This is a genomic window from Streptococcus suis, assembly GCF_002964575.1.
Taxonomy (GTDB): Bacteria; Bacillota; Bacilli; order Lactobacillales; family Streptococcaceae; genus Streptococcus; species Streptococcus suis_R.
The window spans coordinates 1-57,671 of the sequence record NZ_POQQ01000037.1 but is presented as its reverse complement, the minus strand read 5'-3'; the positions used below and the strand labels follow the sequence as shown (position 1 = coordinate 57,671).

54 protein-coding genes, 3 pseudogenes and 1 riboswitch (1 of these 58 running past the window's edge) are annotated in these 57,671 nt (G+C 42.6%); of the genes and pseudogenes, 43 read left to right on the top strand and 14 right to left on the bottom strand.

The window, feature by feature from the left end; translation table 11 throughout:
• The 14 genes and pseudogenes from C1E58_RS03145 to C1E58_RS03080 form a co-directional block, all read left to right on the top strand.
• A pseudogene (locus tag C1E58_RS03145) lies at positions 1–181 on the top strand (triacylglycerol lipase); its annotated part reaches 110 nt to the left of the window's first position; the annotation flags it as partial.
• A gap of 102 nt (positions 182–283) precedes the next feature.
• Positions 284–673, top strand: coding sequence for a DUF1310 family protein (locus C1E58_RS03140; protein WP_105209287.1), 390 nt, complete (start codon positions 284–286; stop codon positions 671–673).
• The gene (locus C1E58_RS03135) at positions 666–965 is read left to right on the top strand and encodes a hypothetical protein (RefSeq protein ID WP_238142224.1); all 300 of its coding nucleotides are present in this window, start codon (positions 666–668) and stop codon (positions 963–965) included. Before C1E58_RS03140 ends, C1E58_RS03135 begins: the two co-directional genes overlap by 8 nt.
• Before the next feature lie 94 nt (positions 966–1,059).
• Positions 1,060–1,452 (top strand): DUF1310 family protein, encoded by a 393-nt coding sequence (locus tag C1E58_RS03130; protein ID WP_105209286.1) that lies wholly within the window; start codon positions 1,060–1,062, stop codon positions 1,450–1,452.
• Between the two features lie 143 nt (positions 1,453–1,595).
• Positions 1,596–1,910: a thioredoxin gene (gene trxA, locus C1E58_RS03125; RefSeq protein ID WP_002941035.1), complete on the top strand. Its 315-nt coding sequence runs from the start codon at positions 1,596–1,598 to the stop codon at positions 1,908–1,910.
• 204 nt (positions 1,911–2,114) lie between these two features.
• Complete coding sequence (gene msrB / locus C1E58_RS03120) at positions 2,115–3,053, top strand: peptide-methionine (R)-S-oxide reductase MsrB (RefSeq protein ID WP_105113819.1); 939 nt, start codon at positions 2,115–2,117, stop codon at positions 3,051–3,053.
• Between the two features lie 132 nt (positions 3,054–3,185).
• Positions 3,186–4,043 (top strand): helix-turn-helix domain-containing protein, encoded by an 858-nt coding sequence (locus C1E58_RS03115; RefSeq protein ID WP_105209301.1) that lies wholly within the window; start codon positions 3,186–3,188, stop codon positions 4,041–4,043.
• A 299-nt stretch (positions 4,044–4,342) separates the two neighbouring features.
• Positions 4,343–4,699 carry a lactococcin 972 family bacteriocin gene (locus C1E58_RS03110; protein WP_419579759.1) on the top strand — a complete coding sequence of 119 codons (357 nt, stop codon included), beginning with the start codon at positions 4,343–4,345 and terminating at the stop codon, positions 4,697–4,699.
• Positions 4,700–4,766: 67 nt separating this feature from the next.
• Positions 4,767–6,752, top strand: coding sequence for a DUF1430 domain-containing protein (locus C1E58_RS03105; RefSeq protein ID WP_105209300.1), 1,986 nt, complete (start codon positions 4,767–4,769; stop codon positions 6,750–6,752).
• Position 6,753: 1 nt separating this feature from the next.
• On the top strand, positions 6,754–7,386 hold the full coding sequence (locus C1E58_RS03100) for an ABC transporter ATP-binding protein (protein ID WP_105113820.1): 633 nt from the start codon (positions 6,754–6,756) through the stop codon (positions 7,384–7,386).
• A 280-nt stretch (positions 7,387–7,666) separates the two neighbouring features.
• On the top strand, positions 7,667–9,040 hold the full coding sequence (locus C1E58_RS03095; protein ID WP_105209285.1) for a trypsin-like peptidase domain-containing protein: 1,374 nt from the start codon (positions 7,667–7,669) through the stop codon (positions 9,038–9,040).
• 10 nt (positions 9,041–9,050) lie between these two features.
• Positions 9,051–9,899, top strand: a complete 849-nt coding sequence (locus C1E58_RS03090) for a hypothetical protein (RefSeq protein ID WP_105209284.1) — start codon at positions 9,051–9,053, stop codon at positions 9,897–9,899.
• Positions 9,900–10,046, top strand: a pseudogene (locus tag C1E58_RS12335) (ABC transporter ATP-binding protein); the annotation flags it as partial. It abuts the gene before it with no gap.
• Positions 10,047–10,122: 76 nt separating this feature from the next.
• A riboswitch (glycine riboswitch) is annotated at positions 10,123–10,227 on the top strand.
• A 110-nt stretch (positions 10,228–10,337) separates the two neighbouring features.
• Entirely contained in the window at positions 10,338–11,672 is a 1,335-nt protein-coding gene (locus tag C1E58_RS03080; RefSeq protein WP_105209283.1) for an alanine/glycine:cation symporter family protein, read from the top strand.
• A 22-nt stretch (positions 11,673–11,694) separates the two neighbouring features.
• On the opposite strand, the gene C1E58_RS03075 is transcribed toward C1E58_RS03080, so the two are convergent.
• Positions 11,695–12,894, bottom strand: a complete 1,200-nt coding sequence (locus C1E58_RS03075; protein ID WP_105209282.1) for a hypothetical protein — start codon at positions 12,892–12,894, stop codon at positions 11,695–11,697.
• A gap of 298 nt (positions 12,895–13,192) precedes the next feature.
• On the opposite strand from C1E58_RS03075, the gene C1E58_RS03070 reads away from it, so the two are divergent.
• The 6 genes from C1E58_RS03070 (at position 13,193) to C1E58_RS03045 (ending at position 20,363) form a co-directional block, all read left to right on the top strand.
• Complete coding sequence (locus C1E58_RS03070; protein ID WP_105209281.1) at positions 13,193–13,363, top strand: YSIRK-type signal peptide-containing protein; 171 nt, start codon at positions 13,193–13,195, stop codon at positions 13,361–13,363.
• Between the two features lie 55 nt (positions 13,364–13,418).
• Positions 13,419–15,176: an NADase-type glycan-binding domain-containing protein gene (locus C1E58_RS03065; protein WP_105209280.1), complete on the top strand. Its 1,758-nt coding sequence runs from the start codon at positions 13,419–13,421 to the stop codon at positions 15,174–15,176.
• A gap of 6 nt (positions 15,177–15,182) precedes the next feature.
• Entirely contained in the window at positions 15,183–15,482 is a 300-nt protein-coding gene (locus tag C1E58_RS03060; RefSeq protein ID WP_153055816.1) for a hypothetical protein, read from the top strand.
• 51 nt (positions 15,483–15,533) lie between these two features.
• Positions 15,534–18,818 carry a DUF1002 domain-containing protein gene (locus C1E58_RS03055; RefSeq protein WP_153055815.1) on the top strand — a complete coding sequence of 1,095 codons (3,285 nt, stop codon included), beginning with the start codon at positions 15,534–15,536 and terminating at the stop codon, positions 18,816–18,818.
• Between the two features lie 110 nt (positions 18,819–18,928).
• Entirely contained in the window at positions 18,929–19,771 is an 843-nt protein-coding gene (locus tag C1E58_RS03050) for a mechanosensitive ion channel family protein (protein WP_105209277.1), read from the top strand.
• A gap of 10 nt (positions 19,772–19,781) precedes the next feature.
• Positions 19,782–20,363: a DUF4352 domain-containing protein gene (locus C1E58_RS03045; protein ID WP_105209276.1), complete on the top strand. Its 582-nt coding sequence runs from the start codon at positions 19,782–19,784 to the stop codon at positions 20,361–20,363.
• A gap of 104 nt (positions 20,364–20,467) precedes the next feature.
• Here the strand turns inward: C1E58_RS03045 and dhaM are convergent, their stop codons facing one another.
• The 3 genes from dhaM to dhaK are packed head-to-tail and all read right to left on the bottom strand — an operon-like array spanning position 20,468 to position 22,414.
• Complete coding sequence (gene dhaM, locus C1E58_RS03040; protein WP_105209275.1) at positions 20,468–20,842, bottom strand: dihydroxyacetone kinase phosphoryl donor subunit DhaM; 375 nt, start codon at positions 20,840–20,842, stop codon at positions 20,468–20,470.
• Entirely contained in the window at positions 20,839–21,414 is a 576-nt protein-coding gene (dhaL, locus tag C1E58_RS03035) for a dihydroxyacetone kinase subunit DhaL (RefSeq protein WP_105209274.1), read from the bottom strand. Before dhaL ends, dhaM begins: the two co-directional genes overlap by 4 nt.
• Before the next feature lie 10 nt (positions 21,415–21,424).
• Positions 21,425–22,414, bottom strand: a complete 990-nt coding sequence (dhaK, locus tag C1E58_RS03030; protein WP_105117297.1) for a dihydroxyacetone kinase subunit DhaK — start codon at positions 22,412–22,414, stop codon at positions 21,425–21,427.
• 143 nt (positions 22,415–22,557) lie between these two features.
• Between dhaK and dhaS the strand changes: the two genes are divergently transcribed.
• The 4 genes from dhaS (at position 22,558) to C1E58_RS03010 (ending at position 29,364) form a co-directional block, all read left to right on the top strand.
• Entirely contained in the window at positions 22,558–23,139 is a 582-nt protein-coding gene (gene dhaS, locus C1E58_RS03025; protein ID WP_105113830.1) for a dihydroxyacetone kinase transcriptional activator DhaS, read from the top strand.
• The gene (dhaQ, locus tag C1E58_RS03020) at positions 23,120–24,109 is read left to right on the top strand and encodes a DhaKLM operon coactivator DhaQ (RefSeq protein WP_105113831.1); all 990 of its coding nucleotides are present in this window, start codon (positions 23,120–23,122) and stop codon (positions 24,107–24,109) included. Before dhaS ends, dhaQ begins: the two co-directional genes overlap by 20 nt.
• Positions 24,110–24,225: 116 nt before the next feature.
• A complete protein-coding gene (locus C1E58_RS03015) occupies positions 24,226–28,617 on the top strand; it encodes a PolC-type DNA polymerase III (protein WP_105209273.1) in 4,392 nt (1,463 codons plus the stop codon).
• A gap of 144 nt (positions 28,618–28,761) precedes the next feature.
• On the top strand, positions 28,762–29,364 hold the full coding sequence (locus tag C1E58_RS03010) for a nitroreductase family protein (RefSeq protein ID WP_105209272.1): 603 nt from the start codon (positions 28,762–28,764) through the stop codon (positions 29,362–29,364).
• 263 nt (positions 29,365–29,627) lie between these two features.
• Here C1E58_RS03010 and C1E58_RS03005 read toward each other — a convergent pair whose 3' ends face one another.
• The 5 genes from C1E58_RS03005 to C1E58_RS02985 are packed head-to-tail and all read right to left on the bottom strand — an operon-like array spanning position 29,628 to position 34,155.
• Positions 29,628–31,085, bottom strand: coding sequence for a DUF2142 domain-containing protein (locus C1E58_RS03005; protein ID WP_105209271.1), 1,458 nt, complete (start codon positions 31,083–31,085; stop codon positions 29,628–29,630).
• A gap of 9 nt (positions 31,086–31,094) precedes the next feature.
• Complete coding sequence (locus C1E58_RS03000) at positions 31,095–31,880, bottom strand: glycosyltransferase family A protein (protein ID WP_105209270.1); 786 nt, start codon at positions 31,878–31,880, stop codon at positions 31,095–31,097.
• Complete coding sequence (locus C1E58_RS02995) at positions 31,873–33,126, bottom strand: lipopolysaccharide biosynthesis protein (RefSeq protein ID WP_193441732.1); 1,254 nt, start codon at positions 33,124–33,126, stop codon at positions 31,873–31,875. The genes C1E58_RS03000 and C1E58_RS02995 overlap by 8 nt, the downstream gene beginning before the upstream one ends.
• Positions 33,119–33,457: a DUF2304 domain-containing protein gene (locus tag C1E58_RS02990; protein WP_105113836.1), complete on the bottom strand. Its 339-nt coding sequence runs from the start codon at positions 33,455–33,457 to the stop codon at positions 33,119–33,121. Before C1E58_RS02990 ends, C1E58_RS02995 begins: the two co-directional genes overlap by 8 nt.
• Complete coding sequence (locus C1E58_RS02985; protein ID WP_105209269.1) at positions 33,454–34,155, bottom strand: glycosyltransferase family 2 protein; 702 nt, start codon at positions 34,153–34,155, stop codon at positions 33,454–33,456. Before C1E58_RS02985 ends, C1E58_RS02990 begins: the two co-directional genes overlap by 4 nt.
• 148 nt (positions 34,156–34,303) lie before the next feature.
• On the opposite strand from C1E58_RS02985, the gene C1E58_RS02980 reads away from it, so the two are divergent.
• Both C1E58_RS02980 and C1E58_RS02975 read left to right on the top strand, forming a co-directional pair.
• A complete protein-coding gene (locus C1E58_RS02980; protein WP_105116788.1) occupies positions 34,304–35,545 on the top strand; it encodes an aminopeptidase in 1,242 nt (413 codons plus the stop codon).
• Positions 35,546–35,600: 55 nt separating this feature from the next.
• Positions 35,601–35,834 carry a GlsB/YeaQ/YmgE family stress response membrane protein gene (locus C1E58_RS02975; RefSeq protein WP_105209268.1) on the top strand — a complete coding sequence of 78 codons (234 nt, stop codon included), beginning with the start codon at positions 35,601–35,603 and terminating at the stop codon, positions 35,832–35,834.
• 269 nt (positions 35,835–36,103) lie between these two features.
• Here the strand turns inward: C1E58_RS02975 and C1E58_RS02970 are convergent, their stop codons facing one another.
• The gene (locus tag C1E58_RS02970; protein ID WP_238142222.1) at positions 36,104–36,247 is read right to left on the bottom strand and encodes a putative holin-like toxin; all 144 of its coding nucleotides are present in this window, start codon (positions 36,245–36,247) and stop codon (positions 36,104–36,106) included.
• A gap of 297 nt (positions 36,248–36,544) precedes the next feature.
• Here C1E58_RS02970 and C1E58_RS02965 point away from each other — a divergent pair, with 297 nt between their 5' ends.
• The 8 genes from C1E58_RS02965 (at position 36,545) to C1E58_RS02930 (ending at position 43,493) form a co-directional block, all read left to right on the top strand.
• Positions 36,545–36,754, top strand: coding sequence for a GlsB/YeaQ/YmgE family stress response membrane protein (locus tag C1E58_RS02965; protein ID WP_105209267.1), 210 nt, complete (start codon positions 36,545–36,547; stop codon positions 36,752–36,754).
• Between the two features lie 409 nt (positions 36,755–37,163).
• Positions 37,164–38,726, top strand: a complete 1,563-nt coding sequence (locus tag C1E58_RS02960; protein ID WP_105209266.1) for a 2-isopropylmalate synthase — start codon at positions 37,164–37,166, stop codon at positions 38,724–38,726.
• Between the two features lie 8 nt (positions 38,727–38,734).
• Complete coding sequence (gene leuB / locus C1E58_RS02955) at positions 38,735–39,787, top strand: 3-isopropylmalate dehydrogenase (protein ID WP_105209265.1); 1,053 nt, start codon at positions 38,735–38,737, stop codon at positions 39,785–39,787.
• Entirely contained in the window at positions 39,784–41,175 is a 1,392-nt protein-coding gene (leuC, locus tag C1E58_RS02950; protein ID WP_105209264.1) for a 3-isopropylmalate dehydratase large subunit, read from the top strand. Before leuB ends, leuC begins: the two co-directional genes overlap by 4 nt.
• Positions 41,175–41,768: a 3-isopropylmalate dehydratase small subunit gene (gene leuD, locus C1E58_RS02945; RefSeq protein WP_105209263.1), complete on the top strand. Its 594-nt coding sequence runs from the start codon at positions 41,175–41,177 to the stop codon at positions 41,766–41,768. The genes leuC and leuD overlap by 1 nt, the downstream gene beginning before the upstream one ends.
• Positions 41,769–42,108: 340 nt before the next feature.
• On the top strand, positions 42,109–42,894 hold the full coding sequence (locus C1E58_RS02940) for an L-threonylcarbamoyladenylate synthase (protein WP_024404395.1): 786 nt from the start codon (positions 42,109–42,111) through the stop codon (positions 42,892–42,894).
• 115 nt (positions 42,895–43,009) lie between these two features.
• Positions 43,010–43,231 carry a type II toxin-antitoxin system RelB family antitoxin gene (relB, locus tag C1E58_RS02935; RefSeq protein WP_044687545.1) on the top strand — a complete coding sequence of 74 codons (222 nt, stop codon included), beginning with the start codon at positions 43,010–43,012 and terminating at the stop codon, positions 43,229–43,231.
• A 1-nt stretch (position 43,232) separates the two neighbouring features.
• On the top strand, positions 43,233–43,493 hold the full coding sequence (locus C1E58_RS02930; RefSeq protein ID WP_029179226.1) for a type II toxin-antitoxin system RelE family toxin: 261 nt from the start codon (positions 43,233–43,235) through the stop codon (positions 43,491–43,493).
• A gap of 73 nt (positions 43,494–43,566) precedes the next feature.
• Here C1E58_RS02930 and C1E58_RS02925 read toward each other — a convergent pair whose 3' ends face one another.
• Entirely contained in the window at positions 43,567–44,415 is an 849-nt protein-coding gene (locus C1E58_RS02925) for a helix-turn-helix domain-containing protein (RefSeq protein WP_105124516.1), read from the bottom strand.
• A 356-nt stretch (positions 44,416–44,771) separates the two neighbouring features.
• Between C1E58_RS02925 and C1E58_RS02920 the strand changes: the two genes are divergently transcribed.
• The 4 genes from C1E58_RS02920 (at position 44,772) to C1E58_RS02905 (ending at position 48,927) form a co-directional block, all read left to right on the top strand.
• On the top strand, positions 44,772–44,990 hold the full coding sequence (locus tag C1E58_RS02920) for a hypothetical protein (RefSeq protein ID WP_153048215.1): 219 nt from the start codon (positions 44,772–44,774) through the stop codon (positions 44,988–44,990).
• Between the two features lie 26 nt (positions 44,991–45,016).
• Positions 45,017–45,583 carry a hypothetical protein gene (locus tag C1E58_RS02915; protein WP_105124518.1) on the top strand — a complete coding sequence of 189 codons (567 nt, stop codon included), beginning with the start codon at positions 45,017–45,019 and terminating at the stop codon, positions 45,581–45,583.
• Positions 45,584–45,703: 120 nt separating this feature from the next.
• The gene (locus C1E58_RS02910; RefSeq protein ID WP_105209262.1) at positions 45,704–46,588 is read left to right on the top strand and encodes an ABC transporter ATP-binding protein; all 885 of its coding nucleotides are present in this window, start codon (positions 45,704–45,706) and stop codon (positions 46,586–46,588) included.
• Positions 46,585–48,927: a hypothetical protein gene (locus C1E58_RS02905; RefSeq protein WP_105209261.1), complete on the top strand. Its 2,343-nt coding sequence runs from the start codon at positions 46,585–46,587 to the stop codon at positions 48,925–48,927. The genes C1E58_RS02910 and C1E58_RS02905 overlap by 4 nt, the downstream gene beginning before the upstream one ends.
• A gap of 540 nt (positions 48,928–49,467) precedes the next feature.
• Here C1E58_RS02905 and C1E58_RS02895 read toward each other — a convergent pair.
• Positions 49,468–50,577, bottom strand: a complete 1,110-nt coding sequence (locus tag C1E58_RS02895; protein ID WP_105209259.1) for a hypothetical protein — start codon at positions 50,575–50,577, stop codon at positions 49,468–49,470.
• A 29-nt stretch (positions 50,578–50,606) separates the two neighbouring features.
• On the bottom strand, positions 50,607–51,221 hold the full coding sequence (gene def, locus C1E58_RS02890; protein WP_105124522.1) for a peptide deformylase: 615 nt from the start codon (positions 51,219–51,221) through the stop codon (positions 50,607–50,609).
• A 133-nt stretch (positions 51,222–51,354) separates the two neighbouring features.
• Here def and C1E58_RS02885 point away from each other — a divergent pair, with 133 nt between their 5' ends.
• The 3 genes from C1E58_RS02885 (at position 51,355) to C1E58_RS02870 (ending at position 54,105) form a co-directional block, all read left to right on the top strand.
• Positions 51,355–52,524 carry an MFS transporter gene (locus C1E58_RS02885; RefSeq protein WP_105209258.1) on the top strand — a complete coding sequence of 390 codons (1,170 nt, stop codon included), beginning with the start codon at positions 51,355–51,357 and terminating at the stop codon, positions 52,522–52,524.
• A gap of 235 nt (positions 52,525–52,759) precedes the next feature.
• Positions 52,760–53,386, top strand: a complete 627-nt coding sequence (locus tag C1E58_RS02875) for a GNAT family N-acetyltransferase (RefSeq protein ID WP_238142221.1) — start codon at positions 52,760–52,762, stop codon at positions 53,384–53,386.
• Entirely contained in the window at positions 53,377–54,105 is a 729-nt protein-coding gene (locus C1E58_RS02870; protein WP_105209257.1) for a pseudouridine synthase, read from the top strand. The genes C1E58_RS02875 and C1E58_RS02870 overlap by 10 nt, the downstream gene beginning before the upstream one ends.
• 41 nt (positions 54,106–54,146) lie before the next feature.
• Here the strand turns inward: C1E58_RS02870 and C1E58_RS02865 are convergent, their stop codons facing one another.
• Entirely contained in the window at positions 54,147–54,728 is a 582-nt protein-coding gene (locus tag C1E58_RS02865) for a xanthine phosphoribosyltransferase (RefSeq protein ID WP_105209256.1), read from the bottom strand.
• Between the two features lie 209 nt (positions 54,729–54,937).
• Between C1E58_RS02865 and C1E58_RS02860 the strand changes: the two genes are divergently transcribed.
• Both C1E58_RS02860 and C1E58_RS02855 read left to right on the top strand, forming a co-directional pair.
• The gene (locus tag C1E58_RS02860) at positions 54,938–56,245 is read left to right on the top strand and encodes a nucleobase:cation symporter-2 family protein (protein ID WP_105209255.1); all 1,308 of its coding nucleotides are present in this window, start codon (positions 54,938–54,940) and stop codon (positions 56,243–56,245) included.
• 131 nt (positions 56,246–56,376) lie between these two features.
• Positions 56,377–57,671, top strand: a pseudogene (locus tag C1E58_RS02855) (IS1182 family transposase); the annotation flags it as partial.

The following is a 57,671-nucleotide window of genomic DNA, read 5'->3' as shown; positions in this document are numbered from 1 at the left end:
TGTCACCCTCGACTTCGACAATGAGAATGGCAATGGTGAACAGGTTTATGCTGTTGTGAAGGATCCAAACCTGCCCGAAGACCAGCTTACGGAAGTAACGGTTCTCTTTCGAGGCTCGACTGGACCAAATGAAGTGTTGTCAAAACCTGCAGATGTGTGGAATGACTGGGTTGAAAACGATTTTTTTAGGTTTGCGCGTCTTTATATATAAGCATCGCATTTATGCTATACTATGAGGTAAGAGGTGCTCTTATTTGATAGGATTTCATAAAGGAGGTCTGAAATGAAAACAGTTGTCAAAATACTAGTTGGCGTTATTGCTGCTATAGCACTTGGAATAGGAGGAATTGGATATATGCAATACAAGGAACATGAGGAGATGGTCGCTATTGCTACTAGTGAGGAAGCGAAGGCAGTGTACAAAGAAATGATTCTTTTTGAGGACCCCGAAGCATTTACTGATAAAGGAATTGTTACTTCTTATACAATTGATACAGACAGTCTATACTACAATCCCATGGGAGGAATGGAAGTAACTCTATTTATTAATGGTGAAAAAGAACTTGAATTTCAATGTGGAATCGTAGAGAACGATAAAGGTCAATTAGAGTCAACGGGTTATGTCTATACGGCTGAATTATCTGAGTTGTTTAAGGAGGGACAACATGAGTAGTAATTTTGTCAATGATCCCCAACTTCAAATTGGAATGACTCAGTATAAAAAATTAATAGAGGGAAGGGTAGCAAAAACGCCAAATGGTCAATCTATAGGCACAGTCACCCTCGACTTCGACAATGAGAATGGCAATGGTGAACAGGTTTATGCTGTCGTGAAAAATCCAAACCTGCCCGAAGACCAAGTTACGGAAGTAACGGTTCTCTTTCGAGGCTCAACTGGACCAAATGAAGTGTTGTCAAAACCTGCAGATGTGTGGAATGACTGGCTTGAAAGCGCTCTTTTTTAGGTTTGCGCGTCTTTATATATAAGCATCGCATTTATACTATACTATGAGGTAAGAAAGCGTCTTACTTGATAGGATTTCATAAAGGAGGTCTGAAATGAAAACAGTTGTCAAAATACTAGTTGGCGTTATTGCTGCTATAGCACTTGGAATAGGAGGGATTAAGCTGATGCAAAAAATTGAGCACGATCAGATGGTAGAGGTTGTGAAGAGTGAGGAAGTGAGGGAGATCGTAGAAGAACAACTTAAATATCTAGATAATGAAGCCTTTTTAGAGGAAGGGCTGATAAAAACATATGAAATCGATGGTTCTTCTATCATTCATAGTCCGATGGGAGGGATAAGTTTTAATGTTTTCTTGAATTCAGATAGAAAGTTAAGAGTGGTGTTCGAATTAGAAAAGGATTCAAATACAGGAAAAATTGAATACTCCGGGGGAGGGTATTCTTCTGAAGTGAAAAAACTAGTTGGAGAAATAAACAATGACTGAAAAGTATACTGATCGTGATTGACAGAAAATTGCCAACAAAGAGTTTAAGCATGACTATCTCATTTCTCTTCCGTAGCAAAAATTCGCTTTCTTTTTTTTTTTGGTGTAGAATGATAGTACCAAAATCAGAAATGGAGAAAATCATGGTTCAAGTTATTACAGATGCAAACTTTGAAGTTGAAACACAAGAAGGCGTAGTCCTTGTTGACTTTTGGGCACCTTGGTGTGGTCCATGCCGCATGCAAGCGCCAATCTTAGAGCAATTAGCAGGTGAAGTGGATGAAGATGAATTGCGCATCTACAAGATGGATGTTGATGAGAATCCAAACACAGCCCGTCAATTCGGTATCATGTCGATCCCAACCCTTTTGTTCAAAAAAGATGGACAAGTTGTGAAACAAGTTGCTGGTGTTCACACCAAAGACCAAATCAAAGCAATCTTGGCAGAGATTGGTTAATCAAAAGGAGTGGGACAAAAATCCTGGCCTCCTTAGTTTTTTTCAATCGTTAAACTTGACGCAGTGGTTGAGTGGGCTCTAATTAGCTGATTTTATCAGCTTTTACAGCCCTACTCAACTGTGCGGGGGTGGGACGACAAAATCGAACCCTGCGGGTTACCGATTTTTGTCCCACTCCCTTTTCTGCATCGAAAGGAATCTCACATGAAAGAAATCTACCTAGCAGGCGGTTGTTTCTGGGGAATGGAAGGCTACTTTTCCCAGATCGATGGTATTCTTGACACTAGCGTTGGCTATGCCAATGGACAGGTGGAGACGACCAATTATCAACTCCTCAAACAAACAGATCACGCAGAAACACTATATCTAGCCTATGATGAGACTCGTATCCATTTGCGGGAAATTCTCCTCTACTATTTCCGCGTCATTGATCCCTTCTCTGTCAATCAGCAGGGGCCTGACAAGGGGCGCCAGTATCGGACGGGTATCTATTACACAGATGAGGCTGATTTGCCGACCATCGAGCAGGTCATGACGGAGCAGTCTCAGCTCTTTGGCGGACGCCCCCTAGCCGTTGAAGTGGAGCCACTCGCGCATTACATCCCCGCCGAAGACTACCATCAGGATTATCTCAAGAAAAATCCCCAAGGCTACTGCCATATCGATCTTGCACAGGCAAAAATCCCTCTGATTGATGTTGCAGACTACCAAAAGCCAGACCAGCAAGTCTTAAAAGACAGCTTGACCGACCTCCAGTATCAAGTCACTCAAGAAGCTGCGACGGAAAGACCCTTCGAAAATGAGTTTTGGAATAGTGACCAAGCTGGCATCTACGTCGATATTACGACTGGTGAGCCCCTCTTTCTCTCGACAGACAAATTCGACTCAGGCTGCGGCTGGCCCTCCTTTACCAAACCAATCAGCAAGGAAGTTGCGACTTATTTCCAAGATCTTTCCCACGGCATGAATCGTATCGAAGTCCGCAGTCGGGCTGGTCATGCTCATCTAGGCCATGTCTTTGATGACGGACCGCGTGACAAGGGTGGATTACGTTACTGTATCAACTCCGCAGCCCTTCGTTTCATACCGAGAGAGGAGATGGAAGAAGCAGGATATGGTTTGTTTTTGGAACTACTTAAATAAATTTAGGAATGTAGGAAGTCTATTCGTCAAGAATAGGCTTTTTGTGTCGAAATAGTATGTTAGAAAAGATAATTTTGATATAATAATCTATATAGAGATTTTTCTTAAGGGATATATGGAAAGGTTATGAAAATGATTCTTAGTAAACGTTTTAAAAATAGAAGAAAGGAACTTGGCTTTACTCAAAAGGAACTTGCAGAGGGAATTTGTGAACAGAGTTTGATTAGTCGAGTTGAAAAATTAGGAGTTGCTCCTACATCGGATATATTATTTGCCTTATCACAACGCTTACAGGTGTGCATGGATTATTTTTTTGATGAAAGTGTATCAGATAAAGCACCTGATATTACGGTATTTAGACGATTGGTGGACAAAGCTCTGTTCACTCGTTCCTATGATCAACTGGCTTATCTTGTAGAGGCAGAGAAGCAGAAAGAAGCTGTTCATTCGCAGGAAAGCAGTGAATATTTAACTTATCTGGCTTGTATAGTGGACTTTCATCATTATCATAAGGAGGATATTGCAATTGTACGTATGGAAGAACTTAGTCATCGAATCAGTAAGAAATCTAGTTTTTATCTGGATGTATACAGTAGTTTGGCTAATTTTTATGCCTTGACTTCCCGAGATGAGGATCTAGAAAGTTTGTATGAGGAGATTTCAGAAAAGCTTAGTCATTTGGATATAACAGATACAGATCGTTTTCATAAGTATATCAAGATTCGCTACAATCACGCTCACTATCTTTTTAAAAGAAAGAGACAGTCACAGGCAATTGATGAATTGACAGACCTAATCGAAATCTTGCGAGACAAGAAGAGTTGTTATCTTTTGGCTGATACGCTTTGTTTAATCGCAAATGTAGGAGAGGGATTTTTATCAAAGGATGAAATTCTCTCCTACTATAGAGAAGCGGAATGTCTATTCAAATTTTTTGGTCCGCAAAATAGTTATCTCAGTTTAAAAGAATATCTATCGAAAGATATTTAACAATTGTATAAAGATTATTTTTAAAAATAATCAAAAAACAGTTGTAAACTCATTGTTAATATGTTAAAATAAAAACAAAAAGGGTGATTTTATGAAGAAATATATATCAATTCTTTTGATGGTAACTATATTATTGACCCTATTCCCATTAGCTAAAGTAAAAACACAGGGATGGGAACCTGATATTATTCACCGAAGGGAGTAGTTATATTTACTATTTAAATTGTTTTATAAATCCTTAATAGTGACTGAGAAAGGAGGAAAATCTAGGAAACGATATTGGTCATGAATAAGGGTTATTGTTGGTCGCCGTACTTAGTTTCATATTTTTATGGATTACAAGGAGTGTTACTACATTAAAACCTAAAACAGTCATTTTTTCAACTCTCTTACTAGGAACCCTGATAGCGCCGCTTACTGTTCTTGCTGCACCTTATTTAGGTGGAAATTGGAGTTATGGTGGGCATCATGATCCGAATAATTGGGGAGCCTTTTCAAATTTTTACCATCCTAGTAGCAGTCACTGGTCAAGAGTAGTTCGGGACAGTGATTCGTCGTCACGTAAAGGTACTGCAGGACCAGGTGGAACTTCTAGAGCATTCATCAATACGAATTTCGGAGAGGTGGCCTATTTTTCTGCCGATTTGAGTGATTAGTAGATTATTGGCGATGGGAACATCGCCTTTTCTTACATTTTAGAGAATAGGAAGACAGGTGATTGTGATGAAAGGAAAATTTGTACTTGTATCGACGATCATTCTAGCCGTCTTTATGATTTGGTTGGGGGTTAGCCAAAAGGAGACTATGCTTGTTCATTATTTTCCTTCTGTGACCACTTTGTCGGTATCTGAGGACGTGACTTACTCAGATGTACGACAGAGATTAGAAGACTATTCTCAACAGACGGATAGTGTGATTGCCAGACGGGTGATTGAGCCAAGTACATCAGGTGGACGTACCTTTTCCTATGACAATTTTAGTCAGTCTTCCCTACCAAGAGGACTAGAGGAATTTCAGGCATCAGAAAAAGTGGAGTCTGCACTTTTAACCAAATATTTTATTTTCCAAGGGAAAGCGACGGTAGAGGAACTTCGGTCTCTTCTTGTTTCGCTTGGATTTGATGAAGTTCAGATTCGGAAGCCTTCGACTATTGCTACTTTACTAGCATTTCTGATACAAGGTGGTCAATTCTTAGCCATACTGGTCTTTCTCATTACCTATATGGCTTTGGTCGTGATTGCCAATGTAAGGCAGTTGCGTACAGCAGGTATCCGTTTGATTGCAGGAGATTCACGTTGGCATTTATTTCTACTATCTCTACAGGAAAATGCGAAAGAGATAGCTCTAACTATCCCATTTGCGGTTCTTCCAGCAGTTGGACTGGCCTACCTCGTTGGATTAGATGGCTATTCTGTCTACTATCTGGTCGCAGCTCTAGTGGGCTATCATTTCTTGCTTGGTTTGATTGTCCTTTTTTTCGCTGCTACATTTACCTTGGCCATTCGGACCTATCACTTTTTACCCTTGTTAAAAGGGAAGATGCCCCTGCAAGGAATCCTGACCATTATGGTTATGGGGCAAATGCTGGCTCTACTGGTGGTGTCATTGGGGGTGGCTCAAACCGTCTATTATTCAGGGATTTGGCAGGAATACCAAGTAGGTGCCCAGCAGTGGGAGAATGAAGGGGATTACTATAGTTTAGCTTGGAATATTTCTGCGGATGGTCGCTCAGGACTAAATTCGCCTGAAAATTGGTATCCTTTACTAAAGCAAGCTTTGGAGGAAGATGGCACGCTCTTTGTCAAAAGTAATTTGAATGCCTATTTAATGGGCTCCCAACCGGAAGATGGGACACGCCTTGACAGCTACCATCCAGCAGGCAACACCCTCTACGTTAGTCCAAATTATTTGCAGATACAGGATGTAAACTTAGCAGAAGGAGAAGTAGCACTCCCTCTACAAGAAGGAGAATTTCAACTTCTATTACCTGAAAAATTGCGCCCTGAAAGCGATACTTATCTCCATCTTTACCAAGATTATATCAATCGCATGGTTATACCTGCTAATCAAGCACGCTCAGCTACCATTAAGGGAAAAGTTGCCTATTTAAAAAATGGGCAGAAGCAGTTTATCTACAATCATCGTTCTGGTCAACATGTGCAATACCTGACAGACCCTATTTTAGTTGTGCTGGCACCGTCAAGTCTGGGAAAAGAATCTGCTGACTTTTGGTTGAATGAAGTAGATAGCAGTATCTTATTTAAAAATAGAGATAAACTGTTGCGCGAATTGAAGGCAAGAAATTTGTTTCAGTTTGTCAATGAAGTGAAAAGTAGTTCCTCCCTCTTTACGGAACTTTTAGATCGTATTCGGATAGAGACCATTTCAACATCTATGGGTGCCATTTTAGGGATTGTGACATCAATTGTCCTGTTTAATACCATGAATCTTCTATACTTTGAAGAATTTAAACGTGAGATTTTCATCAAGGAAATTGCAGGGATGGATTTTTGGGGCATTCATCAGAAATACCTAACGGTTCAGCTACTGGCCCTTTTATTAGCCTTGGGAGTGAGCGTAGTAGTAACAGGTCACATATTCATAAGTAGTATCAGTTTTATCTTGTTTCTGCTCAACGCGCTCTACTTATTGAGGTGGCAGACAAGAAAAGAAGGAGCTTGGAATATCCGTATTTTGAAAGGAGCCTAGTATGTTTTCTATCCAATCAATTCAAAAGAAATTTGGGAAGCGCAGCTTGTTTTCTGATGTAACGCTAGACTTGCAGGCTGGAAAGGTCTATGCCTTGATAGGTGCCAGTGGTAGCGGCAAAACGACCTTGCTGAATATTTTAGCCAAGTTGGAGTCCTATGATGCAGGTGACATTCTCTACAAGGGTAAGGAATTGAAAAAGTTGAAGCCCCATCTCTTTTTTAGGGAGGAATTAGGCTATCTCTTTCAGAATTTTGGTTTGTTAGAAAGTCAGACAATCAAAGAAAATCTGGATTTGGGACTGATTGGTCAGAAATTGTCCAAAGACGAAAGGAAATCGAGGCAGGAAGCAGCACTTGATGCAGTTGGTCTGTCTTATCTGGACCTATCCCAGCCTATCTATGAACTCTCAGGAGGGGAAGCCCAGCGGGTAGCTCTTGCTAAAGTCATTCTGAAAAATCCTCCATTGATTTTGGCAGATGAGCCGACGGCTGCCTTAGACCCTAAAAGCTCCCAAGAAATTATGGATATTTTGTTATCCTTGAAGAGCCCAGATCGGTTAATTGTGATTGCGACCCATAATCCTTTGATTTGGGAGCGAGCAGACCTTATCATAAGAATAGAAGACTTGTAAAAATTCTAAAAATATTATTGATTGATAAGGAATTTAATGTAGATTGATAAATAAACATATTTGAAACGCACAATATAATATGTTAAAATAATATAAAATCTTATATGTTTGTTTAGTGGAGAGAGTAGGTCTGTACCTACACATTAACCATCTTATTGAGAGGTGCTAGTAATTGAGAAGGGAGGAAAAGAATCTAAAGAGTTAGCTGAAGAATTGTGTTTGCGTGAATTTGGAATGATTTATACTGCTAGTAGGTTATTCTAGACAAGGAGTCAGAAATATGAAAAAGACAAGAGTATTTTTGGTTTTATTGATGTTGATGTCGCTAATTTTATTGTTGCCAATACGGGCTGAAGATAATTTGAGTGTATCATTAGAAAATTCAGAAAACATTTCTGTAAATAAAGACGAGAATGGTTATTATGAACAACCTGTAGAACAGAACTTATCAGAAACTTATGGTGAAGAAGAGGACGCTACAGAGACCTCGGTGCTTACGGAGGATATTTCTTCTGGGGTGAATAGTAGTTCTGTAGAAGATGAGAAAACGGAATCAATATTTTATCCTGACGAACGTCGAAGAGTTGTTGATTCTAGATTGTTGCCATATCAGAGTGTTGTTGATATTTTAGCACATACCAAGAATCAATACTATGCAGTCGGTACAGGAGTGCTTATTTCTCATGATAAAGTTTTAACTGCTGCTCACGTTTTAAAAAATATCCATACAGGAAAGTGGGAGGATTTTGTTAGCGTAGTTCCAGCGAAGAATGGAGAAGTACCACTTTTGAATGGTCCATATGGTTCATATAGTGGCGGGGTATATCATTTTTTATCTGCTTATAATGTATCTGAAGTACCAAGTAACGATCTTGCTATTATCACTCTAGACTCGAGTGTTGTAGGTGTTAATCCTTTACAAACAACAACGGTCTTAAATGTAGGTCAAAAGATTAAAGTTATTGGTTATCCTTCGGATAAAGGAGAAGAGATGTATGAAAGTCATGGTACGGTACTAGAAATAAATTCATCAATTATGAAGCATCGTGCTGATACACTTAGTGGAAATAGTGGTGGTCCAATTTTAGATGAAAATAATAACATTATAGCGATTCATACAAGTGGAGTGGCGGAAAATCCTAGTAATACATCTTATATTCAGCTCTATGGAAAAAATACTGCTAGGATTATTGACAATACGGCAATGAATTTGATAAATATGGCATTAACTGATAGTAAATCTAGTACAGCGGTAACGAAAACAATTGCAACATATAGGCTGTATCATGAGGGATTAAAATATCATCTATACACAACTAGTGGAAATGAAAAAAATGTTTTATCTAGGACAGCAGGGTGGAGATTTGAAGGGGTGTCATGGAGAACAAATTCAATTGGTAATCCTGTCTACCGTCTTTATAGTCCAGTATTAAGGAAACACTTATTAACAGCAAGTGAAAATGAAAAAAATGTCTTAATAAAAAGTGGGTGGAAAGATGAGGGGATAATATTTCATGCAGGTGGCTCACAGAATGTTTATCGCCTGTACCATGCTGGATTAAAGGTGCATTTATATACAACAGATATAAATGAGTATAATACACTTCCAAAAAATGGATGGAATAAAGAAGGGATTGCTTGGTCAGTAGAATAGGAGTCAGCATATGAAAAGAAAAAATTTCTACCGATTAGTACTATTATTGGTTGCATTTACAGCTATGTTTCTTTGCTCCTTTTTAGCGAAAGCAGAAACATATAGTCGTACTAAGAATTTGAACTATTTAGATGAGGCGACGGTGCCTCAAAGTATTATTTATGTGGGAGATTCGGGAAGAATTCGACCGCTATCAGATAGTTTGATAAAAGATTTTCAATACGGATTTGACTTTTTTGTAGATGGAAAGATTATTACTGATGACTTTAAAGGGAACGATTTACTAGAGTTAGATCGAAGAGGAAATTGGCAAGCCTTAAAACCAGGTCTTGTTTATTTGGCGGTTAGTCCAGGAGAGTCAGAAGAGTTTCGGGAAGAACTTGTAAAGTATGCTGTTCCGATAGATGAAGGACCGCAGATAGAACCAATTATTAAAAAAGTGTATACGGTTAAGATACTTCCTATTAATACATCTGTTTATAGGCTTTATCATCCCATACTGATGGTCCACCTCTATACAATAGACATGAATGAAAAAGAAGTCTTATCTCATAATGGCTGGCGTTATGAAGGGGAGGCTTGGAGTACTAGTACAGGTGCTGGAAATCCGGTTTACCGACTCTATCATCCTGAGCTTAGATTTCATTTTTATACAAAAGATAGTCACGAGTATGAAGTGTTAGGAACTCGTGGTTGGGTTCAAGAGGGGGAGGCTTATCGTACCAGTGGAACAGTCCCAGTTTATCGTTTGTATCATGAAGGAATAAAAAAACATCTGTTCACAACGGATACAAATGAAAAAAATACACTGATGGGTTATGGTTGGCGTTATGAAGGAGTAGCATGGACTGTAGAATAAAAAATCATGGGTATTCTCTTATCTTTGAAAAGTCCAGATCGGTTAATTGTGATTGCGACCCATAATCCTTTGATTTGGGAGCGAGCAGACCTTATCATAAAATGGAAGACTTATAATTTTTCAAAAAATATTCTTGATTTTTCCTGAAAAATAGTCTACAATAGAGCAAGATAAAACTGAATAACCGGTTGATAGTGGGCAGAAAGGCGACTGACTGTCCAAAGGACGGAACTCTGGAGAGACCATTTTGGCACCGAAGGGGCAAGGTAGCTCTACTTGGAAAAGTAGAGTTGCTGAAACTCTCAGGTAAAAGGACAGAGCGTTGAAAAATAGGATTTTTCTGTATTTTTCACGTTGATTCTGGAGGTTGATGAATTCAGCCTCTTTTGTTTTTTCCGGCAGCTTTATCGGATTAAGAATGATGCTTAGGAGGAAGCTATGTTAGAATTGATGCAGCACATCAATGATTTTGTTTGGGGTCCGCCCCTCTTGTTACTCTTGGTCGGAACGGGTGTTTATTTTACCCTTCGTTTGGGAGTGTTTCAGGTAAGCAAGTTGCCGACGGCCTTTCGTTTGATTTTTTCCAGCGACCAGTCTGGTCAGGGAGATGTGTCCAGTTTTGCAGCTCTGTGTACGGCCCTTGCGGCGACGGTTGGTACGGGAAATATCGTTGGGGTGGCAACAGCCATTACGACTGGTGGACCTGGTGCCCTCTTCTGGATGTGGGTGGCGGCCTTTTTCGGGATGGCAACCAAGTATGCAGAAGGATTTTTAGCCATTAAATACCGTACCAAGGATGCCAATGGGCAAGCAGCAGGGGGTCCGATGCACTACATCACCTTGGGTATGGGACAAAAGTGGAAACCTCTGGCAATTTTCTTTGCCATTTCAGGTGTTTTAGTGGCTCTCTTGGGGATGGGGACCTTTTCTCAGGTTAATTCCATTGCCTCATCTATGTCTGCTAGCTTTGGCTTGGCTCCCCAGCTGGTCAGCATTGTGACAGCAATCTCTATTGCCTTCTTTATCTTTGGGGGAATTGAGAAAATTTCAGAAGTTTCAACTAAAATTGTTCCTTTTATGGCCATCCTTTATATTTTGGCCAGTTTGACTGTTTTGGCTCTGCATTGGGATCAGCTCATACCAACCCTTGCTTTGGTTCTCAAATCAGCCTTTACTCCGGCTGCGGCTGCGGGTGGCTTTGCAGGTGCGACGGTGCAACAAGCAATCCAGCGTGGGATTGCGCGTGGGGTCTTTTCAAATGAATCAGGTTTGGGATCGGCTCCGATTGCTGCTGCAGCTGCCAAGTCAGACAACCCTGTTGAGCAAGGGTTGATTTCGATGACTGGTACCTTTATTGATACCCTTATCATCTGTACCTTGACAGGTTTGACGATTTTGGTGACCGGCCAGTGGTCAGTTGCTGGCTTGGAAGGTGCTCCGCTGACCCAGGCAGCATTTGCGACAGTTTTTGGTCAGCCAGGTGCCTTGGCCTTGACCATTAGTCTAGTTCTCTTTGCCTATACGACCATTCTGGGCTGGTCTTACTACGGTGAGCGTTGTATTGAGTCCCTCTTTGGCACCAAGTCTATCTTGCCTTACCGTCTAGTCTTTGTAGCCATGGTTGCTCTGGGTGGTTTCCTCAAGCTAGACTTGATTTGGACTATCGCAGATATTGTGAACGGGCTTATGGCTCTACCAAACTTGATTGCCTTACTAGCTCTCTCACCAGTGATCATCAAGGAAACACGCCAGTATTTTGCCAAGAAGAAATAAGGAAATAAAATAAGTGCAAAGGTTAATCCTCTGCACTTTTTTGCTGGCTTTGTGGTAGGAAATCCTGCCAAAATTCGTTCCAAGGTTTGACAATGTAGGCATAGCCTGAAGACGGGAAGGTCCAGTCGATATTTTCAAAGTAGGCCATGGTGGCATTGGGTTCGATGCGGTCGATGTTGGAAATCTGTTTGTTGAAACTACCGAAGTTTTTCAAAGTCAAGCAGAGTTTGCGCTTTTCATTGGTACGGATACGGACGGTGACCTTGAAACGTTTGGCCGGAGAATGCAGGCGAAAACTGCCGAAACGGATAGGAAAGCTGGCAAAGTACTTGGTCTGCAAGTCGATCTGGTAGAGGTCAGAAGTTGGAAGATTCTCCACTAACAAGCTACGTTTATAGGGGAAGCGATGTTTTTCAGTATCCAAGTCTTCATCCAAAACCTGCACCCTGTCGGAATAGTCAATCTGGTTAATCTTTAGGCTGATAAAGTGATTGTTGCTGCGTAGGGTGGGAGTGGAGTAGAAGCTATTCAACAGAAAGCGGTCTTTATGAGGGTGGACAGGATTGGGGTAGTGGGAGGTAAATAGCCTCTTGACCAGAACCTTAAATTCTTTCTTCTTCATATCGGGATGGATAACAATGTCCCGTTCGTAAGATAGGTAGTAGCGTCCTTGCTGGATAGCTTCTTCCAAATCTTGGTTGAAGTGGAGACTGTCTAGGAGAGAGCTTTCTTCTTGTTGGCAGCTGGGAATATTGGGGATATGGATAAGAGAAAAGAGAATGGTTGTTGCGATATAGTGTGTGTATTTTTCTTGGGAATAAAAAGAGTTCAATCTTTTTTCCTGTTCCAAAAATGTTTGTTTTTCAGAGTTTAAAACATCTGTTTGCTCACTAGCCATTTCGTGTAACTTTTTAGCAACACCAACAGTCGATGTTTCTGGATATTGCAACAATCGTTGCGCAAACTTTTCTACGACTTGAGAAAAATCTTGCTGTGCTAGATAGTTCTTTAATTTATGCGGGATATTTTTTCTTCCGTTAAAATATTTGGAACAATCCGAAATGCTGACATAAAATTCCTCATCTTCCTTACCAGGTATTTCTAGAAATTGAAAGATACTGTTGACAATAGCTTCTTGCTTAACCCAGCCGACATTTTTCTTCTTTCTCTTATTGACGGCTAGGATAACCTGTAAAATTTCGCTAAAGGATAAAAAAATCATGGTTCATTCTTCCTCTTTGAAAGCGTATTATATTTTCATTTTATCAAAAAAATATAAGGAAATCAGCTAATTATGTGCTTGGAAACTTTCTTTTTTGATAAGGAAAGTTTCCGAAATAGAGCATAACTATTTTCTACAAAATGGAAAGGAAAAAAACGGGTCATTTTGATATGATGGGGGTAATTAATATATGAAGAAGAGGGGAGAGAAAATAGGATGAAATATGCTTATTAGTGTTCTAGTAGTTATCGGTCAATAGGCAGTTTACATGTTCTAATGGTTCTAGAAAGGTTTGTATATGATTAAAAAGAAAAGTAATCGGTATTCAAAGAGTTTGTTTCGACAACAGGAAATTTTTTCTATTCGTAAGCTGAGTTTGGGTGTTGCCTCTGTTTTATTGGGTTCCTTCCTTGTAAGATTGCCAGATAGTTTCTTTTTAGAAAGTAAAGTGATGGCGGTGAACAAATAGAAGTTCCAGTTAGGAATTTAGGATAGGTTTGAAGTATAAAAACAAAGGAGGTTATATGCAAAAGAAATACAAAATTGACCAACGTGGTCAGGATGTTAGTTTTGGACAGGCGTTTAAAGATAGTTGGTATGGGATATTCACTTTTGAAGGGTATACCACTCGGAAAGGCTTTTGGTTTGGAATTATTGGGTTAGCTATTCCAATTGCTTTGTTGGATATATTTGTGATGCCAATGCTTTTTTTGGAATCAGATATAATGGTAGCTTCGCTTTATTTATCGATGGGGAGCTTGGTGTACCTTGTCATTCAAGTTTCCCTCTCGCTAGCACTTCAAGCGAGGCGACTACGAGATGTAGGTTTTAATAATCAAGGAATCACAATATACCTAATTGGTCGTTGTTTGTTTTATTTAAGTCCTACTGTAAGTATAGTACTGACTTTAGTTGATTTTTATGTAGCTTGCCAGCCATCCGGTCGCTTTTTGACAGATGAAAAAAATCATCTTTTTTTCTCTAATCGTGAAGAGGAGCAACAAAACCATTGGACACCCGAGCAACCTTCCAACCAAGTCGTAGGAACTATTACCGATGAAAATGCAGGAGATTCTGCTCGACAAATTCAAGAGGCAGATGTTACTAAAAGTTCACAGGAAGAGTACAAAACGTCGAATCCTATTACACAAGAAATCCAAAATGACTTGGATGAAATGGTTATGGGAGTATCAAGTTATGTTTCACCTTCTGATACAGCTACAAGAGTTAGTGCCCCCTCATCACCTAATGGTATTGTAGAGGAGATGAGAAATCCAGATGGTACTCCTTATTCTAGTGTATACAGTCAAAAAAGCACGAATAAATTCATGGTCATTGGTGTCATTGCAGCAGTCATTTTATGTATAGCTGGTCTTTCTATTTTAGTGACGAATAAGCAAAATACTGCACAACATTCATCTATCCTTCCAGTCCATAAGACCATCGATGTCTCCACCTATGACATGGTTTTGTATTCGGATGGGGAATCGGGTAATGGTACTGCCGAAGTAGAAATTACTTCTATTCCTTACTATGAAGGTTACGATGAAGAGATTGAACAATTATTGTGGAATCCGACCGTGACGCTATCAAAAGAGAATCATTTGAGTAATGGAGATGTGGTGACAGTAAGGATTGAGTTGGACCAGGATGAACTAGAACGATTGGGACTGGATGCGACAGGAATCTATGAGCAGGATGTGACAATTAACAAATTGGACGAACCCTATGTGGTCCAAGAAAGTTCTACTTCACAACCTAGTGTCCTGTCAAATGCAATCATTACAAATATTTCAGCAACTTCCTACCTTTCTGAGCCACAACATCATTTAGAACATTTGCCCAAAAATGTCATAGACGGAGATAGGACGACCGCTTGGGTAGAGGATGTTAGTGGACAGGGAATTCAGGAATCCATCACATTAACACTAGACGGGGTTTATAACATTTCCCAAATGTCAATCTATTCGGGTTACCAATTGAGTGATGATATCTACTATAAAAATTCTAGACCAGCAAGAATTCGATTGACATTTTCAGACAATAGTTATCAAGAGCTTGATATCAATGACCAGATGGGTGAACAGTTAATTGAACTTCCCCAGTCAGTAAACACTTCATCAGTAACGGTGACAATTTTAAAAACTTATTTTGGGAATAAGTACGAAGACACAGCCATATCGGACATCCGCTTTATTGGCCAAAAATCCCAAGGAAGTGCAGCGCCGAGTTCACCAACTTCCTCACTCGTTTCTCAAGAAGAATGGCCCCTTTCAAAGTAACATGAGTTGGCTCAATATATGGTGCAATTTGGTAATGAGATGAAGCAGCCCAACTACCAACGCATTGCTGTTACCAAGCCTGTCATTTGGTCAGGTAGAGAGTTGGATGAGAATTTTAAAATCTTGGACGGCTACGAATACTGGTACGATAACTACAGCAAGGTGCATAGATATATTTTTGTTGTGAACGTAACGGGTGAGCCAGTTGTACTTTATTCTAAGGACACGGGTGACCCAGAATTCTATCGGGTCGGCTTGACTCAAAATGAGATGTTGCCTGGAGCTTTTCGAGAAATCTATTATTGAACAACTTGACTTTTCATAGCTGTTTCTTTGTTATTGTCAGGAGGTGTAAAAGTGAAAAAGAGAATGGCCTTACTACTCATCAGTGTCATACTGATTGGTATAGCTCCACAATTTTTGGTCTTGTCAAATCAGACGAACATAGTTCATGCAGAAACAAAAACGCAAAAAGTTTTAACGCAACCGCTGATGTCCCTCGGTGTTTCGCTGACAGAAAAACAAAAGACTGAAACCAAACGTCTGTTGGGTGACAGTCATATCAGTGACAACCAAGTTCTTTCTGTAACTGGAAAGATGGTATCAAAATACACAGGTTCTGCTGACTCGGATGCCAAAATTTACTCCAGCGCCTTCATTAAACCCTTAGAAAAAGGTTCAGGGGTACAAGTTGAAATTGTGACCCCTGATAAGATTACGATGATTTCAGCAGCAACCTATCAAAATGCCGCTATTACATCCGGTGTGTCGGATATTCTGATTCGGATTGCTTCTGTAGAAACGGTTACGGGTGAAGGTGCCTTGGCAGGTGTTTATGCCTTGTTAGAACAAGCTGGAATTGCAGTTGACCAGACTACTGTTCAAATGAGTCAGGACGAGATCTCTTTAATAGAGAAAATCAAGGCTGAAACGTCCCTATCAGATGAAGAAGCCAACAAACTGATTGCAGAATTAAAGAAGACAATCACGTCTAATCTAGTAAAAAAGAAAGCCATCACGGATGAGTGGTTGCAGAAGCGTCTAGATGAGATTTGTGCCAGTTATCATGTTACATGTAGCGACGGACTAAAAGCAGAAATCATCGCTTGGTTAAGATCCTATTCGAAAACGGATATTGCAAAATCTACTAAGACTGTCAAGCAACTCGAACAAAGCATCCTAACGACTGAGTGGGCGGAAGTGTTATCAACATTGGATAGGGTATTAAATCCTGACGAGATTCTTGCACTTGAGAAGATGGACTATAGTGATAAAAAAGCATATCATGCCATCATTGATGCTGTTTATCGAGAGTTGCTAACTGAAATCAAGGAGGGGCGGTTAGATAAAGTTAAACTAATTTACTCCCAGTCCTTTGTCATTGAACAGCTGTTGTCAAATCCGTCCATTAAAGAAAAAGAAGCACTAAACTATATTCGCACCCTATGCTATTATTTCATCGCCTTTAAAGAAGACGGGAAACTCTCTGGTGCTTTAACAAGAGATAAGAAACCAGCTTGGTTAATCGCGGATACCACAAAGGCTAATTTCCTTTATGCTTTAAATCGCTATAAAAATATTTCTCAAAATCCAAACTTGCAGGAAATAGTCAACCGTATTGCCCTGGCAACAGGCTATGCTTATGAAGCCTTTCTTTATGAGGATATTCAACAAGAAGGAGAGTTTATTCACCTAACCATTGTTTGTCCTTGCTTAGATCAGAAGGTAAAAATGAGTGTTGTTTATAACTTAAAAACGGGAGAATGCATCCTAAAAGATGGTAAGAAAACTAGTAAAACCAAGGTTTATGATTTCAAGAAACAATACAAGGTAAATCTTGAAGACAAGTATCAGAAGTTGGTGGATGATTTGAAGACTTACCAGTTGTCCGATACAGATGTAGCCATTTTCAATGCAAGTAATATCAAGCAAACAGTCTACAATGCCTATAAAGAAGTTGTGGAGCAATTCTATCATTTCTCTCAATCATCGGATGCTCTTCCTAACAATTATTCCTATCTCCCGATACTTGACGATATCACTTACCCACCTGGAGATAGATACTTCAAATATGCCCTATTTGATCTGAATAAGGACGGCATTGATGAGTTGATAATAAGTGACGGAAATGATCATCAGCTGGCTGTATACACCTATAACAAGGGGGTCATTCTCTTAAAAGGGGTTAGTGGTTATCGTGATCATCTGCAGGTTTTCCAAGATGGAAAGATTGTGACATACGGTTCAGGTGGAGCAGATGTTTCAGGGGCGACTATTTATATGCTAGCAAGTGCAGACAAAGGTTTAGTTGAATTGCACACCTTAACCCGAGAATTTAACCAGTCTGCTTCTCAATCGCGCTATATTGTGGGGCAATATGATAGCAGTACTGAAATCTACCAGGGTCAAGCAGAATATCTGAAGCAGTATGGTCAATATGCACAGTATTTATCAGTTGGCTCCTATACTCTTATTGATTCTTCACTTTCCGCAATCATTATCGATCCAAGTATCTTCTATGATATCAGTAATAGGAAGGTTTTTGAAATCACTTCCGAAGAGAAAGTTTCTGTCAAAGATGAGAAGAAAATATCTAGTTCTGAGAAAAAGGCATCTCAGTCCCTTGGTAATCTAACTGCAGAAGATAAAAAAGAAATAGAAGAGCTGGTATTAAACGGACATAGCTATAATAGCGAAGTTTTCATCCGGAGCACGAAATATATTGGTTTAGTTCCGAGTGCTCTGACAGAGCCAGCCATTCATTATGATACGACTGATAAACATGTCACCTTGACCGAATTAACGGATGCCTATAATTCCTATAAGGCGGGTACCTATAATAGTGATGATGTATTGCGAATTTGGAAAAATAGATACGATATGGAAGAGATTGATGCCTCTTACAAGGATCAAGTTGGTCCGATTTTTGGAGCAAGTGAATATGGACTCAAGTACTATAAAGGGGACCAAACCTTTGTACTCAACCATGGCGGATTTGGGTTTGGAACAAGTGCAAAAGTATTGCAAGATGGTTGGACAATAGGAAAAGACTATGTAGATGTTCCTGTGGCTACTGTTGCCATTCCTTCTATGGAACCCCCTAAGTTGACCCAAATTGTGCGTGTTAAATTGAACAACAAACAATACAAGGGTGGCAGTGGTCAGTCTAGTAAATTTTATATCGAAAATGTAGGAACGATTATTGATACTAAATCAGACGGTTCTTACATCACTTGGTCTACTAGACAATCTAAAAAATTATATGAAGCGATACAAGCTTATGGAAAAAAAGAAGGTCTTGCCTTCCAAGTTGATAGTGAGCCCATATCCTCAACTGGTGACTATCAAGTAGCTATTTTTACAGATAGTTCAGATCGTGAGCCAGACATTAAAACCCTATACTATTTTGGAATGGGGAATACATACGATTATTATTTCCTATCGCGATACGATGTTAGTGGTAACTCAACGATTCCAACACGATATGTATTTACCATTCATGAAGGAAAGCCTGTCTTGCTATTAAATCGTCAGAGTGATGCAGGTTATCAAATCCCAGGAACAAGCACCTATATCCCTACTTTTACCTTAGTAACCGATGAGCTACAACAAGAGTTTAGTCAGATATTTTCTGAGGAATAAATGCGGTAAAGCAACTTGGTCTACATGGTGTGTTGTAAGGATAGGAATTGAAAAGACAGTCGTTCGGCTGTCTTTTAGTTTTTTATAGGTTTTTCTGCTATAATGATGGTATGAATGATTTTATCCAGAAATATGTTTCTCAGTTTAATGTGGACGCTCTCTTGACAGCCTTTGTTAATAAAATCCTGTCTCTAGTGCTCCTCTTTCTTGCCTTTTATATCGTGAAAAAGCTTGCCAAGGCTTCGGTTAAAAAGGTTTTGGTTCCGTCTCTTAAAGTATCTACTCAGGATATTGGTCGTCAAAAGACCATCAGCCGTCTGGTTGAAAGTATGCTCAACTACCTGCTCTACTTCATCTTGATTTACAGTATTTTGACCATCTTAGGACTGCCTGTGTCTAGTCTTTTTGCAGGTGCTGGGATTGCTGGGGTAGCGATTGGTTTAGGTGCGCAAGGGTTCTTATCAGACCTAATCAATGGTTTCTTTATTCTCTTGGAGCGTCAATTTGATGTGGGGGATGTGGTCAAGTTGACCAATGGTCCTATTACCATTTCGGGTACCATCGTTAGTATGGGTATTCGGACCACCCAGGTAAGAGATGCAGATGGAACTCTGCATTTTATTCCCAATCGCAACATCCTTGTCGTGTCCAACCAATCCCGTGGCGATATGCGGGCTCAGGTGGATATTCCACTTAAGTTTAATACTGACTTGGAGCAGGTTGGTCGAGTGATTGAGGAAGTCAATCGGAGAGAAGTGAGCAAGTTTGACCAGATTACAGGTGTGACGGTGCTGGGACCGCAAAATACTGCCAACGGTCAATTTGTCTACCGGGTCAATCTCTTTGTTGCCAATGGTCAACAGAGTAGCATTTACCACCAATTCTTTGGATTTTATCAGGAAGCACTACGGCAAGCAGGTATTGACCTTCCGTCCACCAGCCTAACAAAATAGGGAGAGTTATATGGAAGCTAAGGATTTTGTTGTTGAAAATGGGCAGATGTACTATAAGAAAAAGCCTTTCTTTAAGCAACCATTATTTTGGACCAGTCTGGTCGGATGCCTTTTGTCTTTTGTTTTAGGTGTGACCTGTCTGATTTTAATGGCTGGTCTAAGCTTGTCAGATACAAGTGATTCTTGGAGTTCGGAAAGTTACTTTGATGATACGGTGACCTACACAGAGCACCAAGTAGGAGAAAGAGTGGTTTTCCCTGATGGTCTACAGATTACCGTGACCTCCATGGGTAAGGACGATAGTCTTGCACCTATTGGAGACAATGGCTTCGCCTATCTTGTGGAACTGGATGTGAAAAATACATCAGAAGAACCCCTCTATTTTGATGAATACATGTTTCAACTAATCGATGTCGAAACCTACATTCCCTATGACTTAGATATGCGAACCTATGATGTCAATTTGCCAGAAAAGGTCAATCCAGGAGAAGCCATTACAGTTAAATTGATTTATGAAGTAGATCAGGCCAACAATCTGGGCTTGGTGTATGAGGGAGCCGTCTGGACAGAGTTTCTCACAGAGGGAATTTAGGGGACGGGGGTAATAGAGCCAAAATAGCTTAGAAGTCTTGCTTCTAAGCTATTTTTACTTGTTCATACTCTTTGAAAATTAAATGTTAGTGGGGCGGAGAGCATTCATTTTTTAATGGCTAGTTCCTGCAACTGTTCAAGGATGGTATCCAGATCTGCACCAGCCTGCAAGAGAGCGGCAGCAGTATAGCAACCTTCGGTAACGGGAACGGTTTGGATAAGAACCTGTTTATCAGAAAAATCAGCAGCAAGTTCAATGTTCATCCGTGCGCTTCCCAGATCAAAGAAGGCTAGAAGTGTGTCTGCTGGATTTCTGTCCATTCTGTCTTGTACCATTTCAAAGCTAGTACCGATGCTACCATCTTCTAGTCCACCACAGTAGGTGATTGGAATATCTTTGGCGACCTCGGAGACTAGGTCGATAATGCCCTGAGCTAGATTTTTGGAATGGGATACAAGTAGGATTCCAACTGCTGTCATAGTCCCACCTCCAGCATTGCTTCAAAGAGAAGTCCAGATGAGAAGGAGCCCGGGTCGATATGACCGATAGAGCGTTCGCCAACATAGGAGGCACGGCCCTTGGTCGCAACGATATCTTTTGTTACCTGAACAGCCTCACGGATAACTTCTACTGTTAGCTGGTTTTCTCTTAGAGCAGCAATGACAGGAACCCACACGTCTACCATGGTTTTTTCACCTAATTCGGCCTTGCCACGTTTTTGGATCATGTCCAAACCTGCTTGTAGCGTATCAGCTAAATCCGCACCAGCTTGACTGGCTTTAGTTATCCCCATAAAAGCAGAACCGTAGAGAGGACCAGAAGCGCCGCCCACCTTGCTGAGGAGTTGCATGGCAACCACTTTGAAAACCTGGTCAGCGCTCTCGTAGTCTTTTTCAGTCAGTTCTTGCATGACGGCAGCCATACCACGCGCCATGTTGCCCCCGTGATCTCCATCTCCGATAGGAGAGTCTAGTTCACTCAAATAATCCTTGTTCTCTTGAATTTTTTTGTTGAATGTCTCCATCCAGAGCAATGCTTGTTTTGCATCCATAGTTCTTCTCCTACCAAGCGACAACTTCAACAGGTGCCTGTAAAGCGTCAATCCAGCTTGGGTCTTCTAGTTTAATCAAAGTCAGTGATAGTCCAGCCATATCGATGGATGTCATATAGTTACCGATTTTCTTGTAGTCGACAAGGACACCTTTTTTAGCCAGTAATTGCGCAACGTCGTTGGCAAAGACATATTGCTCCATGAGAGGAGTTGCTCCAAGACCATTGATAAGGACACCGTAGTGTTCACCATCTTGAATGTCAAAGCCTTCAGCCAATTTCTCAACCAATTCTTCAGCCAATTTTGCAGATGGTTGTAGCTTTTCTTTCTTATAGCCAGGTTCGCCATGGATACCAACGCCATACTCAAATTCATCTTCTTCAAGGACGAAGCCTGGTTTGCCCACTTCAGGAACAGTAGCGCCTGAAAGCGCAAGACCGATAGTCTTGATTTGTGGAACGAGGCGGTCAGCTAATTCTTTAATCTCAGCAAGCGATTTACCAGTTTCAGCAGCATGACCGAGAATCTTGTGGACAAGGATGGTACCTGCTACGCCACGACGTCCTTGGGTATAGAGGCTATTTTCCACAGCGATGTCATCGTCCACAACGACACTAGCCACTTCGATTCCTTCCATTTCAGCCAACTCTTGTGCCATTTCAAAGTTCATAATATCGCCAGAGTAGTTTTTGATAACCATGAAGACTCCAGCCCCTTCATCAGCTGCCTTAATAGCTTCTAAGATTTGGTCTGGGGTTGGTGAGGTAAATACTGCGCCACACACAGCGGCAGACAACATACCCTTACCGACAAAGCCTGCATGAGAAGGTTCGTGACCAGAACCACCTCCTGAGATGATGCCGACTTTGCCAGTCTTTTCCGCCTTGCGAACAATGACTTCAAAACCGTCAATGCGCTCAATCACATCTTGGTGCATAAAGACAAGGCCTTTCAACATTTCGTCAACGACATGTTCAGGTTGGTTAATGATTTTTTTCATGAGATAGACTCCTTTGTTTTTTATACTGTTATTATATTTTTAAATAATTGAAAAAGGAAGGGACAAATTCTAAAATGTGTCCCTTTTGTTTCTATCAAAAGCATGATAGGGTATAATGGAGAGGAAGCGAAAGGAAGTGACATATGCCAACCTCGTTGATTACCAAGAAAAGAATCGCCAAGGCCTTTAAAAGGCAATTATCTATTAAATCATTTGATAAGCTTTCTGTTGTAGATATCATGCAGGAAGCAGGTATCCGTCGTCAAACCTTTTATAATCATTTTTTGGACAAGTATGAGCTACTGGATTGGATTTTTGAAACAGAGTTGCAGGAGCAGGTGACAGACAATCTGACCTATATCAGTGGGGTGAAGCTCTTAGATGAACTGCTCTATTACATCGATTGTAACCAGGTATTTTACAAACACTTGTTTGAAATTGAGGGACAAAATGACTTTGTGACCTATCTGGAAGGCTATTTTAGGGTTCTGATGGAAAAATTATTGGCGGAATATCAGTCCAAAGAAGGTCGCTATTTTACAAGGCAGGAACAGGAGTTTTTAGTGACCTACCATTCGAGCGCTTGGATTGGTCTGATTAAGAAGGGGCTAGCTCAATCCCCTTGTGCTATTCATAGCCTGTATGGCCAAATTATCACTTTACTAGAGCAGTCATTTTCTAATCACAATTCGAGGGAGAAGAGGGATGGTATTTATAAAAAATAGACAGGATAATGTGATTGCGGATTACATTGAAGGATTCTATCGGACAAATCAGTATGTAAAGAAACTTGAACATCAACCTATTCTAGTTCAAAAAGAACAGGACATTCAGCTGGTTCCCATCATCTCAGGTGGTGGTTCTGGGCATGAACCGGCCCATGTCGGTTTCGTGGGCAAAGGAATGCTGACTGCAGCAGTCTATGGAGAGATTTTTACCCCACCAACTACCGAAGAAGTCTTGGCAGCCATTCGTGCTGTTCATAAGGGTAAGGGAGTTTTTCTGATTGTAAAAAACTTTGAGGCAGATTTAGAAACCTTTGGTCAAGCCATTGCGCAAGCAAGACAAGAAGGTATAGCTGTGAAATATATTGTATCCCATGACGATATCTCAGTCGATACCAAGGATAATTTCCGCATGCGCCACCGTGGGCTGGCGGGGACTATTCTTCTGCATAAGGTTCTTGGGGCTGCAGCTCTCTCTGGCTACAATTTAGATCAATTGGAACAACTGGGGCTTTCTCTAGCAACAGAGATAGCGACCATTGGTTTTGCGACCAAGTCAGCCTGCTTGCCAGATGTCAGCCAGCCTTTATTTGATTTGGCGGATGGAGAAATTTCCTATGGAATCGGCATTCATGGAGAGGAAGGTTATCGCACCGTAACCTACGAATCTTCGGAGCAGTTAGCTAATGAAATTGTCAATAAGCTAAAACTGAAATTCCGTTGGAAGGAGGGGGAGGAGTATGTCCTCTTGGTCAACAATCTAGGGAACCTGTCTGAGTTGGAGCAAGGTATCTTTCTCAATGATTTGTACCAGTTCTTGGAATTAGAAGGCTTGAAACTACCCTATATTAAAACAGGTAAGTTTATGACCAGTTTGGATATGGAAGGTATATCTGTCACCCTTTGTCGTGTCAAGGATCCAGTCTGGCTAGACTTCTTGCAGGCTCCGACAGAAGCTGCGGCTTGGTAAGTTAAGAATCAAATTATGAACCTCTTTTGGAATGCCAAAGAGGTTTTTTCTCTCCCCCAAGAAAATTTCTTCCATTTATGGTAAAATGTTTCTAACGAACTACAAAGGAAATGGTCATGTCAGATAAGTTTCAGCTCTTGCTTCAACAAATCGGGATGCCTCTTGATGCCCAGCAATCAGGGGCTTTTTCGACTGCAACGATTGAGAAAGTGGTCTTGCATAAGGTCAGCAAGCTCTGGGAATTTACCTTCCGTTTTGAAAAGCCCTTGCCGCTGGTGGACTATAGACTGTTCAAGGCTCGTTTGACGACGGAATTTGAAAAGGTGGGCAATAAAATCCAGTTTTCTATTGTCAGCGATGCGGAAGCATTTGAAGCTGGTTTGGTAGAAGCCTATTATCCAGAAGCCTTTACGGAAGATTTGTGCCAGAGTGCTGGCTTCAAGGCCCTGTTTCAGTCTTTGGAGGTTGCTTATCGGGAGGATACCCTGTGGATAAAAGGGCCTGAAACCATTGACACCGTTCATTTTCGGAAGAATCATCTGCCAAATCTTGTGGAGCAATACAAGCGATTTGGTTTTGGCACTCTTGCGGTGGATATCGAAGTTTGTCAGGATATGACGCAGCAGCAGGCTGCGGCCTTCCATGCGCAGAATGAGGAAATCTACCAGCAGGCTAATGAAGAAAACCTGGCGGCCCTGGAACAACTGGCTCAAATGGCCCCACCACCAGAGGCAGCTCAGCCATTTGTCCCAGAATATAAGAAAAATCGTCCTGCCAAGGTCAATATTGAAAAGGCTGAGATTACGCCTATGATTGAGGTGGATAGCGAGGAGAACCGGATTGTCTTTGAGGGTCTGGTCTTTGAGGTCGAGCAGAAGACGACCAAGACGGGGCGGGTCATTATCAACTTTAAGATGACTGACTATACTTCGTCCTTTACCTTGCAGAAGTGGGCTAAGAATGAGGAAGAGGCCCAGAAGTTTGATATGGTCAAAAAGGGCAACTGGTTACGGGTGCGAGGCAATGTGGAAACCAATAATTTCACCCGTGATTTGACTATGAATGTCCAGGAAGTCCAAGAGGTCAAGAAGGAAATCCGTAAGGATCTCATGCCTGAGGGGGAGAAGCGGGTCGAGTTTCATGCCCATACCAACATGTCCACTATGGATGCCTTGCCTGCTGTTGAGGACTTGGTGGCGCGTGCTGCGGCTTGGGGACACAAGGCGGTGGCCATTACAGACCACGGCAATGTTCAATCCTTCCCCCATGGCTACCATGCTGCTCGTAAGGCTGGTATTAAGCCCCTCTTTGGGATGGAGGCCAATATTGTTGAGGACTCAGTTCCCATTGTCTACAATGAAGCGGATATGGTTCTATCTGATGCGACCTATGTGGTCTTTGACGTGGAAACGACCGGTCTTTCTGCGGTCAACAATGCCCTAATTCAGATTGCGGCCTCTAAGATGCACAAGGGTAATATCATTGCGGAATTTGATGAATTTATTGACCCAGGTCACCCGCTCAGTAAATTTACGACTGAACTGACAGGGATTACAGATGAGCATGTGCGTGGTTCCAAGCCCTTGGAGCAAGTTCTGCGGGAGTTTCAGGACTTCTGCCAGGATTCCATCATGGTTGCCCACAATGCCACCTTTGACGTTGGTTTCATGAATGTCAACTACGAGCGAGCTGGCATGCCTATCATCAGCCAACCGGTTATCGATACGCTAGAATTTGCACGAAATCTTTATCCAGACTACAAGCGGCATGGTCTGGCGGCCTTGACCAAGCGGTTTGGTGTTGCCCTTGAGCATCACCACATGGCCAACTATGATGCGGAGGCCACTGGTCGCCTGCTCTTTATCTTCCTAAAAGAAGCCTTGGAGAAACACAATCTGACCAATCTCAACCAGCTCAATACAGAATTGGTGGCCGAGGATTCTTATAAGAAGGCCCGTGTCAAACACGCTACGCTCTATGTGGTCAATCAGGTTGGTTTGAAAAATATCTTCAAGCTGGTTTCCCTGTCCAATACCAAGTATTTTGAGGGAGTTCCTCGCATTCCCAGAACGGTTCTGGATGCCCACCGAGAAGGCTTGATACTAGGAACAGCCTGTCAAGAGGGCGAGGTTTTTGATGACTTGCTTTCTAAGGGAATGGATGATGCGGTTAAGACAGCGGGCTATTATGATTTTATCGAGGTCATGCCTCCAGCTCTCTACGCTCCTATGATTGCCAAGGAGCAATTCAAGGACATGGCAGAGATTGAAGAAACCATCAAGCAGTTGATTGAGGTAGGACGTAGGGCAGGTCTGCCTGTTCTGGCGACTGGAAATGTCCACTACATTGACCCCGAAGAGGAAATCTATCGGGAAATTATTGTTCGGGCCCTCGGTCAAGGGGCACCGATTAACTGGACTATCGGAAATGGTGAGAATGCCCAGCCAGCACCCCTGCCAAAAGCCCACTTTAGAACAACTAGCGAGATGTTGGACGAGTTTGCATTCTTGGGTGAAAGTCTAGCCCGTGAGATTGTCATTACCAATCCAAATGCTATGCTGGACCGGTTTGAAGATGTCCAGGTGGTTAAGACCGACCTCTATACACCATATATCGAAAAGGCCGAGGAAACGGTTGCGGAATTGACCTATCAAAAAGCCTTTGAAATTTATGGCAATCCTCTTCCAGATATTATTGACCTGCGGATTGAAAAGGAACTGACATCCATTCTGGGTAATGGTTTCGCCGTGATTTACCTGGCATCGCAGATGTTGGTGCAACGGTCAAATGAACGAGGGTATCTGGTTGGTTCACGGGGGTCTGTCGGCTCCAGTTTCGTTGCGACCATGATTGGGATTACCGAAGTAAACCCTATGCCTCCTCACTATGTCTGTCCAAATTGTCAACACAGTGAATTTATCACAGATGGTTCCTATGGTTCAGGTTTTGACCTGCCAGATAAGGACTGTGAAGAATGCGGCACCAAGTATAAAAAAGATGGACAGGACATTCCTTTCGAGACTTTCCTTGGTTTCGATGGAGACAAGGTTCCCGATATTGACTTGAACTTCTCAGGGGATGACCAACCCTCTGCCCACTTGGATGTACGGGATATTTTCGGCGAAGAAAATGCCTTCCGTGCAGGAACGGTAGGTACGGTAGCTGCTAAGACGGCCTATGGTTTTGTTCGAGGCTATGAGCGGGATTATGGCAAATTCTACCGTGATGTAGAGGTGGAACGTTTGGCTGCTGGTGCGGCTGGGGTCAAACGAACGACAGGTCAGCACCCAGGAGGAATTATCGTATTCCCTGACTACATGGATGTCTATGACTTTACGCCTGTCCAATATCCTGCCGATGATGTGACGGCCAACTGGCAGACCACCCACTTTAACTTCCACGATATTGATGAAAACGTCTTGAAGCTCGATGTCCTGGGACACGATGATCCGACCATGGTTCGCAAGCTGCAGGACTTGTCGGGCATTGATCCGCAGACCATTCCTGCTGATGACAAGGGAGTGATGGCCCTTTTCTCAGGTACGGAAATTTTGGGAGTTACCCCAGAGCAGATTGGGACGCCGACAGGTATGCTGGGTATTCCGGAATTCGGGACCAACTTTGTACGGGGAATGGTGGAGGAAACCAAGCCGACCACCTTTGCAGAACTCTTGCAGTTGTCTGGTCTATCCCATGGTACAGACGTATGGTTGGGCAATGCCCAGGACTTGATTAAGGCAGGAATTGCCGACCTATCCACCGTTATCGGTTGTCGGGATGACATCATGGTTTACCTTATGCACGCAGGTTTGCCACCCAAGATGGCCTTTAACATCATGGAACGGGTGCGGAAGGGCATGTGGCTCAAGATTTCTGAGGAAGAGCGAAATGGCTATATTCAAGCTATGAAGGACAACAAGGTGCCAGACTGGTACATCGAATCCTGTGGAAAAATCAAGTACATGTTCCCCAAAGCCCACGCGGCTGCTTACGTTATGATGGCCTTGCGGGTTGCTTATTTCAAGGTTCATTATCCAATCTACTATTACTGTGCCTATTTCTCCATTCGTGCCAAGGCCTTTGATTTAGCAACCATGTCCGGTGGTCTGGATCGAGTCAAGGCCAAGATGGAAGAGATTGCCCTCAAGAAGAAAAACAATGAGGCTTCAAACGTTGAGCAGGACCTTTACACCACACTTGAATTGGTAAATGAAATGCTAGAACGTGGCTTCAAGTTCGGCAAATTGGATCTTTACAAGTCTCATGCGACCGACTTCTTGATTGAAGACGACACCCTCATCCCACCATTTGTTGCCATGGATGGTCTGGGAGAGAACGTTGCCAAGCAGGTAGTTGCTGCGCGTGCGGAAGGAGAATTTCTCTCTAAGACAGAACTTCGCAAACGTGGTGGTCTGTCCAGCACTCTTGTCGAAAAAATGGATGAAATGGGAATCCTGGGCAAAATGCCAGAGGATAACCAGCTCAGTCTCTTTGATGATTTGTTTTAAACTTGTTCACTGTTTCTTTTGGAAGCAGTGAATTTTTTTAAAAAATTGAAGTCAAACCTCTTGACTCTGGATTAGAATAGGTATATAATCTCTACATAGTGATAAAAACTACTATGTAGTAACAATAAGAAAAGAGGAAACTATATGTCAAATTTTGCAAAACTTCAAGAAACTCGCCGTTCAATCTACGCACTTGGTAAAGACTTGCCAGTATCAAATGAAGAAGTGGTCGCACTTGTTGAGAAAGCCATGAAAGAAGCTCCATCAGCTTTCAACTCACAATCTAGCCGTGCAGTGGTACTTTTTGGTGCGGAGTCAGAAGCTTTCTGGAACGAAATTGCCTACAGCGAATTGGAAAAAGTAACGCCAGCAGAAGCATTTGAAGCTACAAAAGGTCGCTTGGCTGGCTTTGCGGCTGGTGCTGGTACTATCTTGTTCTTCGAGGATCAAGATGTTGTCAAAGGCTTGCAAGAAAGCTTCCCACTTTACGCTGAAAACTTCCCAATCTGGTCTGAGCAAGCTCATGGTATCAACTTGTACGCAGTATGGTTGGCTTTCGCTGAGAAAAATATCGGTATGAACGTACAACACTACAACCCACTGGTTGATGCACAAGTTGCTGAAAAATACGGTATCCCAGCTAACTGGAAACTCCGTGCCCAAGCACCATTCGGTAGCATCGCAGCTCCAGCAGCAGATAAAGACTATATGGCGAATGGGGACCGTGTAAAGGTTTTTGGTAACTAATACCCTGCGAAAATTGGAATTATCCGTTGTTAGCTTACCTTGGGAGTGTAAAGATCCAGTGGAGCTTTGTAGCCTACTCCCTTGAAACAGGAGAGGAGCGGGGGTCTATTTACATCTGCGTCGCCTAGTCTGATTCCAATTTTCATTGAGTATAATAAAAAACTAGATAATGTCTCCTTAATATGACTATTATCTAGTTTTTTTATGATTTCTAGCAACAAAAGGGTGGCTTCCAGTTTGTTACGCTAGTCTGATAGTGAGTATTAGTAGGTAGATAGGACGATAAATACTAATACCATTGTTAAGACAATCCAACTACCTTTGATAACAAAATCATCAGGTATGCGGAAAGGTGTAAAAGCCTTTATAGGTAGGGTAGTTATGGATAGTGCAAAAAGGGGTAATACTCCTAGGTAGTAACGGCCTTGAATGCCATCTACATGTCCGTAGCCAATTTTGGTCCAGGTTAGATACATAACGAGAATAATAGCACATATGATTCCCAAACCGATGAGAATACTACCGATACGACTGCGAAGAGCAATGTGTTTCTGTCCTAAATTGCTAGCGATAACGCATAAGTAGAAGGTAAAAATTGGGATTAAGGTTTCCCGCATCGGCAAGTTCAAGATTCCAAAGTAGAACAACATGACTAAGCGATGAGGGGTCATGAAGAATTCTTTTGATAGAGCTAACAATCCATGAGTGGGGTTGGATAAGAAGTACTGGATTTGTCCAACTAAACCGACCCCTTGAAGAGTGGTTGTTGATTTTATTTGTTGGTAACCGATAAACCAGATGGCCGTTAGAGCAAAAATGATGCAGGAAGCTAACAGAATGGTGATGAAGGGAGATTTGATGGAGAAGCGTTCTTTGGGGATAAAGAAAAGAAGTCCCATCAATAGGATATAAGGCAATTTTAATGTGATAATCAGGCAAGAAAGAGCCGTAAAAATGACAAGCTCTGGATAGCCAATCGGTTTCTGTCTGGTTAGATAGTGGATAAAGAGTCCGATTATAACATAGATGAGTCCTAGTGCAACCCCGTCTTGGTTATAGGAAGCGGCTAGAAAAATGTTCATTGGCATGAGTACAATCAGCATCATAACCTGTCTAAAGTTACCACTTAATTTGACAGCTATATAAGCCAATAGAGCATAACAAAGAGCGTTAAGAATTCGACCGAGGTAGTAGATAAGACCGACATTTAAATGTAATATTCGTCCAAGTGTAATGCCGATAACCTGAGGTATATAGCCGATAAACCAATAGGCATTGGTTGTGCGGAAATCAGCTAGGCCCCTAAAAGGAACCTCTGTAGAGCTAGGTTGATGTTCAAAGGCATTCACAGCCAAGGGAGGCATATTGTAGTCATCAATAATGACAAAGTAGTCTTCAGATATTTGGAGATTTTCTGGATTATTGTCTAAATTGATATCTCCTTGTGCGATATGCATAGCACGAGAAAGATGAACATATTCATCTGGGGTGTTTAACACAGGAGTAATGATAGAGAAGGCCACACCAGATAGTAGTAAAACAAGCAAACAAGCTAGATCTTGCCTCTTAGGGAGTAAGGGAATGAAACCAATCATGAATAAGGCTAGAGGATAGACAGCTGCGGATGCGTGATAGTCTCGTATATAAATCGTATAAACTGTAGAACAAGCAATGAAGCTGGCAAACAAGTACCATTTATTTTGGTTAAGTTTATGTAACACAAGAACCTCCTAATGATTTGAGTCCTGCCCTTTGATATAAAAAGCATTGATTAGATGGGCAAGCGGTTTCGGCCAAAATAGTTCAAACATCATCAAGTCTTCCTTTGTCCGAGTATTGTCAGCGATGGTCTGTGAGGTCTCGGATTCTTGGTGAATGCGATGATACATAAGTGGTTTTGGGATATAGGAGAAAACTCCCTTATACTGGTTTATTTGATACCAGGCATACCAATCTAAATTGGTGCGCATTTGTTCATTGAACTGAAAGCCCCTTAGTTTATCCATGTTATAGGTGACAGCAGGGCAACAAATTGAATTCCCAAAGCTGAGGATAAAATGTCTCCAGGTCTTGGACTGTGGGAACAAGGATAGTCCTTTTAGTAGGATTCGTTTGACGGTTAAATTGGTATTACGGGAGATAGTTTGTCCATTCTTACATTCCATATAGTCTGAAAAGACAATAAGGTTTTCTGGGTTGTTTTGAAGAGATGTAAGCATTTCTTCAGCGTAGCTTGGTTGATAGATGTCATCTTGGTGGGCAATAGTTACATAGGGAGTGGAAGTAAAGGAGAGAGCATTGTTCCAATCTTTTCCAATACCTCCACCTATAGAAGAATGCATAGGAATGGCATATTGCTCACAAAGTTGTTGAATGTGTTTACTAGGTGTAGAAGTATAGAGCTGGATAGAAGAGGAGACAGTTTGCCCTTGCAGTGACTGGATACAGGATTCTAAAAAAGGACTGTCTCCATAGGCACAGATAATGAAGGTATGTAGTGACTGTAAATTAGACATTCTTTTTTCCTTTGGAATAGAGATAGATAGTTAGTAGCCCCATGACTAGAGCGTATATGGTCATTGTTAGTAAGAAACTGATTGCAGCTCCAAGTAATTGATAATGAAAAATGAGCGGGCTAGTAATGATTCTGGAAAAGATAAATAGCAGGAGGTAGACAAAGACCAGGATTTTTTGTTGTCGAAATATGGTGATAAGATTTTCAAAAACAATAGCTAGGGAATATAGAATCCCTGAAAAAACTAGAATTCCTAGTGTCAGATTATGGCTTGTCAAATCAATCCCAAATAGAAGGCTCAGGATGGGAGTGCCTATGCCGACAGCCAATAGGCTGATTAGACTGCCTCCGATGAACAAGCCTAGTACCAAGCGATTGCAAATCTGACGAAATTCCTGGTAGCTATGTTGGTACCAAAGTTTAGCTAAACTGGTAATCAATGGACGCAGGATTAGTACACAAAGACTCATGAAAAATACAGGCATAAATAGAATGCTGAAATCACGTTGCATGCCCGTCATCAGACGTCCATCTGCTAGGCCGGTTTCGATGACTTGTTTTGGTTCATTAAAGATATAAGTGAGTAGGAAACCATTGATAAAAAGAGGGAGACAGGCACGCAAAATAGTATAGGCATCCTTATGTAATGATGTTTCAAATAGAGAATAGGGTTTAGTTGGATGCAATTTCTGAGCCTGTCGGCGATCTAAAAGGAAGACTAAGGTCAGGTTGGTTATTGCCATAAGAGCTAGAGCCAGGGGCAGATGTTTTCCGATAGCTAGTGAGGTGGTCAGTACGAAGGTGCTAGCGGTGTAGCGGATGGTCATATGTTTCCCTGCTAGATCCAGTCGGTCTCGTTGCTGGAAAAAACCTTGAAATAAGTCAGAGATAACATCGCCTACACGATAAAGAATGACCAAGAGGACAAGTTCATAGCTGGACTGATACTGAGTGAGAAGGAGATAGGGCAGAATGGTTGCGACCATAAGTATCAAAGAATAGCTACGCGCTAATAAGTAGGCAGCAAAAGAATGGCCTTCTTTGATATCAGTCCCTTGATAATTTCTTACCTGAAAGAGACCGATCACTACCCAAAGATTACCGATAGCATAGGCCATACTGAAGTCGTCTGCCGTTTTTGCGTTTGAAAAGCGCGATACAATAAGCAGATAGAGGACAGATACAGCAGCCGCAGCTAGATTACCAACCATATTCCAAAAATAAACTGATTTTTGTGTATTATTCATCTTTATCAAACCGTTCGATCGCAATAGTTTGTGCTAGTTCTTTTAGCTTATTATCTAATTTTGATAGCCGCATAGTCAGCTGGAATTGATGGATAATCAGTAAAAAAATGATAAAGAGAAAAATGAAATTAACTGGTAAGGCAATGCCTAACAATTTGGTTATAGCTTCAGCTAAACTTGGAAATAGACTGAGGATAAGCAAGAGTGCGGAGAAAAAAATCCAAAATAGGGCATCAGGTATTTGTAGCTGCGATTTTCGTATCCTTCTGAGTATCAGAATTCCTGTAAGGAGAGATACGAGGATAAGAATTGTTTGAAATAATAAACTCATTTGTTCATTCGCTTTCTAAAGTTTTGGATGATAAGGATGGAGGCAAACATATGGATCATGTACTGAATCGAACGAGAAAGTGTGAGATAGCTTTGTCCTCCTTGTCGCTCTTGCATGGTTACTTGAACCTCCTTTACCTTGACGCCGTTTCGTAACAAGTAGGAAACGGTATCTGGTTCTGGGCCATAGTTAATATTCAAGGCAAATTCTTTGATGAGAGGTGCGCTAAACATGCGCATACCGGAAGTAGGGTCAGCTATTTCCTTTCCTGTCGTCAGTCTGATGGCACTGGCGATGAGACGATTGCCTAGCATTCTCAAGGACCAATTTTTGGGCTGGTTTATAAAGCGAGAACCAATGACTAAATCATAGCCCTGGTCTATTTGATCAGAGAGACCTTGGATATATTCTGGCAAGTGTTGACCATCGGCGTCGAATTGAATGGCTTTTTTGTAACCATGTTTGTAAGCGTAGCGTAGGCCTGTTTGGAAAGCACCAGCCAATCCCAAATTGATAGGTAAATCTAAAATAGCGTATCCTTTTTGGTGACAGATCAAAGAGGTATTATCTTTTGAGCCATCATTGATGATGAGATAATCAAATTGGGGATAGTGTTGTATGAGGTTTTCAATGACTCCTTGAATAGACTCCTCTTCATTATAAGCTGGGATGATAATGAGTAGTTCAGACTTTTTCACATGCAATTCTCCTAAATGTTGTCCTATATATTGTACCAATTTTTCTATGAGGAATGCAACTCCATATAGTTATTTATTGACTAAGATTGAGGAAAATTATAAAAAATATGATACAATAATCTAGTATTACATTTCAAAGGAGAAAAAAATGGTATTACCAAATTTTAAAGAAAATCTCGCTAAATATGCCAAACTCTTGGTTTCAACAGGTATCAATGTCCAACCTGGTCACACGGTGCAGTTGACGATCGGTGTGGAACAGGCTGAATTGGCTCGTTTGATTGTCAAAGAAGCTTATGCGCACGGTGCGGCTGAAGTCTTGGTCAACTGGTTGGACGATGTGATTGCGCGTGAACGTTTGGTCAATGTAGATGTGGAACTTTTGGAACAAGTTCATCCACAACGCATTACCGAAATGAACTACCTCTTGGAGCGCAAGGCAAGTCGTTTGGTGGTCTTGTCTGAAGATCCAGGAGCTTACGACGGTGTGGATCCAGAGAAATTGTCTCGCAGCGCTCGTGCACTCAGTCAAGCTTTGCAGCCAATGCGTCAAGCAACGCAAGCGAACAAGGTTAGTTGGACACTTGGTGCAGCCTCTGGTTTGGAATGGGCTAAAAAAGTCTTCCCAAATGCAGCGTCTGACGAAGAGGCAGTGGACCTCCTTTGGGACCAAATCTTCAAGACTTGCCGTATCTACGAAGAAGATCCAATCAAGGCGTGGGAAGAGCACGAGGCACGCTTGGTGGCTAAAGCTAAGGTCCTTAACGACGAGCAGTTCGTCAAATTACACTATACAGCACCAGGAACTGACCTTGTTCTCGGTATGCCGAAAAACCACTTGTGGGAAGCGGCTGGTTCGGTCAATGCCCAAGGTGAACACTTTATTGCCAACATGCCAACAGAAGAGGTCTTCACAGCACCTGACTACCGTGTGGCAGACGGTTATGTAACGTCAACAAAACCACTCAGCTACAATGGTAACATCATCGAAGGCATCAAAGTAACCTTCAAAGACGGTGAAATCGTAGATGTAACGGCTGAAAAAGGTGACGAAGTCATGAAAAAATTGGTCTTTGACAATGCTGGTGCACGTGGTCTTGGTGAAGTTGCCCTTGTGCCAGACAAGAGCCCAATCTCTCAATCAGGTGTGACTTTCTTCAACACTCTCTTTGATGAAAATGCCTCAAACCACTTGGCGATTGGTCAAGCCTATGCCTTCTCTATCGAAGGTGGTACAGAAATGAGCCAAGAAGAGCTGAAAGAAGCTGGTCTCAACCGTTCAGATGTTCACGTGGACTTCATGATTGGTTCTAACAAGATGAACATTGACGGTATCCGTGAAGACGGGACTCGTGTACCAATCTTCCGTGACGGTGAGTGGGCTATCTAATGAATTTTAAGACTGGGCAACCAGTCTTATTTTGTAAGAATTGGAGGAAAATAAAATGTTATCAAGTATTATCGCGGGAGCCATAATTGGCTTGATTGCAGGTGCTTTGACTTCGTCAGATGACCGTCGTGGCTGTCTAGGGAATATTATCCTTGGACTTGCTGGTTCGTGGATTGGGCAGTTGCTCTTTGGTGATTGGGGACCACAGTTTTTTGGAATGGCCCTAGTACCGTCAGTCTTTGGAGCAGTATTGCTAGTGGCCATTTTTAGCAGTTCCAGACGGAATTAATATGAACTGTAAAACCAAACTTCTGATGAGGTTTGGTTTTTATTTGTGGAGGAATTTGCGTGAATTGCCAAATAGTTTGCTTTTTAAAAAATTGACACAACTTTTCTGGTATGTAAACATCATTCTAAGTTGCTTTCTACAGCTTTCATGTTATAATAGAAACAGAAAAAGGTAGTTGCGCTAACAACTACCAAACGTAGAACCGTTAAAAAGACGGTGGCTCGTAGTTTAGATTTAATCCGTCCTACTCGCGCAAAAGTGGGGACGGGTTATTTTTTGCCATTTTCTTTGAAGATTTTATAGCACAAGCTGACTAAAGCAATGGTAAAGCTACCAAAAGCTAGAATCGTTTGTACAACTTCAACAGCCGAAACCATTCCCCAACGTTTTATTTTTGAAACGATATTTTTCAAAAATAAAACTAGTGCGCACCTTAGACAAATCCCATAGGATTTGTCGTTACTTGATGAGCAAGTTTACTTGCCATCAAGTATAGGTTAGCCTTTCTGTTAGATTTTGATGAATTGCCCATAGGCATCACCTCTTTGACACGAACTAGGTTCGTTTCATCTCCAACCTCCAACAGTCTATCCCCAGACTGTTGGAGCAGAACCGAGAGCCACCGTCTTCACTTTTCTACTAAATAATTATACCATAAAAAGTAAATACGTATTACATTTTCAGTATACCAAAAACATTCTGGATACAAAATGTTAACAAGTATTATCGCAGGTGCTTTGACTTCGTCCGATGACCGCCGGGGCTGTCTAGGGAATATTATCCTTGAACTTGCTGGTTCATGGATTGGACAATTGCTCTTTGGAGATTGGGGACCACAGTTTGCTGGTATGGCCCTGGTACCGTCAGTCTTTGGAGCAGTGTTGTTGGTGGCCATTTTTTCAAGTTCCAGACGGAATTGATACCTAAAGCCGAGCTTTGAAATGGAGCTTGGCTTTATTGTTTGGATTTGCATGAATTGTTGTATTGTTCGGATTTTTCAGAAAATTTCCATTTTTCTGTTGACAAGTGAAAATAAGTAAGGTATCATAGTAAGCAATTAAGAACCTGTAAAAACAGGTTCCAGAACACTGAGAGGAAAAAGTCAAATGAAACCTGTCACTACAAAATTCTTTGCTTTGTTGTTGCGACGGTCGGGCTAGTGCTGAAAGAATGCATTAGTCCTGTTTGGCTTACCAAGCGGGCGCTGTTGACAACATCTCGCGGGTAGTAATCCTCGAGGTGTTTTCTTTTTATTTGGTTCCTTAGACGGACCAAGAAGGAGAACTTAATAATATTTTAATGTTAGGCTTGTATTAGAAAGGTATTCTTATGCGTGTGATTGAATTTTTAGATACGACTTTACGGGATGGTGAACAGACGCCAGGTGTGAATTTTTCTATTAAGGAAAAAGTGACCATTGCCAAGCAGCTGGAGAAATGGGGGATTTCTGCCATTGAAGCGGGTTTCCCAGCGGCTAGTCCAGATTCATTTGAAGCGGTTCGTCAGATTGCGGCGGCTATGACCAAGACGGCTGTGACAGGTTTGGCTCGTTCAGTCAAGTCAGACATTGATGCTTGTTATGAGGCTCTGAAAGATGCTAAGTATCCGCAAATTCATGTTTTCATTGCGACCAGTCCCATTCACCGTGAATGTAAACTTCAAAAGACCAAAGAAGAAATTTTGGCGCAAATCACTGAACATGTCAGCTATGCGCGTGAGCGTTTTGAGGTGGTAGAGTTCTCACCAGAGGATGCGACACGGACGGAGTTGGATTATTTGCTTCAAGTGGTGCAGACAGCGGTAGATGCAGGTGCGACCTATATCAACATTCCAGATACAGTCGGCTTTACGACTCCTCAGCATTACGGAGAAATTTTCCGTTACTTGACAAGCAACGTCAAATCGGACCGTGAGATTATTTTCAGTCCCCATTGCCATAATGACCTAGGTATGGCTGTTGCCAATACCCTTTCAGCTATCAAAAACGGTGCCGGTCGTGTCGAGGGGACTATCAACGGTATCGGTGAGCGGGCAGGAAATGCGGCCCTTGAAGAAGTAGCTGTTGCCCTTGAAATTCGGAAAGATTTTTACGATGTGACTAGTCCGATTATCCTAAAGGAAACGCTCAATACTTCGGAGTTGGTCTCTCGCTTTTCTGGGATTGCCATTCCGCGCAATAAGGCGGTGGTTGGTGGCAATGCCTTCTCTCACGAGTCAGGTATCCACCAAGATGGTGTCTTGAAAAATCCATTGACCTATGAAATCATTACACCTGAGTTGGTAGGGGTCAAGAAAAATTCTCTGCCACTGGGGAAACTATCTGGTCGCCATGCCTTTGTGGAAAAGCTAAAGGAATTAGACTTGTATTTTGAAGAAAGTGACGTTGCTAGTTTGTTTGCTCGCTTTAAAAATCTGGCGGACAAGAAAGAAAAAATCACAGACGCAGATATTCGTGCTTTGGTAGCTGGGACAGAAATCAGCAATCGTGATGGTTTCCAATTTAAAGATTTGCGTTTGGATAGTCAGTCTGACGGCAGCATTCAGGCTCAGGTCATCTTTATCAATCAGGATGAGGAAGAAGTGGTTGTTGTGGAATCTGGCAAAGGTTCGGTTGAGGCTGTCTTTAATGCCATTGACCAATTCTTCCACCAAGAAATCAGCTTGGAACGCTACCATATCGACGCCATTACCGATGGAATTGATGCCCAAGCGCGTGTGCTTGTCGCTGTAGAAAATAAGGCAACGGAAACTGTCTTTAACGCCTCTGGTATTGACTTCGACGTATTGAAGGCTTCAGCTATTGCTTACATTCATGCCAATGTCATGGTACAGAAAGAAAATAGTGGTCAGATGGATAAGAAACTATCTGAGAAAGAGTTGCCAACTAGCTAGGAGGAAATATGACGAAAAAAATAGTAGCCTTGGCTGGTGATGGAATCGGTCCTGAAATCATGGAGGCTGGCCTAGCAGTCCTCGAGGCTGTTGCTGGGCAAGTAGGCTTTGATTATGAGATTGAGGAAAGAGCTTTTGGTGGCGCTGGGATTGATGCGGCTGGCCATCCTCTACCAGATGCTACCTTACAAGCCTGCCGTCAGGCGGATGCGATTTTGTTAGCAGCTATCGGTAGCCCTCAATATGATGATGCAGCTGTTCGACCAGAACAAGGCCTGCTTCAACTTCGGAAGGAATTGGGTCTCTTTGCCAATATCCGTCCAGTGAAAATTTTTGATAGCCTGAAAGACTATTCTCCTCTGAAAGCCGACCGGCTGGATGGTGTGGATTTGGTCATGGTACGAGAGTTGACAGGTGGGATTTATTTTGGAGAGCATATTCTGGAGACAGACCAAGCCAGCGATAGCAATACCTATCAAGCTGAGGAAATCGAACGAGTTGTTCGCTCTGCCTTTGACCTAGCCCAAAAAAGACGGAAAAAAGTCACCAGCATTGATAAGCAAAATGTACTGGCGACGTCAAAATTGTGGCGGAAGGTAGCGGATGAGGTGGCAAAGGACTACCCAGATGTGACCTTGGAGCACCAGTTGGTGGATAGCGCAGCCATGCTTTTGATTACCAATCCTAGTCGATTTGACGTCTTGGTGACGGAAAATCTTTTCGGAGATATTCTGTCGGATGAGGCCAGCGTATTAACAGGAACGCTAGGTGTGCTCCCTTCTGCTAGTCATGCGGTGGCAGGTCCCAGTCTCTACGAACCTATTCATGGTTCGGCACCAGATATTGCTGGTCAGGGCATTGCCAATCCTGTCAGCATGATTCTATCTGTTGCCATGATGCTGGAAGAAAGTTTTGATTTGGTCCAAGCAGGTCAGACCATTCGCCAGGCAGTTGAAGCGGTCTTTGCGCAGGGCATTTTCACTAAAGACCTAGGTGGTAGCGCCTCTACCAAAGAAATGACAGCGGCTATTATTGAACAGCTTGAAAGGAGGTCACCATGAGTGGCAAATCCATTTTCGATAAGCTCTGGGATCGCCATGTGATTACAGGGCAGGAAGGACAGCCCCAGCTCCTCTATGTCGATCAACATTATGTGCACGAGGTGACCAGTCCCCAAGCCTTTCAAGGACTGAGGGATACAGGGCGACCTGTTCGGCGCCCAGACTTGACCTTTGCGACTTTTGACCACAACGTACCAACCGTTGATATTCACAATATCCGTGATGTCATTTCCAAGGCTCAGATGGACGCTTTGGCGAAGAATATAGAAGATTTCGGCATTCCCCACGCAGCCCACGGTTCGGAACATCAGGGCATTGTCCACATGGTTGGACCAGAAACAGGCAGGACCCAGCCAGGAAAGTTCATTGTCTGCGGGGATAGCCATACGGCGACTCACGGAGCATTTGGAGCCATTGCCTTTGGGATTGGTACTTCCGAAGTTGAGCACGTTCTCGCTACTCAAACAATCTGGCAGGTCAAACCCAAGCGACTCCTAGTGGAATTTGTCGGTCAGGCGCAAACAGGTGTCTATGCCAAGGACTTTATCCTGGCTCTGATTGCCCGCTACGGCGTGGATTGTGGTTTGGGTCACGTGGTTGAATTTGCAGGTCCAGTCATCGACAGCCTCAGCATGGAAGAGCGGATGACCATTTGCAATATGTCCATTGAGTTCGGCTCTAAGATGGGCATTATGGCTCCAGACCAGACCACTTTTGACTACCTGCGAGGTCGGGAGTGTGCACCAGCGGACTTTGAGGCGGCGGTGGCAGACTGGAAGGAGCTCTACTCAGATGCCGACACCGTCTATGATAAGCACCTAGTCCTTGATGTATCAGACTTAGCACCGATGGTCACTTGGGGAACGACGCCTGCTATGGGGGTTAGCTTTGACGAAACCTTCCCAGCCATCCGTGACCACAACGACGAGCGGGCCTACGCTTACATGGACTTAGCTCCTGGGCAAAAGGCTGCGGACATTCCCGTTGGCTATGTCTTCCTAGGCTCCTGTACCAATGCTCGACTCAGCGATTTGCAGCTGGCAGCTAGGATTGTTAAGGGGCGGAAAATAGCAGAGCAGGTCACGGCCATTGTCGTTCCAGGCAGTCGCCCTGTCAAGCGAGCTGCAGAAAAGCTTGGGCTAGACAAAATTTTCATGGAGGCAGGCTTTGAGTGGCGGGATCCAGGTTGCTCCATGTGTCTGGGGATGAATCCAGACAAGGTGCCTGCAGGTGTGCATTGTGCCTCTACAAGTAATCGAAACTTTGAAGACCGACAGGGCTTTGGGGCCAAGACCCACTTGTGTAGTCCTGCTATGGCTGCCGCAGCTGCGCTTTATGGACGATTTGTCGACACTAGACAGCTAGAAATTCTCAAGGAGGGAGTTTAATGCACCAATTTACCACATGGACAGGAACGACCGTTCCGCTCATGAATGATAATATTGATACTGACCAGCTCCTGCCCAAGCAGTTTCTCAAGCTGATTGACAAAAAGGGGTTTGGCAAGTATCTGCTTTATGCTTGGCGGTATTTGGATGATAACTACACGGATAATCCTGATTTCATTCTCAATCAGCCTGCCTATCAAGGAGCCAGTATCCTCATATCTGGGGATAACTTCGGAGCAGGTTCTTCTAGGGAACATGCTGCTTGGGCTCTGGCAGATTATGGCTTCAAGGTCATCATTGCAGGCTCCTTTGGAGATATTCATTACAACAATGATTTGAACAATGGGATTCTGCCCATTATCCAGCCCAAAGAAGTCAGGGACCAACTGGCTCAGCTGGCTCCAGACCAAGAAATCACGGTTGACTTGGTAGACCAGTTGATACGGACGCCTTTTGGGGAATTCCCATTTGACATCGAACAGGATTGGAAACACAAGTTGCTCAATGGCTTGGATGATATTGGTATTACATTACAGTATCAGGATTTGATTGCTGAGTATGAACTGAATAGACCAAGCTACTGGCAAAACTAGAGTCTTCCATTTTATCTTTTATTACTGCGACGAACGAGGAAACTCCGTTTCCCTATTTCCAACTTCAAATAATTTCATCATTATTTGAACTCGCTTTGCCGTACTTTACAAGCGTTACTTACTATCGTAAGTATGGTTTTAAAACTTCAACAGTCACTACTCTGACTGTTGAAGCAGTCTGCAGCTCGTTAACACGAACAATGTTCGTTTTATCTCCAACCTCTAACTGTCTCCCAGACAGTTAGAGCTAGTACTAAAAGTAAACTGAAAGACTCTTACGAAATATGAAGAAAACAAGCAGGTCGCTCTGCTATGAAACAAAAGAAAAGAGGAAATGATTATGACGAAACAAATTCACTGGGATGGCACACTTTCACAAGAAGGTCTTGAGATTATCAAGGGTGAGGGAGGCGTGATTGTTTGCCCGACTAAGGTTGGTTACATCATCATGACTGCAGACAAGGCTGGCTTGGAGCGGAAGTTTGACGCTAAAGAGCGTAAGCGTAATAAGCCGGGCGTGGTCCTTTGTGGTAGCATGGAGGAGCTTCGTGAGTTGGCTCAGTTGACTCCTGAGATTGATGCCTTCTACCAAAAACATTGGGATGAGGACATTTTGTTGGGTTGTATCCTGCCTTGGAAACCAGAGGCTTATGCCAAGTTGCAGGCTTATGGGGACGGTCGTGAAGAGTTGATGACTGATGTGCGTGGGACTTCGTGCTTTGTTATCAAGTTTGGTGTGGCTGGCGAGCAGATTGCTAAGGAAATGTGGGAAAAAGAAGGTCGTATGGTCTACGCTTCATCTGCTAACCCATCAGGTAAGGGAAATCGTGGTAAGGTAGAAGGTATCGGTGAGCGTATCGCGTCTAAGGTAGACTTGATTATCGAGGCGGACGACTATGTGGCATCTATCCAACCAGACAAGACCATCGAAACCCGCTATGAGCAAGGGGTTATGGTGTCCATGGTAGACAAAGATGGTAAACTTATTCCAGAACAAGGTGCAGATAGTCGTTCTATCAGCCCATGCCCAGTTGTCATCCGTAAGGGTCTGGACATCGATAAAATCATGATGCACTTGTCAGACCACTTCAACTCTTGGGACTATAGACAAGGGGAATACTATTAAGATAATGTAGAACGAACGATCCGAAAGGGTCGTTTTTTGCTCTAATCTATATAGTATTGGTTTACAATTTTTGCAAAATGTGTTACAATGTAACACAAAGAAGCGAGGTAAGATGATGAGTACAGTAACTATTCGATTAAACAAAGAGGAAGAAGTATTTTTCAAGAGCTATGCTCAATTGACTGGTCAAAGTCTTTCAAGTTTATTTAAGAAGGCGCTTGAGCGTGATATTGAGGATGAGTATGATTTGAATATTTACCGTCAAGCCTACGAGGAGTACCAGAAAGATCCTGAAACCATCAGTCATGCTGATTTCAAGAAGGAACTTGGTCTGTAATATGTTCCATGTAGAGTATTCTAAGAAGGCACAGAAGCAAATCAGAAAATTGGATAAGCCAATCCAAAGATTATTATTTGCATGGGTGGATAAACACCTAGATGGTACAGTTAATCCGAGGTTGCATGGCAAGGGATTGACAGGGGACCATGCCAATGAGTGGCGTTATCGTATCGGTGATTATCGATTGATTTGCGATATTCAGGATGATAGGATGGTTATTCTGGCACTTGAATTTGGTCATCGTAGAGATATTTACTAATAGCTGTTAATATGAAGTAGAACGATCCGAAAGGGTCGTTTTTTAGTACATAAAAAAACTGACCGAAAATTTTTCAGTCAGTTTGGTGTTGTTTGATTAGGGACTTGATGCTAGTCAAGATATGTTGCTCGTCCGTCAGTTCCAAGATTTGTAGCCCTTTGTCAATTAGTTCCTGTTTATTTTCAGCAAGTCCGAGATAGACATAGGCACGGGCTAGTTGGTCATAGCGTTTTTCTTGTTTGGCTAGTTCCATGAGTTTGGTGGCAAAAAAACGGGCTTTTTCTTTCTTTTTCCAATCTAGGAAATAATAGCTTAGAAATTGGTATTGAGAAAGAATGGACGGTTTAATTCGCTTAAAATCATGATATTTTTCAAGACGCTTCAAAAGCAAGTCACAAGTTTTTTCTACTGTGTCAACAGGTAGGGTATGAAGAAGGCTACCAACTATAATAATGTCGTTGTAGTACCAATTTTCGTTGTCAATAATTTGTGACCACAAGTATTGGGCAGGTTTGTGATGAGATGTCTCTAGAACTGTATTTGTTCTAGCGGATACAATAGTTTCCAGAATAAGGCATCTTCTATGTACGGGAATGTCATCGTGTTCTTTACTCAAGTGCTCATGACAACGTTTGATGAGGTCTACCATTTTTTGAGTTGTAGGTGTTCTTAAGTTATCAATATCATAGAGTAATTGTTGGCGTTGGCTGGGCTGATAGTAGTTACAGAGGTATTCAAATTCCTCGAAGGTCATATCCACTTGCTTGAGCAAGAAACGCATGAGTTCGTAGCTGGGAATAGTTTGATTTTTCTCGAAACGAACCAAGGTCGTCCGATTGATATATTTCCCACAAATCTGCTCCTGGCTCAAATGTTTGCTTTTTCGAATTTCTCTGTAAACACTTCCGTAATCCCACCGCATAACAATATCCTTTCATCAAATTGTGATTATATGCAACAAAAATAAGAAATTTTACAAAGATAGTATACCATAAAAGCGTAAGGAATGCACAATCTTGTATCAGGTAGAAAGGAGAAAATGAAAACGGCAGATGTTCTTGATAAGAATGGATGCATTCGACAATCTATTTTTAGTTAGAAAGGAGAAGAACAAGTGAAAAGATATTTTTCAATTACTGCAATTATTCTAATTGCAATATGGGTAAGTATATCGACCTTAAGATTATTTTCTCATGAGGAAAGAGACATTTATGAAACACAACCTATAATTAACCAGTTAGCTTAGGTGACGATAGATTATTTAATTGGGGGAGGATTATGATGAGAGAGATTGATTCTAATACCTTGTTTTTAAGTGGTATTATTGTTCTTTGTTTCAGTTTTTTATTATTCCATATCAATCCTTATCAAATCGTTGATACAGATTTTTGGTTGTGGATACAGACTTTTTTATATACATTAGTATGGCGACCTATGGGGACGATTGGAATGATTGTTGGTACAACTCTTCTTTATAAAGCTATAAAAAGAAACTAATTTCATTTTGGGAAAGTGAGAATATTATGAAACAGTTGAAATTGTTAATTTTATTGATGCTAAGTTTAATTTGTTTGGTCGGGGTAGATTCAGCAAAGGCAGAAACTATTCCAGGCACTAATTTGGAAATTATTTCTAAATTAGTGGTGAAAGATGTGTCATCAGGAACTTACTATCAATTTGAAACTTTAGAGGGAAGAAATATATTTGTTGAGTCCAATACCAAATATAAATCCCGTTCGAATGGAGTGCGTGCAACCCGAAGGATATTTTCTCATTCTTATCGTGATTCGGGGACCTCATCTGCTATCTCTACGACAGCTTATGGTGGTCGTGCAGGTGCTAGTCTAACAGTATCGGCAGGTGCAGGTTTTACCCACCCCAAATATGGTCTTGGTTTATCATTAGGGATTTCTGCGACACATAATGTACCACCGTATACCTACGGATACATTATCTTGAAGTCTACTTTTACTGTTAATGTCTATAGATTAGAAGTGCAATATTATGGTTCCAACAGATGGCATTCAGCCGGTCGAGTTCATACTTTTAGTAATATCCGAACATGGAGTGAGCTAAGAACTTGGAAATAAAGTAGCGACCCGAAAGGGTCGTTTTTTGGTATCTTTACATTATTTTTATTGCTTCTTAGCCCCTTGTTTGATATTATTATATTAAACAAAACCTGCCATTTCTCCAAGAAAGGAGTTTCTATGCTGAAAGTAGTCGATATCTGTAAGCGATACGGTGCCCATCAGGTCTTGTCCTATGTGTCCTTTGAGTTGCAAGCGGGGGACTTGGTTGCCCTAGTTGGTCCCAATGGTGTGGGGAAATCCACCCTCCTGAATATCATCAGCAATACAGAAACCGCTGACCGTGGGTCGGTAACTATCAATGGTCGGCCCAATAGTGACCGAGCGATTTTTCAGGATATGTCTGTCATGTTGGATGCTCAAGCTCTTTATCCACAGTTGACGGGTTATGACCATCTGACCTATGTGGCTGCGACCCACAAGCTGGGGAAAAAGGAAGTGGATGCGTTAGTGGAAGAATTGGGGATGGGCTACTATGTCAAAAAGCGAGTGGCTAGTTATTCCATGGGTATGAAGCAGAAGTTGCTCTTTGCCATGGCTGTCCTTCCCAAGCCCAAGCTCTTGTTGCTGGATGAACCCCATATCGGCTTGGACCCGACCAATATCATCCAGCAGCGAGAATTTCTTCTGAACCTACAGGCAGAAGGTGTTGCCATTTTGCTTTCTTCCCACCATCTGTCGGAGATCGAGAAGCTGACCAATCAGGTTTATTTTCTCAAGGCCAGCAAGTTGATTGCCACAGAAGTGGAGTTGACGGCGGATTATGATTACCATCTTGCTGTGGAAAACTCCAAGCAGGTTCAGGAATTTTTACGGGATTATCCTCAACTCTTGTGGAAAAAGGCAGAGCAGGGTCTGGTGGAAATCTTCTTACCCGAGCGAGATTTACTAGACTGTCTGGATCGTATTCCAATCCAGCAGGTGGCTGGCCTTACAAAAGCCAGTGACTATATGGAATCCCTTTATCGAGATCTCTATGTGGAGGAAGGTGGTGAGGGGACATGAGACTGCACTTTGAAATCAAGAAAATCCTCTGGTCGCCTCTCTACTGCTTGCTCGTGCTGGGTTTTTTAGGTCTGGCCTACCTTCCCATCTCACAAAGGCAAGCCCATCAAGCGGCCTATGTGGAAACCTATAAAGAAGAACTGAATGAATTGGCTAGTGTCTTGGCAGATATAAAAATTGAGGAGGGGTCAGAAGAAGCACCGCGGATGGTGGGCTTGAAATCCGATATAGAAAGTGTCGGTCAGGCCTTAGATGAGGGGAAGTTTGAACTGATACCCAACTACCGCAAACTCATGTATCAGGATTTGGACTATTTTATCGGTCACTATCGGAAAAACTTTCAAACTCGGAATTCCTTGACACAAACGGAAATCGAGCGTTTAGCCAGATGGAATGACTGGCTGATTGAGTATCAACTGCCTGATGGTCCTGAAAATCAAGCCTGGTCAACAGGGCGTATTGTTCAAGCCTACTTGGAAAGTTTGTTTGGTTTTCTTCCTGTATTTTTGGTGCTTGGTTTTCTACTTGCCAATCAGCTGGCGGAAAAGAAACTGGCTCATCAAGTTTGGCAGTTACAGCAATGGGATAGTCTGAGTTTGCAGGGGGTCAGGCGTTTGGCTGCTTCCTTGCTTTCGCTTCTGCTGGCTGTGGGGATAGGCTTGCTTTTTATCCTGGTCTATGATGGGCTGACAGGTCAGTTGGCTCTATCTAGTTTTCAAGCTCCTCTTGAGATGTTGGGTCAGAGTCAGTTGATAGGCTCTTGGCTTTACGGGCTTATCTTGTTTGTTTTTTGGTTGGTCTTGCTTCTAGCTGTTCGCCTACTTTTTGGATTTTTGGACCACTTGTTAGCCAGTCGGCTGACTTTTGTGGTGACGGGGTTAATGTTAGCTCTGGGGCTTTCCTATCAGGCAGGTGCAGTAGCAGGTTGGTCAGGTCAAATTCTGCCCTTGCTTGCCTTTCCTGTTTTTTTAGACACAGCTGCATTTTCACAGGTCTTTGTAGCGGTGGATGTCTTGCTCCTGCTGACCATTGGGCTTTTCCTTGCTTATTATGCGCTGACAGAAAAGAAAAGGCTGGTTCTGACCGTGGGGAATCAGAAGGAGTTAGACACAGGGCGTTTGGACAAGGCTTGGTCTTTTGATGTTCTCATCCTTAGTCGGCTCAATTCTTGGAAAGGGTTCGTCTTAGGAAACTTGCTCCTAGCTCTGCTATTTTCCCTACTGACGGGACTAGAAAAGCAAGAGGTTGCCCAGGAGGAGAGGGTTTCGATGGAGTTGGTTACCCAGTCCTATGAGCAAGATGGGGCCTATGTGGAGAGTTTGCAGTCGGAAATCAACCGTCTGAGGCAGTTGGTCAAAGAGGACACGAGCTATCAGGAGGAGTTGGAGTGGAGAGTGGAGCTTTTACAGGAATACCATATCTATAAAGATCTCTATGTCAAGCAATGGCAGGTTTATCAGGAAAAACCTCAGGCTCTGCCGGCTAGTCACCTTGCTATGCTGGAGGCAGAGCAGGTCTATCTATGGGCTAGAGAGGAAAAGGCTTTTGCCAATGGTGATATTGGGGCCAGCCAGATGGTAGATAATCTTCGCCGTTACCAGACTCGCAATCAGGTCAGTCAGTATTACTGGCAGCAGCTGATGGAGGCTGGGGTGCCTGCAACCAAGCGGGGCAAGGATGTCGTTTTGACCAGCTTGGAAAATCGTTTTGATACCAATGATGCCTTGGTTCCAGTAGACGATCCTTCTTGGGACCGCTCCAGAGATCTGTCAGGTATTGGCAGTCTGCGCTCTCTCTTTGATGGTCCAGCCTATTTGTTGGTGCTCTTGCTGGCGGTTTGGCTGGGCAGTCGGGGTAAGGCGGTGGAGGTTGCAGGGAAAAACTGGCGTCTCTATCAGACCCAGCCTGTGGATTTGCGCAAGGTTCTAGTCACCAAGTGGTTGCTGGGACTGGGCCAGGCTCTTTGTTTTACAATGCTCTTTTTAGCTAGTCTTTTCCTAGTCAATAGTCTGGTCGGAGGAATTGGTTATCTGGAAGATGGTCTTATCTTGCTTTCCCATTCGGAGAGGGGGATTTTTCTAGAACTCCTGAGGGGACAAGAACTCTGGGCTTGGTTCCTTCCCAATGCTCCTTATCTCTTGTGGGTGGTGCTTGGCTTGCTGGTATTGGAAATTGTTCTAGTCAGTCTCAATCATCTTTTGCAGGTTCGGTTTTCAAACCGCTTAGTGATTTTCATCCTGCTAGCTGGCTCACTGGCTCTGCTGGACTACCTCCTCTTTCAAGACCTGATTTTGGATGGGCAGGAAATCTTTAGGCAGTTCGCTTTGCTATGTTTATAAAAGGGAAGCTGAGTGAGCAGGGGCATGTAAATATAGAGTTATACTCTTCGAAAATCAAACATATCCGTTGTCAACTTGCCTAGATGAGTGGGAGTGGGAAAGAACTCGACCAGTCTGAAAAGAGTTCCCCTCACTTCCAAACAGTAGGTTCGGGCTAAAATAGTCCACTGGACTATTTTACTCCCACGCCCGCACAGCTCAAAAGGTTCAGTGAACCTTTTGAGGTTGGAAATGAAGCGAACTCTGTTCGCAACAGTCGTAAGGTCAGATTTGGAGTGTGAAACACGAACAAATCTGCCAATCAACCACTGCGCTGAGATGTTGACACGAACTCTGAGAAGAGAGGCTGGACTTTTAGCTCAGCCTCAGCCTGCTCCCTTGAAACAGGAGAGGAGCGGAGTTCTATCTTCGGCTTCGTTTCCTAGGCTACTTTTGATTGTCATTGAGTATTAGAAACATATGAAAAATACCGACCTTTCCTTCTGGGACCTGGTCGGTATCTTTGTGTTATGGGTTCGTGCTGCTTAGCAGAAGAAGTTCTTAGTTGGGAATTGCTAGCATTTCCCATTTTGGATAAGATTTGGCATCGTGAGGGTTTGTGCCTCTCTCGATTTCCATGTAGTCTGGAACCTGGTCGCCATCCGTGTCTTGCTTGATAAAGAGGCGGATATTTTGTTCCTCGATAATTGTCCCGTCTTGCTTGTAGGCCTTGTAAATGCCATTGCTGCCTAGTACGATTTTTACAGGGCGGCCGGATGATGACATGTTATAGTTTAGGACGTTTTCAATCATTTGTCTTTCATGCTCGGTGATACGATTGATGTTACGAACAGTGAAGAAAGAAGAATAGGACTTAGGAAGTGTTGTTCCTGCAGTAGTGGTTCCAGCAGGATATTCAATCGCAAAGCCGTTTAACATAACAGGTGCTTGATTGACTGGAGCTTCGGCTACAGGTGATTCAGTTACAGGAGCTTCTGTAACAGGAGCCTTAGCTGCTTGTGAGAAGTTGACAGTTACATTGACGATTTTTACCTGACCAGATGCAGTAGTCAAACGTACTTGGACCTTGTTGCCAGAACCGCTAGTTGGTAGGGGACTGATGACTTCTTTGGTCACGATAGAAGAGAGGTTTAGACCGCTTTTTTCAATTACTTGAACCTGGTCTAAGATTTCTTTTGCAGTCAGTGTTTGTCCAGCTGTCTTTTCAACGGTGCCAAGTACTTTTGCGTCGAGAACATGGAAGGTCATCACTGGACTGGTCTTGAAACTGGTTGCTCGCAAGCCATTTGCTGTTTTTACCACAGTACTATTGATTGCCAAGCGACGACGATAGGAACCAACACCAGAAATAGAACCTTGGATCTTGTTGGAAGAAATAGTGAGTTGACCTAGGTTTTGGATGGTGCTATTTCCTGTTTGGATAAAGTGCGCTGATTTTAATCCATTGATACCTGAGATAGCAATAGGCTTTGTGAGGGGTGTTCCAGAAAAAACATATACTTCTGTTGGTACATTAACTGCTGAAGAGCTTGTGTTAGCATATACAGTGCTAGCATTAGTAAAAGGCAAGCCAACAGGTAGGCTTGTTAGAGCTAGTGTAGCAATGACAGTAGTCTTAGTGAGTTTTGTTAAAAGTGAATTTTTTTTCATAATCTTTTTATATCCTTCTTGTTTCTTTATTATTCAATCACCAACATACCTTCTTTAACGGCAAATGGGTGTTCTGGGTCAATGCGGTCGTAGAACATGACACCGTTGAGGTGGTCGATTTCGTGTTGGACCACGATGGCATTAAAGCCTTTGAGTTTGATACGGTGTTTTTCGCCGTTTTTATCCATATAGTCAACAGTCACGCGCGCGTGGCGGACAACGTAGCCTTGGACTTCACGGTCAACGGATAGGCAGCCTTCGCCCCCTCCCATAGCAGCTTCTTGGACAGAATGTGCCACGATTTTAGGGTTGTACATGACTTCTTGGAGGGAGTAGGCTTGGGCAGGTGGGTTGCCTTCCTCATCTTCTGGATTTGGGACTAAGACAGCGATGATGCGTTTGGAAACGTCAATCTGAGGTGCTGCTAGACCAACTCCGCCACGGAGTTTCATCTTCTCAGCCATGACTGGATCCTGCGAATGTTTGAGGAATTGCATCATTTTTTCGCCCAAAATAATTTCCTGATCAGATAGGGGAAATGCAACTTCTTCGGCAACTTGGCGTAGGGTTGGGTGCCCTTCACGGATGATGTCATCCATGTCAATCAAATGGGCAGCTTTTGTCAATCGTTCGATTACAGACATCTTTCTCTCCTTATTTGAGCACAGATAAAGTAATTGTACCATAAAATCTAGGAAAATAAAAGTCTAATGTTTCCTATCTATTCCCTATCAAATCTGCTATACTAGTAAAAGACGAACGTTGAAAGGGAGAAAAATGAAAAGAATTTTAGAAAAAGCCAGTTTGCTGGCCCTATCCACCATGCTGGTTTCGACATTTGCAGTTTCACCAGCTATTCCACAGATGATTGAGCATTTTGCCCAGCAGGGAATTGCAGCGGCCCAGGTGGAAAACTTAATTACTGTGACGTCATTTGCTATTATGGTAGCACTCTTGATGAATGGTTTGGTTGTCCGTTTCTTATCGGAACGAAACATTATCATTGTAGGGCTTTTGCTTATGGCCATCGGCGGTGCTTTACCGGTGTTTCTAACTGCCTATCCTCTGATTTTGCTGGCTCGCATCTTGCTTGGTTTAGGGATTGGCTTGATCAATGCGCGTGCGATTAATATCATCGGTAATTTTTTCACCGGTCAGGAACGGGTCAAAATGATGGGCTTGCGTGGTTCAGCTGAGGTGCTGGGAAGTGCAGGCTTAACGCTTCTTGTCGGTTGGTTGACCCAGTTTGGTTGGCAACCTGCCTTCTTGGTCTACCTTTTTGCCTTGGTCATCTTGGCTCTTTTCCTTCTCTTTGTGCCCAAGGAAGAATTACTTGCTCGTATGGAGGTTAAGCTAGAAGAGAACGCGCCAAAGGCTAAACTGGACAAGACCATGTGGATGATGGGGATTTATCTAGCCTTTCTAGCCTTCTTTGTTATCAATGTCAATACCTTCCTGACCATTCGTATTCCTCAGATTGTCTTAGCCAAGGGTATCGGTACGGCACAAGAGGCTAGTTTGATTCTCAGTCTCATGCAAGTCATGGGGATTGTGGCAGGGACAGTCTTTAGTAGCTTGGTTGGTCGGTTGAAGGGCTGGCTTTTGGCAGTTTCCTATGTGGTCTTTGGACTCGCGGTTGTCGGTATTGCCTTTGCGGATAATCTCTGGGTACTGGGGCTTGGTGGTATGGTGTCAGGATTTTTCTATAGCATCATTTTGACCATTGTCTTTAGTCAGGTAACAGACCGTGCACCCAAGGCCTTGCTCAATGCAGTCATGACCATCGTTCTCATGGGTTGCAATATTGGTGGTGCGACGTCAGCTATCTTGCCAACTTATCTGGAAAAACTCAATCCAACCCCAACAGGTGCCTTTGGGATTTACGCCATCGGCTGTGCCTTGATAAGCGCTGGCTTGATTTATAATCAACTGAAGAAGTGGGAGTGAGAAAGAACTCGACTGGTCTAAAAAAGAGTTCGTCTTCTCACCCCCGCACAGTTGATTAGGTCAGATTTGGAGTGTAATACACGAATTGCTGAGATTTGCTTCGCAAATCTTATCTCCAACCTTTAACAGTCCACAGGACTGTTAAACCCAATCAACCACTGCGCTGAGATGTTGACACGAACTCTGAGTAGTAGTCGCTGGGCTTGAGCCCAGCCTCTTTTGGTATAATATTCCTATGTTAGAAAACAACCGCTTAAATGAATTAATACTCCGTTTTCCTGAGGATGTGCAGTTGATTTTTAAGGATATGATTCCCTCTTATCAGTTGGGCTATGTGGATTATGTCTATCAGACAGATCATTACGCCACCCAAAACCGTCGGATTAAAAATTTGGCAAAAAATTTTCGAAGAATGGATTACTTTTACATCATGCCCCTGCCCCAGGATCTGGCATTGGACATTGCTAACCAATGGTGCTATCAACCACCTTTGGATGCCTATACGATTAGTGCAAACCCCGAGACTTATGCTGAGATGATTTCACCAGAGGCGCGTGGGGATCGCTTTTTTGCAGTCATCCGCAATGCCGCCCTCATGGGCTATTTCTGTATTGACCAAGATGGCGAGACCGTTGACATCCGTTTGGGTATGAAACCGTCTTTGACAGGTCAGGGAAATGGCAGAGCTTTCTACCAGACTATTGAAGACTATTTAGTAGAACATGTTCAGCCAGCTAGTATCAAACTGACAGTAGCCACCTTTCATCAAGCAGCTCAAACCCTCTTTCATACTCTTGGATTTACAGAAAGAGAACAGCAAGCAGAATATATCAAAATGGAAAAGAAACTCGTATGCGATTAGATAAATTTTTAGTGGATTGTGGTGTTGGCAGTCGAACAGAAGTCAAGAAACTCCTGAAAAACAAGCAAGTCACAGTCAACGACCAAGTAGAGACGTCCCCAAAGCAACAGATTGACGAAAAGATGGACCAGATTGCAGTAGCAGGTCAGGTTCTCAGCCATGAGACCTTTGTTTATTATGTATTGAACAAACCTAAGGGAGTTATTTCAGCAACCGAGGATGACCGCCATCGGACTGTCTTGGACTTGCTAGATGATACCGCTCGCCATAAGGAAGTCTTTCCAGTTGGACGCTTGGACATCGATACCCATGGCTTGCTCCTCTTGACCAACAACGGTCAGCTGGCTCATGCCATGCTTTCTCCGAAAAAACATGTTGATAAACTCTACCGTGCACAGGTTGACGGGATCATGACCCAAGAGGATGTCCAACGATTTGCGGCAGGAATGGAGCTGAAAGACTTTACCTGTCAGCCAGCCCAGTTGACCATCTTCTCTACAGATGAAGCTAAGCAGACCTCACTGGTTGACATCACCATCCGAGAAGGGAAATTTCATCAGGTCAAACGCATGGTGCAGGCCTGTGGAAAGATGGTGACAGACTTGCAACGATTGACCATGGGACCTCTTCGCTTAGATCCAAAACTAGCGCTTGGAGAATACCGCAGGTTGACTGCTGCCGAATTAAAGCAATTAGAAGTCTTTGGTGTGGAATTATAGATAAATAGAAGAGACTTGCTCCCGATTGGAAGCAAGTCCTTTTAAATATCCGAAGGTGCAAAAACAACCTGTCCATCTTGGAATTTTTCAATACGAGCGAGAGAAGTAACAGGGACCCCTGCATCCAGTAAGAGCTGGCGGCCATCTTGGAAGGACTTTTCGATGATGATACCAACCCCAGCCACTTGCGCCCCGGCCTGTTGTATAATATCAATCAAGCCTTTTGCTGCTTGTCCATTGGCCAAAAAGTCATCAACGATTAGAACACGGTCCTCAGATGACAAAAACTTGCTAGCGATGGAGACCGTGCTGGTGACTTGCTTGGTAAATGAATAGACTTCAGCAGTCAAAATCTCTTCTGTCATGGTGATATTTTTATGCTTTTTGGCAAAAATCATCGGAACTTCTAAACTTTCAGCAACATAAACAGCTGGAGCAATACCCGAGGCTTCAATGGTGACGACCTTTGTAATGTCCTTGGAGCGATAGGCATCTGCCAAGACCTGCCCCATTTCTTTCATCAAGCGAAAATCAACCTGATGGGTCAAGAATGAGTCAACTTTTAAGATGTTTTCTCCTAATACCTGACCATCTTTTAAAATGCGTTCTTCTAATGCTTTCATTTACAATTTTCCTCCAGAATTTTCTTATTATCAGTATAGCATAAAATCAGCAATTATCGGAAAAAGAACAGGATATTTGTAAAACGATGTTGAAATCCACTGATTTGCGACAAAAAACGAATGTTTACTATTTATTTTTTCGTATTGTATTGATTTAGAGTATTCTTTTTGTTAAACTGAGGATAAGAATTGAACACAAAGGAGAAATCATGTCTCAGAAAATAACAAATGAACATTCTTCGGATATGCTTTACGGAATTGATCAACAACCACCAAGAGGGATAGCTGTTTTGCTTGCTTTTCAGCATATTTTAGCAGCTTTTGCAGGAATCATCGCAGTGCCTCTTGTCGTTGCAAGTGCCTTGGGATTATCGGTAGAAGATACTTCAATTATGGTATCAGCCTCTATCTTTGTTGCCGGTATTGCTACCATCTTGCAATCTAAAGGTGTTGGCCCAGTAGGTTCACGTGTCTCTGGTATGATGGGGACGGACTTTACCTTTGCCAATCCAGCTATCAGCGTTGGTAGCCAGTTGGGAATTGCTGGTATTGTAGGAGCAACCATTGCTGGTTCGTTTGTAGAGATTGCTCTCAGTCGTTTTGTCAAACCCTTGATGCGTTTCTTTCCGCCATTGATTACAGGAACTGTTGTATCCCTCATTGGTATCACCCTAATGCCAGTCAGTATGGACTGGGCAGCTGGTGGAGTTGGCGCAACAGACTATGCTTCTGTTGAAAATATCAGCATTGCTTTTATCGTTTTGGTCTTTACTTTGGCCTTAAATCACTATGGCAAAGGCATGCTAAAAACAGCCTCTGTCTTCTTTGGGATGGTTTTTGGTTATGTCCTCTGTATCTTACTTGGTAAGGTGGATATGGCTGCGGTTGGAGAGGCAGCCTGGTTTGCACTTCCTAAAATTTTCCATTATGGTGTTAAGTTTGACCTATCTTCAATTTTGGCTTTTATACCAGCCTATGTCGTATCCTTGATTGGTACGGTGGGAATTATGATGGCCATTGGAGAAGCCTCTAACCAGAAGATTTCTTCTGAGCGGGCAGCAAATGGTGTGCTAGCCGATGGTGTTGGTTCCTTGATTGCAGGTATTTTTGGTGCTGGTCCAAATACAGCCTTCTCACAAAACGTCGGCCTCATTACTTTGACAAAAGTTGCTAGTCGTCATGTTATGATTCTTGCGGGTATTATCTTGACCCTACTTGGCGTCTTTCCCAAATTATCAGCCTTGATTTCCATCATGCCGCAGCCTGTTCTTGGTGGTGTTGGGATTATCATGTTCGGTTTGGTTGCTGCCCAAGGAATTAAGACACTTGCAACGATAAAAATTGGTGACCGTGAGCTCCTGATTATTTCCATTGCCTTTGCGCTTGGGATTGGAGTGACGGTACGTCCAGAATTGTTGAGCCATCTTCCATCAGCGCTACAAATGGTCTTCTCATCAGGTATTTCAACAGGGACCTTGGTGGCTCTCTTGCTTAATGTCGTTTTGAAAGAAAAATAAGATGAAATAGAGGCTGGGCAAAAACTAGCTTCTCACAATAAAAAAACGAGCAATTCCAATTAGGAGTTGCTCGTTTTCCATTTCATGCTTTATAATTATAATAACCACAAAACAACTAGAGAGGCATGAAAATGTATAAACAGTATAACACAAATCAGTTAAGTTTGGAATTAAATCTTGCTTGGGACTTACCTGCAACGCATGAGGCTCGTCTGATTAGTCAGTTTGTGGATACCATTCCTCAATCCGTTCTATTGGAAGAAACTTCCCACACAGGTCGTCCAGCCTTTCATCCAGCTATGTTGCTTAAAATGACACTGTTCGCCTATGCTCGTCAGGTATTCTCTGGTCGGAAAATCGTTCAAATGAATGAAGAAGTTATTCCTATGAAATGGCTGAGTCAGGATACCTATGTCTGTTATCGGACCATCAATAGTTTTAGGGCTAGCACACACGCCAATCAGCTCATCAAAACTGCCTTCATCTACTTCACTCTCCTCCTCAGAGAGAATGGCTTGATTGAAGATGAGGCTCTCTTCATTGACGGGACTAAGGTAGAAGCTGATGCCAATAAGTATTCTTTCACGTGGAAAAAGGCCGTTGAACGCTATGAAGAAGCCTTAAATGGAAACATTTCTGCCCTTTATGACAAGCTAGTTCAAGAAGGGGTGAATACTGCCTTGTCCAAGGAAGAATGCCTCACTAGCGAGGGGCTCAAACAACTCCTACAAGAAACCGAACAAGTATTGGACGAGGTGAAAGAAGCTATCTCACAAGAGCCTAAAGTCATCAAAGGTGGCTCAGCCAACAGACAGAAACGAAGAAGAATTAAGAAACTCAAGAGAAAGTTGAAAGAGGATTGTCTTGTTCGGAAACAGAAGTACGAACGAGATAAACAGATTTTACAAGAGCGAAACTCCTACTCTAAAACGGATCACGATGCAACATTCATGCGGATGAAAGAGGAAGAAACAGTCTGGGGAGAGACTGTTTCTTCACGAGCCTTGAAATAAAAGAGCGAGTATGAAGAATGGTCAGCTCAAACCGGGCTACAACCTCCAACTTGGCACAAACAGCCAGTTTGCCTTAGCTTACGGATTGTATCCGAATCCAGCTGACACTCGTACACTCAAGCCATTTCTTCAATCCATCCAAACCTTAGAACTCTTTCAACACATTGTCGCGGATGCAGGTTATGGAAGTGAAGAAAATTATAGCTTTATCCTTGATGATCTGGAGAAAACACCTCTAATTCCCTACGGAACATATCAGAAAGAGCAGAAGAAAAGCTATAAGAAGAGTGATACCAATCATGAAAACTGGACTTACTTAGAAGATTCTGACCAGTGGATAAAACCAGATGGGGTTGTCTACTCGTTTAAGAATTATTCACGAAGAACGGAGCAGAATGGATTTGAGAAAGATA

Excerpts from the sequence above, each read along its gene's own strand:
- C1E58_RS02910 (WP_105209262.1), top strand. The coding sequence starts at position 45,704 with ATGCTGAAAGTAGTCGATATCTGTAAGCGATACGGTGCCCATCAGGTC.
- C1E58_RS02940 (WP_024404395.1), top strand. The coding sequence starts at position 42,109 with ATGACGAAACAAATTCACTGGGATGGCACACTTTCACAAGAAGGTCTT.
- C1E58_RS02875 (WP_238142221.1), top strand. The coding sequence starts at position 52,760 with ATGTTAGAAAACAACCGCTTAAATGAATTAATACTCCGTTTTCCTGAG.
- C1E58_RS02980 (WP_105116788.1), top strand. The coding sequence starts at position 34,304 with ATGGTATTACCAAATTTTAAAGAAAATCTCGCTAAATATGCCAAACTC.
- C1E58_RS02925 (WP_105124516.1), bottom strand. The coding sequence starts at position 44,415 with ATGCGGTGGGATTACGGAAGTGTTTACAGAGAAATTCGAAAAAGCAAA.
- C1E58_RS03115 (WP_105209301.1), top strand. The coding sequence starts at position 3,186 with ATGATTCTTAGTAAACGTTTTAAAAATAGAAGAAAGGAACTTGGCTTT.
- C1E58_RS02905 (WP_105209261.1), top strand. The coding sequence starts at position 46,585 with ATGAGACTGCACTTTGAAATCAAGAAAATCCTCTGGTCGCCTCTCTAC.
- C1E58_RS03140 (WP_105209287.1), top strand. The coding sequence starts at position 284 with ATGAAAACAGTTGTCAAAATACTAGTTGGCGTTATTGCTGCTATAGCA.
- C1E58_RS02895 (WP_105209259.1), bottom strand. The coding sequence starts at position 50,577 with ATGAAAAAAAATTCACTTTTAACAAAACTCACTAAGACTACTGTCATT.
- C1E58_RS03105 (WP_105209300.1), top strand. The coding sequence starts at position 4,767 with ATGAAAGGAAAATTTGTACTTGTATCGACGATCATTCTAGCCGTCTTT.
- C1E58_RS03070 (WP_105209281.1), top strand. The coding sequence starts at position 13,193 with ATGATTAAAAAGAAAAGTAATCGGTATTCAAAGAGTTTGTTTCGACAA.
- C1E58_RS03080 (WP_105209283.1), top strand. The coding sequence starts at position 10,338 with ATGTTAGAATTGATGCAGCACATCAATGATTTTGTTTGGGGTCCGCCC.
- C1E58_RS02975 (WP_105209268.1), top strand. The coding sequence starts at position 35,601 with ATGTTATCAAGTATTATCGCGGGAGCCATAATTGGCTTGATTGCAGGT.
- C1E58_RS02860 (WP_105209255.1), top strand. The coding sequence starts at position 54,938 with ATGTCTCAGAAAATAACAAATGAACATTCTTCGGATATGCTTTACGGA.
- C1E58_RS03090 (WP_105209284.1), top strand. The coding sequence starts at position 9,051 with ATGAAAAGAAAAAATTTCTACCGATTAGTACTATTATTGGTTGCATTT.
- dhaM (WP_105209275.1), bottom strand. The coding sequence starts at position 20,842 with ATGACAGCAGTTGGAATCCTACTTGTATCCCATTCCAAAAATCTAGCT.
- C1E58_RS03075 (WP_105209282.1), bottom strand. The coding sequence starts at position 12,894 with ATGATTTTTTTATCCTTTAGCGAAATTTTACAGGTTATCCTAGCCGTC.
- dhaK (WP_105117297.1), bottom strand. The coding sequence starts at position 22,414 with ATGAAAAAAATCATTAACCAACCTGAACATGTCGTTGACGAAATGTTG.
- C1E58_RS03130 (WP_105209286.1), top strand. The coding sequence starts at position 1,060 with ATGAAAACAGTTGTCAAAATACTAGTTGGCGTTATTGCTGCTATAGCA.
- C1E58_RS02990 (WP_105113836.1), bottom strand. The coding sequence starts at position 33,457 with ATGAGTTTATTATTTCAAACAATTCTTATCCTCGTATCTCTCCTTACA.
- dhaL (WP_105209274.1), bottom strand. The coding sequence starts at position 21,414 with ATGGATGCAAAACAAGCATTGCTCTGGATGGAGACATTCAACAAAAAA.
- dhaQ (WP_105113831.1), top strand. The coding sequence starts at position 23,120 with ATGGTATTTATAAAAAATAGACAGGATAATGTGATTGCGGATTACATT.
- C1E58_RS03135 (WP_238142224.1), top strand. The coding sequence starts at position 666 with ATGAGTAGTAATTTTGTCAATGATCCCCAACTTCAAATTGGAATGACT.
- C1E58_RS02965 (WP_105209267.1), top strand. The coding sequence starts at position 36,545 with ATGTTAACAAGTATTATCGCAGGTGCTTTGACTTCGTCCGATGACCGC.
- C1E58_RS02995 (WP_193441732.1), bottom strand. The coding sequence starts at position 33,126 with ATGAATAATACACAAAAATCAGTTTATTTTTGGAATATGGTTGGTAAT.
- dhaS (WP_105113830.1), top strand. The coding sequence starts at position 22,558 with ATGCCAACCTCGTTGATTACCAAGAAAAGAATCGCCAAGGCCTTTAAA.
- leuC (WP_105209264.1), top strand. The coding sequence starts at position 39,784 with ATGAGTGGCAAATCCATTTTCGATAAGCTCTGGGATCGCCATGTGATT.
- C1E58_RS02920 (WP_153048215.1), top strand. The coding sequence starts at position 44,772 with ATGATGAGAGAGATTGATTCTAATACCTTGTTTTTAAGTGGTATTATT.
- C1E58_RS03010 (WP_105209272.1), top strand. The coding sequence starts at position 28,762 with ATGTCAAATTTTGCAAAACTTCAAGAAACTCGCCGTTCAATCTACGCA.
- C1E58_RS03050 (WP_105209277.1), top strand. The coding sequence starts at position 18,929 with ATGAATGATTTTATCCAGAAATATGTTTCTCAGTTTAATGTGGACGCT.
- C1E58_RS03095 (WP_105209285.1), top strand. The coding sequence starts at position 7,667 with ATGAAAAAGACAAGAGTATTTTTGGTTTTATTGATGTTGATGTCGCTA.
- C1E58_RS02930 (WP_029179226.1), top strand. The coding sequence starts at position 43,233 with ATGTTCCATGTAGAGTATTCTAAGAAGGCACAGAAGCAAATCAGAAAA.
- C1E58_RS02885 (WP_105209258.1), top strand. The coding sequence starts at position 51,355 with ATGAAAAGAATTTTAGAAAAAGCCAGTTTGCTGGCCCTATCCACCATG.
- leuD (WP_105209263.1), top strand. The coding sequence starts at position 41,175 with ATGCACCAATTTACCACATGGACAGGAACGACCGTTCCGCTCATGAAT.
- C1E58_RS03015 (WP_105209273.1), top strand. The coding sequence starts at position 24,226 with ATGTCAGATAAGTTTCAGCTCTTGCTTCAACAAATCGGGATGCCTCTT.
- C1E58_RS03000 (WP_105209270.1), bottom strand. The coding sequence starts at position 31,880 with ATGTCTAATTTACAGTCACTACATACCTTCATTATCTGTGCCTATGGA.
- msrB (WP_105113819.1), top strand. The coding sequence starts at position 2,115 with ATGAAAGAAATCTACCTAGCAGGCGGTTGTTTCTGGGGAATGGAAGGC.
- C1E58_RS02870 (WP_105209257.1), top strand. The coding sequence starts at position 53,377 with ATGCGATTAGATAAATTTTTAGTGGATTGTGGTGTTGGCAGTCGAACA.
- def (WP_105124522.1), bottom strand. The coding sequence starts at position 51,221 with ATGTCTGTAATCGAACGATTGACAAAAGCTGCCCATTTGATTGACATG.
- C1E58_RS03065 (WP_105209280.1), top strand. The coding sequence starts at position 13,419 with ATGCAAAAGAAATACAAAATTGACCAACGTGGTCAGGATGTTAGTTTT.
- trxA (WP_002941035.1), top strand. The coding sequence starts at position 1,596 with ATGGTTCAAGTTATTACAGATGCAAACTTTGAAGTTGAAACACAAGAA.
- C1E58_RS02960 (WP_105209266.1), top strand. The coding sequence starts at position 37,164 with ATGCGTGTGATTGAATTTTTAGATACGACTTTACGGGATGGTGAACAG.
- relB (WP_044687545.1), top strand. The coding sequence starts at position 43,010 with ATGAGTACAGTAACTATTCGATTAAACAAAGAGGAAGAAGTATTTTTC.
- C1E58_RS02915 (WP_105124518.1), top strand. The coding sequence starts at position 45,017 with ATGAAACAGTTGAAATTGTTAATTTTATTGATGCTAAGTTTAATTTGT.
- C1E58_RS03100 (WP_105113820.1), top strand. The coding sequence starts at position 6,754 with ATGTTTTCTATCCAATCAATTCAAAAGAAATTTGGGAAGCGCAGCTTG.
- C1E58_RS02865 (WP_105209256.1), bottom strand. The coding sequence starts at position 54,728 with ATGAAAGCATTAGAAGAACGCATTTTAAAAGATGGTCAGGTATTAGGA.
- C1E58_RS03045 (WP_105209276.1), top strand. The coding sequence starts at position 19,782 with ATGGAAGCTAAGGATTTTGTTGTTGAAAATGGGCAGATGTACTATAAG.
- leuB (WP_105209265.1), top strand. The coding sequence starts at position 38,735 with ATGACGAAAAAAATAGTAGCCTTGGCTGGTGATGGAATCGGTCCTGAA.